The 56,783-nt window shown below is 71.1% G+C and carries 56 protein-coding genes (2 of these 56 running past the window's edge); 38 read left to right on the forward strand and 18 right to left on the reverse strand.

The window, feature by feature from the left end; genetic code table 11:
- Positions 1-465, forward strand: partial view of a carbohydrate ABC transporter permease gene (locus BJ964_RS24170; protein WP_188127126.1) — the 3' portion only. The gene continues 432 nt to the left of window position 1, outside the view; the window shows 465 of its 897 coding nt (coding positions 433-897); the start codon falls outside the window, past its left edge; its stop codon occupies positions 463-465.
- Here the strand turns inward: BJ964_RS24170 and BJ964_RS24175 are convergent, their stop codons facing one another.
- A complete protein-coding gene (locus tag BJ964_RS24175; RefSeq protein ID WP_188122807.1) occupies positions 466-1,500 on the reverse strand; it encodes a LacI family DNA-binding transcriptional regulator in 1,035 nt (344 codons plus the stop codon).
- Positions 1,501-1,758: 258 nt separating this feature from the next.
- Positions 1,759-2,640: an LLM class F420-dependent oxidoreductase gene (locus tag BJ964_RS24180; RefSeq protein ID WP_188122808.1), complete on the reverse strand. Its 882-nt coding sequence runs from the start codon at positions 2,638-2,640 to the stop codon at positions 1,759-1,761.
- Between the two features lie 128 nt (positions 2,641-2,768).
- On the opposite strand from BJ964_RS24180, the gene BJ964_RS24185 reads away from it, so the two are divergent.
- The 9 genes from BJ964_RS24185 (at position 2,769) to BJ964_RS24225 (ending at position 10,389) form a co-directional block, all read left to right on the forward strand.
- The gene (locus BJ964_RS24185) at positions 2,769-3,905 is read left to right on the forward strand and encodes an ROK family transcriptional regulator (RefSeq protein WP_188122809.1); all 1,137 of its coding nucleotides are present in this window, start codon (positions 2,769-2,771) and stop codon (positions 3,903-3,905) included.
- Positions 3,902-4,705, forward strand: a complete 804-nt coding sequence (locus tag BJ964_RS24190) for an ABC transporter permease (RefSeq protein ID WP_188122810.1) — start codon at positions 3,902-3,904, stop codon at positions 4,703-4,705. Before BJ964_RS24185 ends, BJ964_RS24190 begins: the two co-directional genes overlap by 4 nt.
- Positions 4,702-5,463, forward strand: a complete 762-nt coding sequence (locus BJ964_RS24195) for an ABC transporter ATP-binding protein (protein WP_188122811.1) — start codon at positions 4,702-4,704, stop codon at positions 5,461-5,463. The genes BJ964_RS24190 and BJ964_RS24195 overlap by 4 nt, the downstream gene beginning before the upstream one ends.
- Positions 5,460-6,419: an aliphatic sulfonate ABC transporter substrate-binding protein gene (locus BJ964_RS24200; RefSeq protein WP_188122812.1), complete on the forward strand. Its 960-nt coding sequence runs from the start codon at positions 5,460-5,462 to the stop codon at positions 6,417-6,419. Before BJ964_RS24195 ends, BJ964_RS24200 begins: the two co-directional genes overlap by 4 nt.
- Positions 6,416-7,882: a sulfatase-like hydrolase/transferase gene (locus BJ964_RS24205; RefSeq protein WP_203832771.1), complete on the forward strand. Its 1,467-nt coding sequence runs from the start codon at positions 6,416-6,418 to the stop codon at positions 7,880-7,882. The genes BJ964_RS24200 and BJ964_RS24205 overlap by 4 nt, the downstream gene beginning before the upstream one ends.
- Positions 7,879-8,790, forward strand: coding sequence for a formylglycine-generating enzyme family protein (locus BJ964_RS24210; RefSeq protein WP_188122813.1), 912 nt, complete (start codon positions 7,879-7,881; stop codon positions 8,788-8,790). The genes BJ964_RS24205 and BJ964_RS24210 overlap by 4 nt, the downstream gene beginning before the upstream one ends.
- Positions 8,791-8,912: 122 nt before the next feature.
- Positions 8,913-9,104 (forward strand): hypothetical protein, encoded by a 192-nt coding sequence (locus tag BJ964_RS24215; RefSeq protein WP_188122814.1) that lies wholly within the window; start codon positions 8,913-8,915, stop codon positions 9,102-9,104.
- A 104-nt stretch (positions 9,105-9,208) separates the two neighbouring features.
- The gene (locus BJ964_RS24220) at positions 9,209-9,415 is read left to right on the forward strand and encodes a hypothetical protein (protein WP_188122815.1); all 207 of its coding nucleotides are present in this window, start codon (positions 9,209-9,211) and stop codon (positions 9,413-9,415) included.
- Between the two features lie 137 nt (positions 9,416-9,552).
- Positions 9,553-10,389 carry a P1 family peptidase gene (locus tag BJ964_RS24225; protein ID WP_188122816.1) on the forward strand — a complete coding sequence of 279 codons (837 nt, stop codon included), beginning with the start codon at positions 9,553-9,555 and terminating at the stop codon, positions 10,387-10,389.
- Here BJ964_RS24225 and BJ964_RS24230 read toward each other — a convergent pair.
- The gene (locus BJ964_RS24230) at positions 10,376-11,191 is read right to left on the reverse strand and encodes a MerR family transcriptional regulator (protein ID WP_188122817.1); all 816 of its coding nucleotides are present in this window, start codon (positions 11,189-11,191) and stop codon (positions 10,376-10,378) included. The genes BJ964_RS24225 and BJ964_RS24230 overlap by 14 nt on opposite strands.
- Positions 11,192-11,252: 61 nt before the next feature.
- Between BJ964_RS24230 and BJ964_RS24235 the strand changes: the two genes are divergently transcribed.
- Positions 11,253-12,257 (forward strand): TIGR03617 family F420-dependent LLM class oxidoreductase, encoded by a 1,005-nt coding sequence (locus BJ964_RS24235; protein WP_188122818.1) that lies wholly within the window; start codon positions 11,253-11,255, stop codon positions 12,255-12,257.
- Between the two features lie 4 nt (positions 12,258-12,261).
- Here BJ964_RS24235 and BJ964_RS24240 read toward each other — a convergent pair whose 3' ends face one another.
- Together BJ964_RS24240 and BJ964_RS24245 are read right to left on the reverse strand one after the other, a co-directional pair.
- Positions 12,262-12,615 carry a DUF427 domain-containing protein gene (locus BJ964_RS24240; RefSeq protein WP_188122819.1) on the reverse strand — a complete coding sequence of 118 codons (354 nt, stop codon included), beginning with the start codon at positions 12,613-12,615 and terminating at the stop codon, positions 12,262-12,264.
- Positions 12,616-12,638: 23 nt separating this feature from the next.
- Positions 12,639-13,493: an SDR family oxidoreductase gene (locus tag BJ964_RS24245; RefSeq protein WP_188122820.1), complete on the reverse strand. Its 855-nt coding sequence runs from the start codon at positions 13,491-13,493 to the stop codon at positions 12,639-12,641.
- A 95-nt stretch (positions 13,494-13,588) separates the two neighbouring features.
- Between BJ964_RS24245 and BJ964_RS24250 the strand changes: the two genes are divergently transcribed.
- The 5 genes from BJ964_RS24250 (at position 13,589) to BJ964_RS24270 (ending at position 18,633) form a co-directional block, all read left to right on the forward strand.
- A complete protein-coding gene (locus BJ964_RS24250; protein ID WP_229806880.1) occupies positions 13,589-13,957 on the forward strand; it encodes a winged helix-turn-helix transcriptional regulator in 369 nt (122 codons plus the stop codon).
- A gap of 13 nt (positions 13,958-13,970) precedes the next feature.
- Complete coding sequence (locus tag BJ964_RS49165) at positions 13,971-14,321, forward strand: UBP-type zinc finger domain-containing protein (RefSeq protein ID WP_188122822.1); 351 nt, start codon at positions 13,971-13,973, stop codon at positions 14,319-14,321.
- A gap of 114 nt (positions 14,322-14,435) precedes the next feature.
- Positions 14,436-15,995 carry a methyl-accepting chemotaxis protein gene (locus tag BJ964_RS24260; RefSeq protein WP_229806879.1) on the forward strand — a complete coding sequence of 520 codons (1,560 nt, stop codon included), beginning with the start codon at positions 14,436-14,438 and terminating at the stop codon, positions 15,993-15,995.
- A 113-nt stretch (positions 15,996-16,108) separates the two neighbouring features.
- A complete protein-coding gene (locus BJ964_RS49170) occupies positions 16,109-17,158 on the forward strand; it encodes a GGDEF domain-containing protein (RefSeq protein ID WP_188122824.1) in 1,050 nt (349 codons plus the stop codon).
- A 104-nt stretch (positions 17,159-17,262) separates the two neighbouring features.
- Positions 17,263-18,633, forward strand: a complete 1,371-nt coding sequence (locus BJ964_RS24270; protein ID WP_188122825.1) for a cellulase family glycosylhydrolase — start codon at positions 17,263-17,265, stop codon at positions 18,631-18,633.
- Between the two features lie 1,587 nt (positions 18,634-20,220).
- Here the strand turns inward: BJ964_RS24270 and BJ964_RS24275 are convergent.
- Together BJ964_RS24275 and BJ964_RS24280 are read right to left on the reverse strand one after the other, a co-directional pair.
- Positions 20,221-21,306, reverse strand: a complete 1,086-nt coding sequence (locus BJ964_RS24275) for a CaiB/BaiF CoA transferase family protein (protein ID WP_188122826.1) — start codon at positions 21,304-21,306, stop codon at positions 20,221-20,223.
- Positions 21,296-22,459: an acyl-CoA dehydrogenase family protein gene (locus tag BJ964_RS24280; RefSeq protein WP_188122827.1), complete on the reverse strand. Its 1,164-nt coding sequence runs from the start codon at positions 22,457-22,459 to the stop codon at positions 21,296-21,298. Before BJ964_RS24280 ends, BJ964_RS24275 begins: the two co-directional genes overlap by 11 nt.
- Positions 22,460-22,567: 108 nt before the next feature.
- On the opposite strand from BJ964_RS24280, the gene BJ964_RS24285 reads away from it, so the two are divergent.
- The 3 genes from BJ964_RS24285 to BJ964_RS24295 all read left to right on the forward strand — a co-directional run bounded on the left by BJ964_RS24285 (position 22,568) and on the right by BJ964_RS24295 (position 25,446).
- Positions 22,568-23,173: a TetR/AcrR family transcriptional regulator gene (locus BJ964_RS24285; RefSeq protein WP_229806878.1), complete on the forward strand. Its 606-nt coding sequence runs from the start codon at positions 22,568-22,570 to the stop codon at positions 23,171-23,173.
- A gap of 48 nt (positions 23,174-23,221) precedes the next feature.
- On the forward strand, positions 23,222-25,114 hold the full coding sequence (locus BJ964_RS24290; RefSeq protein WP_188122828.1) for a propionyl-CoA synthetase: 1,893 nt from the start codon (positions 23,222-23,224) through the stop codon (positions 25,112-25,114).
- 110 nt (positions 25,115-25,224) lie between these two features.
- Positions 25,225-25,446 (forward strand): hypothetical protein, encoded by a 222-nt coding sequence (locus BJ964_RS24295; RefSeq protein WP_188122829.1) that lies wholly within the window; start codon positions 25,225-25,227, stop codon positions 25,444-25,446.
- Positions 25,447-25,500: 54 nt separating this feature from the next.
- On the opposite strand, the gene BJ964_RS24300 is transcribed toward BJ964_RS24295, so the two are convergent.
- A complete protein-coding gene (locus BJ964_RS24300; RefSeq protein ID WP_229806877.1) occupies positions 25,501-27,201 on the reverse strand; it encodes a sulfatase-like hydrolase/transferase in 1,701 nt (566 codons plus the stop codon).
- Positions 27,202-27,366: 165 nt separating this feature from the next.
- On the opposite strand from BJ964_RS24300, the gene BJ964_RS24305 reads away from it, so the two are divergent.
- The 8 genes from BJ964_RS24305 to BJ964_RS24340 are packed head-to-tail and all read left to right on the forward strand — an operon-like array spanning position 27,367 to position 36,635.
- On the forward strand, positions 27,367-28,998 hold the full coding sequence (locus BJ964_RS24305; RefSeq protein WP_188122830.1) for an ABC transporter substrate-binding protein: 1,632 nt from the start codon (positions 27,367-27,369) through the stop codon (positions 28,996-28,998).
- Positions 28,995-29,909: an ABC transporter permease gene (locus BJ964_RS24310; protein WP_229806876.1), complete on the forward strand. Its 915-nt coding sequence runs from the start codon at positions 28,995-28,997 to the stop codon at positions 29,907-29,909. The genes BJ964_RS24305 and BJ964_RS24310 overlap by 4 nt, the downstream gene beginning before the upstream one ends.
- A 3-nt stretch (positions 29,910-29,912) precedes the next feature.
- The gene (locus tag BJ964_RS24315; RefSeq protein ID WP_188122831.1) at positions 29,913-30,761 is read left to right on the forward strand and encodes an ABC transporter permease; all 849 of its coding nucleotides are present in this window, start codon (positions 29,913-29,915) and stop codon (positions 30,759-30,761) included.
- On the forward strand, positions 30,758-32,290 hold the full coding sequence (gene nikE / locus BJ964_RS24320) for a nickel ABC transporter ATP-binding protein NikE (RefSeq protein WP_188122832.1): 1,533 nt from the start codon (positions 30,758-30,760) through the stop codon (positions 32,288-32,290). Before BJ964_RS24315 ends, nikE begins: the two co-directional genes overlap by 4 nt.
- A complete protein-coding gene (locus BJ964_RS24325; protein ID WP_188122833.1) occupies positions 32,287-33,243 on the forward strand; it encodes an LLM class flavin-dependent oxidoreductase in 957 nt (318 codons plus the stop codon). The genes nikE and BJ964_RS24325 overlap by 4 nt, the downstream gene beginning before the upstream one ends.
- On the forward strand, positions 33,236-34,504 hold the full coding sequence (locus tag BJ964_RS24330; RefSeq protein ID WP_188122834.1) for an LLM class flavin-dependent oxidoreductase: 1,269 nt from the start codon (positions 33,236-33,238) through the stop codon (positions 34,502-34,504). The genes BJ964_RS24325 and BJ964_RS24330 overlap by 8 nt, the downstream gene beginning before the upstream one ends.
- Positions 34,501-35,514, forward strand: a complete 1,014-nt coding sequence (locus BJ964_RS24335; RefSeq protein ID WP_188122835.1) for an LLM class flavin-dependent oxidoreductase — start codon at positions 34,501-34,503, stop codon at positions 35,512-35,514. The genes BJ964_RS24330 and BJ964_RS24335 overlap by 4 nt, the downstream gene beginning before the upstream one ends.
- A gap of 2 nt (positions 35,515-35,516) precedes the next feature.
- A complete protein-coding gene (locus tag BJ964_RS24340) occupies positions 35,517-36,635 on the forward strand; it encodes an LLM class flavin-dependent oxidoreductase (protein ID WP_188122836.1) in 1,119 nt (372 codons plus the stop codon).
- Here the strand turns inward: BJ964_RS24340 and BJ964_RS24345 are convergent.
- Positions 36,632-37,615, reverse strand: coding sequence for a suppressor of fused domain protein (locus BJ964_RS24345; protein ID WP_188122837.1), 984 nt, complete (start codon positions 37,613-37,615; stop codon positions 36,632-36,634). The genes BJ964_RS24340 and BJ964_RS24345 overlap by 4 nt on opposite strands.
- 79 nt (positions 37,616-37,694) lie before the next feature.
- Here BJ964_RS24345 and BJ964_RS24350 point away from each other — a divergent pair, with 79 nt between their 5' ends.
- From BJ964_RS24350 to BJ964_RS24370, 5 genes are all read left to right on the forward strand, one after another.
- Positions 37,695-38,693, forward strand: coding sequence for an SMP-30/gluconolactonase/LRE family protein (locus BJ964_RS24350; RefSeq protein ID WP_188122838.1), 999 nt, complete (start codon positions 37,695-37,697; stop codon positions 38,691-38,693).
- 49 nt (positions 38,694-38,742) lie between these two features.
- Positions 38,743-39,240 (forward strand): GtrA family protein, encoded by a 498-nt coding sequence (locus BJ964_RS24355; protein WP_229806875.1) that lies wholly within the window; start codon positions 38,743-38,745, stop codon positions 39,238-39,240.
- A gap of 67 nt (positions 39,241-39,307) precedes the next feature.
- Positions 39,308-39,934: a VanZ family protein gene (locus BJ964_RS24360; protein ID WP_188122840.1), complete on the forward strand. Its 627-nt coding sequence runs from the start codon at positions 39,308-39,310 to the stop codon at positions 39,932-39,934.
- Positions 39,922-40,584, forward strand: coding sequence for a response regulator transcription factor (locus BJ964_RS24365; protein ID WP_188122841.1), 663 nt, complete (start codon positions 39,922-39,924; stop codon positions 40,582-40,584). The genes BJ964_RS24360 and BJ964_RS24365 overlap by 13 nt, the downstream gene beginning before the upstream one ends.
- Complete coding sequence (locus tag BJ964_RS24370) at positions 40,577-41,656, forward strand: sensor histidine kinase (RefSeq protein WP_188122842.1); 1,080 nt, start codon at positions 40,577-40,579, stop codon at positions 41,654-41,656. Before BJ964_RS24365 ends, BJ964_RS24370 begins: the two co-directional genes overlap by 8 nt.
- Here BJ964_RS24370 and BJ964_RS24375 read toward each other — a convergent pair whose 3' ends face one another.
- The 5 genes from BJ964_RS24375 to BJ964_RS24395 are packed head-to-tail and all read right to left on the reverse strand — an operon-like array spanning position 41,657 to position 45,483.
- On the reverse strand, positions 41,657-42,136 hold the full coding sequence (locus tag BJ964_RS24375) for a permease-like cell division protein FtsX (protein ID WP_188122843.1): 480 nt from the start codon (positions 42,134-42,136) through the stop codon (positions 41,657-41,659).
- Positions 42,137-42,156: 20 nt separating this feature from the next.
- Positions 42,157-42,837 (reverse strand): GNAT family N-acetyltransferase, encoded by a 681-nt coding sequence (locus BJ964_RS24380; protein ID WP_188122844.1) that lies wholly within the window; start codon positions 42,835-42,837, stop codon positions 42,157-42,159.
- Positions 42,834-43,775: an ABC transporter substrate-binding protein gene (locus BJ964_RS24385; RefSeq protein WP_229806874.1), complete on the reverse strand. Its 942-nt coding sequence runs from the start codon at positions 43,773-43,775 to the stop codon at positions 42,834-42,836. The genes BJ964_RS24380 and BJ964_RS24385 overlap by 4 nt, the downstream gene beginning before the upstream one ends.
- A gap of 47 nt (positions 43,776-43,822) precedes the next feature.
- On the reverse strand, positions 43,823-44,578 hold the full coding sequence (locus BJ964_RS24390; protein WP_188122846.1) for an amino acid ABC transporter ATP-binding protein: 756 nt from the start codon (positions 44,576-44,578) through the stop codon (positions 43,823-43,825).
- Entirely contained in the window at positions 44,575-45,483 is a 909-nt protein-coding gene (locus BJ964_RS24395; protein WP_188122847.1) for an amino acid ABC transporter permease, read from the reverse strand. Before BJ964_RS24395 ends, BJ964_RS24390 begins: the two co-directional genes overlap by 4 nt.
- A 144-nt stretch (positions 45,484-45,627) precedes the next feature.
- On the opposite strand from BJ964_RS24395, the gene BJ964_RS24400 reads away from it, so the two are divergent.
- The 4 genes from BJ964_RS24400 (at position 45,628) to BJ964_RS24415 (ending at position 51,847) form a co-directional block, all read left to right on the forward strand.
- Complete coding sequence (locus tag BJ964_RS24400) at positions 45,628-46,470, forward strand: ABC transporter permease (protein ID WP_188122848.1); 843 nt, start codon at positions 45,628-45,630, stop codon at positions 46,468-46,470.
- Positions 46,471-46,489: 19 nt separating this feature from the next.
- Complete coding sequence (locus BJ964_RS24405; RefSeq protein ID WP_188122849.1) at positions 46,490-47,509, forward strand: taurine ABC transporter substrate-binding protein; 1,020 nt, start codon at positions 46,490-46,492, stop codon at positions 47,507-47,509.
- On the forward strand, positions 47,496-48,254 hold the full coding sequence (locus BJ964_RS24410) for an ABC transporter ATP-binding protein (RefSeq protein ID WP_188122850.1): 759 nt from the start codon (positions 47,496-47,498) through the stop codon (positions 48,252-48,254). Before BJ964_RS24405 ends, BJ964_RS24410 begins: the two co-directional genes overlap by 14 nt.
- A gap of 119 nt (positions 48,255-48,373) precedes the next feature.
- Positions 48,374-51,847 (forward strand): hypothetical protein, encoded by a 3,474-nt coding sequence (locus BJ964_RS24415; RefSeq protein WP_188122851.1) that lies wholly within the window; start codon positions 48,374-48,376, stop codon positions 51,845-51,847.
- Here BJ964_RS24415 and BJ964_RS24420 read toward each other — a convergent pair.
- The 3 genes from BJ964_RS24420 to BJ964_RS24430 all read right to left on the reverse strand — a co-directional run bounded on the left by BJ964_RS24420 (position 51,844) and on the right by BJ964_RS24430 (position 54,014).
- Entirely contained in the window at positions 51,844-52,842 is a 999-nt protein-coding gene (locus BJ964_RS24420; RefSeq protein WP_188122852.1) for a hypothetical protein, read from the reverse strand. The genes BJ964_RS24415 and BJ964_RS24420 overlap by 4 nt on opposite strands.
- Positions 52,843-52,933: 91 nt before the next feature.
- The gene (locus BJ964_RS24425; RefSeq protein WP_188122853.1) at positions 52,934-53,134 is read right to left on the reverse strand and encodes a DUF397 domain-containing protein; all 201 of its coding nucleotides are present in this window, start codon (positions 53,132-53,134) and stop codon (positions 52,934-52,936) included.
- Entirely contained in the window at positions 53,127-54,014 is an 888-nt protein-coding gene (locus BJ964_RS24430) for a helix-turn-helix domain-containing protein (protein WP_188122854.1), read from the reverse strand. Before BJ964_RS24430 ends, BJ964_RS24425 begins: the two co-directional genes overlap by 8 nt.
- A 363-nt stretch (positions 54,015-54,377) precedes the next feature.
- Here BJ964_RS24430 and BJ964_RS24435 point away from each other — a divergent pair, with 363 nt between their 5' ends.
- Positions 54,378-54,722: a hypothetical protein gene (locus BJ964_RS24435; protein ID WP_307838037.1), complete on the forward strand. Its 345-nt coding sequence runs from the start codon at positions 54,378-54,380 to the stop codon at positions 54,720-54,722.
- Between the two features lie 518 nt (positions 54,723-55,240).
- On the forward strand, positions 55,241-56,044 hold the full coding sequence (locus BJ964_RS24440; protein WP_188122855.1) for an SAM-dependent methyltransferase: 804 nt from the start codon (positions 55,241-55,243) through the stop codon (positions 56,042-56,044).
- Positions 56,045-56,046: 2 nt separating this feature from the next.
- Here BJ964_RS24440 and BJ964_RS24445 read toward each other — a convergent pair whose 3' ends face one another.
- A protein-coding gene (locus BJ964_RS24445) for a putative bifunctional diguanylate cyclase/phosphodiesterase (RefSeq protein WP_188122856.1) crosses the window boundary here: on the reverse strand, positions 56,047-56,783 show its end. It continues 1,162 nt past the right edge of the window; 737 of the gene's 1,899 nt are visible here — the last part of the coding sequence; its start codon lies off the right edge, out of view; its stop codon occupies positions 56,047-56,049.

The raw sequence follows: 56,783 nt of genomic DNA on the forward strand, positions 1-56,783 counted from the left end.
GTCATCCCGGTCTACCTGATCATCATCAAGATGGAGCTGTACAACACGCTCCAGGCGATCATCCTGCCGTCCATCGCCTTCGCCATCCCGCTGTCGGTGCTGGTGCTGGCCAACTTCATCCGCGACGTCCCGAAGGAGCTCTTCGAGTCGATGCGGATGGACGGCGCCACCGAGTGGGGAACCATGTGGCGGCTCGCCTTCCCGCTCACCCGGCCGGCGCTGGTCACCGTGGTGATCTACAACGGGGTGCTCATCTGGAACGGCTACCTGCTGCCGCTGATCCTCACCCAGAGCCCGGAGAAGGCCACGATCCCGCTGGCGCTCGCGTCCTTCCAGACGCAGTTCGGCGTGAACGTGCCGGCCGTCGCCGCGTCGGTCACGCTCACCACGGTGCCGATCGTGCTGCTCTACGCGATCGGGCGGCGCCAGCTGGTCAGCGGTCTGACCGCCGGTTTCAGCAAGTGACTAGGCAGTGATGCCGCGGCCCCGCACCGGGGCCGCGGTGCTCTCCCTGATCTCCAGCTTGGTGACCAGCTCCACCCGGGGGGTCTCGATGGTCTCGCCGCGCGACAACCGCAGCACGGTCCGCGCGGCGAGCCCGCCCATCTCGGCGAGCGGCTGGCGCACCGTGGTCAGCGGCGGCGACGACCAGCGGGACTCGGGCAGGTCGTCGAAGCCCACCACGCTGAGCTGGTCGGGCACCAGGATGCCGCGGCGGCGGGCCGCCTCGTAGACCCCGAGGGCCATCAGGTCGCTGCACGCGAAGATCGCCGTCGGGGGATCGGGCAGGTCGAGCAGGCGGCCGCCGGCCACGAAACCCGACTCGTGCCGGAAGTCGCCGGTCACCACCAGATCCTCGTCGACCGCCGTGCCGGCGGCCTCCATGGCGGCACGGTAACCGTCCAGCCGGGCCCGGCTGCACAGCAGCTCACGCGGGCCGGCCACGATCCCGATCCGCCGGTGCCCCAGCGACAGGAGATGATCGGTCGCGGTGCGGCCGCCGGACCAGTTCGTCGCCCCGATCGTCGGGACGTCCGCCGCCACCCCGCCGGCCGGATCGATGATCACCACCGGCACCTTGAGCCGGTGCAGCTCGCTGTGGATGGGCTCGGCCACGTCCGAGGTCACGAAGATGACCCCGTCCGACGCGCGGGCCCGAAGGTTCTGCAGCCACTGCCGGGTCGCGGTGCTGCGGTGGTGCACCTGCGACACCACGGTGCCGACGCCGGCCGCGTGCGTCACGTCCTCCACGCCGCGGACCAGCTCCAGGGCCCACGGGCTGTCCAGGTCGTTGAACACCAGGTCCACCAGGCGGGCACGGCCCGGATGCCGAGAGTTGCGGGGCCGGTAGTCATGCTCGCGCAGCAGCCGCTCGATCAGCTCACGTGTGGTCGGCGACACATCGGAACGCCCGTTGAGCACGCGGGACACGGTGGGCACCGAAACCCCCGCGGCCTCGGCGATCGCCGCGATCGTCACTCTTCCCCTGCCAGCGGCCACGGGTGCGCTCCTTACCGCCGGCCTGTCGCGACTGCAACTTTCGGAACCCGGCACCGGAATTCTGCCACGCCCCGCCCGCCCGAGAAATGCCTGGTGACCCTGGAATCGCTCCCAGTTCCGTTTCGCGGCGCGAAACGCGCATTTCCCCTGGTGGGTGGCGATCGCATCAGCCCGGCGTTCCGGTCGCCGTCGTCCCGATCGGAGTACGCGCCGGCGTACCCGAGGGAAAAGGGTTGAGGGCGACCGGACCGCGTGGCCTCAGGAGAGCTGGGGGATGACCTCCTCGGCGAGGCGCAGCAGCGGCTCGTGGTCGTAGGCCACCCGCGGGATGTAGATGATCACGTAGTCGGCGCCCGCCTCGGCCAGCCGCTCCAGCTTCCCGATCGTGTCGGCGGACGACTCGCTGAGGTCGAGGTGGTGGCTCGTCGACTTGATGATCAGGTCGTAGTCGCGGCCCAGGGTGTCGCAGTGCTGCCGGAGCACCGCCGCCTTCTGCCGGAACACCTCCGGGTCGCCGTTGCCGAAGTTGCAGCCGTCGGCGTACCGCGCGACCAGCTTGAGGGTCACCTTCTCGCCACCGCCGCCCAGCCAGAACGACGGGTGCGGCTTGCGGACCCCCTTCGGCTCGTTGATCGGCCCGTCGATGCGGTAGTGCTCACCGGTGAAGACCGGGCGCTCCTCGGTCCACATCCGGTGCACGATCTCGACGGCCTCCCGGAAGGCCCGCATCCGGTCCGGGACCTCGGCCCACTCGTAGCCGTAGGCCTTCCACTCGTGCTCGTACCAGCCGGCGCCGAGCCCCGCGTAGAGGCGGCCGTGGCTGGCCACGTCGACGGTGGAGGCGATCTTGGCGTACAGGGAGGGGTGCCGGTAGCCGTTGCAGCCGACCATCTGGCCGATGTTCACCCGGCTGGTGTCGCGGGCCAGCGTCGACGAGACCGTCCACGCCTCGAAGGTGGTGTTGATCGTCGGTTCCGGAACGGTGTGGAAGTGGTCGTAGACCCACACCGAGTCCCACGGGCCCGCGTCGGCGAGCCTCGCGACGGCCGTCATCGCCTCGTACTGCTCGACCGGGTCGGCGATCTCGGTCAGGTCCATTCGCCATCCCTGGGGCACGAACACCCCGAAACGCATGCTCATGATCCTTAACCTACCCAGCCGTCGCCTGTCGGGGACCCGTGCCACCGAGGAAGTTTTCCTACGGGGTTTAGGGAGATAATTCTGCCGGATCGTTGACGGAAAAATCGGCTGGCGCCTACGGTTGCCGCGTGTCGACAACCGGAGGCGTCCACGCGCTGGTCAGGCGGGCTCATGAGGAGCGCGTCCTGGCGATCCTGCGTGAGCACGGCACCCTCAGCCGGGCGCAGATCGCGGCCCGGGCGGGCCTGTCGCGCACCACGCTGTCCGAGATCACCGGGGAGCTGCTGGGGCGCGGCGCGATCGTGGTCACCGCCACCGACGCGCGCCGGCGGGCCGGCAGCGGCCGGCCGGCCGAACTGCTGGCGCTCGATCCGCGGTCCGGGCAGTTCCTCGGCGTGGACCTCGGGCACACCCGGGCGCGGGTCGTGGTCGCCGACGCGGCACACGAGATCATCGCGAGCGGCATGACGGCGTACCCGGCCCGCACCTCGCCGGCCGGCCGGATCCGGGCCGCGCTCGCGCTCGTCGACCGGCTCAGCCGGGAGCAGGGGATAGGGCTGTCCGCGTTGCAGGGCGTCGGCGTGGGCGTGACCGGGCCGTCCCCGGCGGGGGCCGCGCGCGCCGAGGTGCTGGCCGCCTTCCGGGAACGGTTCGCGGCGCCGGTGCTGGTGGACAACAACACCCGGTTCGCGGCGCTGGCCGAGGCCGGGACCACCGACGCGCGCGACGTCCTCTACGTCCGCCTCGCCGACGGCATCGGGGGCGGGCTGGTCGTCGGCGGCCGGCTGGTCACCGGGGCCGGCGGGGTGGCCGGGGAGTTCGGGCACGTGCGCGCCTCCGGTGACGCCGACTGCCGCTGCGGCAAGCGCGGCTGCCTGGAGACGGTCGCGGCGGTCGGGCCGGCGCTGGCCGCGGCCGGTGTCGCCACGCTGGACGAGCTGGCCGCGGTCCGGGAGTCGCCGCGGGCCGCCGCCGCGACGGACCGGATCGGTGCGGCGGTCGGCCGGGTCCTCGCGGCCGCCGCCCTGATCCTCGACCCGGAGCTGATCGTGATCGGTGGCCCGCTGGTCTCGGCGGTGCCGGAGATCGTCGACCGGGCCGCCGCGGTGATCGCCGCCGAGCGCCCGGCCCGCGGCGGTGCCGGCCCGGCCGTGCGGGCCGCGCGCCTGGGCGACGACGACGGCGCCCGGGGCGCCGTCGCGGCGATCTTCCGGCAGTCGCCGCTGCTGGCCGACTACGCGATTCCCACGGAGGTCAACCCATGACGCTGGTCCAGGCCGAGACCGCGGCCCCGGCCCCGCCGGCCCCGGTGGCGGCCCGGCGACGGGTGCCGAAGGCCGTGCTCAACGGCGTCTCGGTGCTCGCCGGCGTCGCGCTCTGGTGGGGACTGTCGCTGGCCGGCTACGACATCCCGGCGCCGCCGGTGGTCGCCGCGCGGATGTACGAGCTGATCGCCGACGGCACCCTGATCACCGACGCGGCGGCCAGCCTGGCCCGGGTCCTCACCGGGTTCGCGCTCGGCGTCCTCCTGGCCGTGCCGGTGGGTTTCCTGATGGGCTGGTACGCCCCGGTCCGCGCCCTGGCCGAACCGTGGATCCAGTTCTTCCGCACCATCCCGCCGCTGGCCATCATCCCGCTCGCCATCGTGCTGATGGGCATCGAGGAGACCCCGAAGATCTTCGTCATCTTCCTGGCCTCGTTCCTGTCCTGTGTGATCGCCACCCTCCAGGGCGTGGTCGGCGTGGACCGCACCCTGCTCAACGCCGCCCGGGTGCTCGGCGCGAACGACCGCGTCATCTTCACTCGCGTGGTGATCCCGGCGTCGTCGCCGTTCATCCTGGTCGGCATGCGGGTCGGGCTCGGCTCCTCGTGGGCCACCCTGGTCGCGGCCGAGCTGATCGCCGCCCAGCAGGGCCTGGGCTACCGGATGCAGAGCGCACAGCTCTACTACGACCTGCCGACCATCTTCGCCGGACTGATCGGCATCGGTGTCCTGGGGCTGCTCATGGACCGCCTGCTGCTGCTCGCCGAACACCGTCTCACCGCCTGGCAGGAGACCCGATGATCACCGTCGACCGCGTGCGCAAGGTCTTCCCGGCCTCCGGCGGCGAGTTCGTCGCCCTCGGGGACGTGTCGATCGAGCTGCGCGACAACGAGTTCGTGACGGTCGTCGGGCCGTCCGGCTGCGGCAAGACCACGCTCATGAACATCCTCGCCGGGCTGGAGACACCGACCAGCGGCCGGGCCCTGGTCGACGGGGCGCCGGTCACCGGGCCCGGCCCCGAGCGGGGCGTCATCTTCCAGCAGTACGCGCTGTTCCCCTGGCTGACCGTACGCCGGAACGTGGAGTTCGGGCTGCGTACGGCCGGGGTGCCACGGCAGCGGCGGCGGGAGATCGCCGACCGGTTCATCGCGCTGGTCGGCCTGGAACAGTTCGCCGACGCGCTGCCCAAGACGCTGTCCGGCGGCATGAAGCAGCGGGTCGCGATCGCCCGGGCGTACGCCGTGAACCCGTCGATCCTGCTGATGGACGAGCCGTTCGGCGCGGTGGACGCGCTGACCCGGGTCCGTCTGCAGGAGCAGTTGCTGGACACGTGGAGCCGGGAGAAGCGGACCGTCGTCTTCATCACCCACGACGTGGACGAGGCGGTCTTCCTCGCCAACCGGGTCGTCGTGATGGCGGCCCGTCCCGGTCGCATCGCCGAGGTCGTCGATGTCGGCCTGCCCTACCCCCGAACCGAAGAGCTGCGGCTCAGCCCCGAATTCACCGCGCTGCGCCATCGCGTGTGGAGCGCTGTCCACCACCAGGAGCCTCTGTCATGAACCGTCGCCTTCTCGCGGCCCTCGCCGCGGCCTCCCTCTCTGTCACATCGGCCTGCGGCAGCGACAGCGCCGCGGGCGAAAAATCAGTAGATTTCGGTTATATCGCTGATTACAACGGCGCCAGCCTGCTGGCCGTCGCGAACGATCAGAAGCTGTGGGCCAAGCACGGCCTGAAGGCGGACGCCAAGGTCTTCACCAACGGTCCACTCCAGATCACCGCGATGAACGCGGGCGACCTCGACTACGGCTACATCGGACCCGGTGCCGTCTGGCTGCCCGCCTCCGGCAAGGCGAAGATCGTCGCGCTCAACTCGCTCGGCAACGCCGACCGGGTGATCGCCCAGCCCGGCATCACCGACCTCGCCCAGCTCAAGGGGAAGAAGATCGGCGTGCCGGAGGGCACCTCGGGCGACATGATCCTCACCCTGGCCCTGGCGAAGGCCGGGCTGAGGAACACCGACGTCGAGCGGGTGCCGATGGACGCGGCCACCATCGTCACCGCGTTCGGCGCGGGCCGGATCGACGCGGCCGGCATCTGGTACCCGCTGCTCGACAACATCAAGGCGAAGCAGCCGAACCTGGTGGAACTCGCCAGGAACGCGGACTTCTCCGCGGAGATCGCTTTCCCGACGGCGTTCGTCGCCGGTAACGAGGCCGCCGCGGAGACCGACCAGACCGGCCGGGTGGAGAAGGTGCTGCGCGAGGCCATGGACTTCCGCGCGCAGAACCCGGACAAGACCATCGAGCTCACCGCCGAACTGCTGAACAGGAGCGCCGCCGACGTGAAGGCCGACGCCGCCAACAGCGAGATGCTCGACACGAAGACCCTCGACGGCTACCTCGCGGACGGCACCGTGAAGAAGTGGCTCACCGGCATGGGCGACTACTTCGTCGGCGCGGGCAAACTTCCCGCCAACCCGGACCCGGCCACCTACTACGTCGGTGACCTGAAGTGAACCTCCTCTTCCTGATGACCGACCAGCACCGGGTGGACACGCTGGGGGCGTACGGGAACCCGCACGTCCCCACCCCCAACCTGGACCGTCTCGCCGCGACCGGCACCCGGTTCGACCGCTGGTACACCCCCACCGCCATCTGCACGCCGGCCCGCGCCAGCCTGCTCACCGGGCAGGCCCCGTTCCGGCACAAGGTGCTCGCCAACCGGGAGCGCAACGTCGGCTACCAGGAGGACCTGCCGGATGACGTGTTCACCTTCGGGCACGCCCTGCGGGAGCGCGGCTACCAGTGCGGGCTGCTCGGCAAGTGGCACGCGAGCAGCGCCAGGACCCCGGCCGACTACGGGTTCGACGGGCCGCACCTGCCGGGCTGGCACAACCCGGTCGACCACCCGGACTACCTGGCCTACCTGAAGGAGAACGACCTTCCGCCGTACGAGATCCACGACCGGATCCGGGGGACGCTCCCGAACGGCGGTCCGGGCAACCTGCTGGCGGCACGGCTGCGGCAGCCGGTCGAGGCGACGTTCGAGCACTACCTGGCGACGCGCACGATCTCGCTCCTGCGCGACTACGCCGCCGACGGACGGCCGTTCTTCATGGCCACCCACTTCTTCGGGCCGCATCTGCCGTACATCGTGCCGGACGAGTACTTCGACCTGATCGATCCGGCGGTCGTCGAGCTGCCGGGGTCGATCGCGGAGACGTTCGAGGGCAAGCCGCCGGTGCAGCGCAACTACAGCGCCCACTGGACGTTCGACACGATGCCGCTCGAGGTGACCCGCAAGCTGATCGCGGTCTACTGGGGTTACGTGGCGCTGATCGACTTCCAGATCGGCCGGATCCTGGACGCCGTCGACGAGTCGGACACCGCGGTCTTCTTCACCTGCGACCACGGCGAGTTCACCGGGTCCCACCGGCTGCACGACAAGGGCCCGGCGATGTACGAGGACATCTACCGCACGCCCGGCATCATCCGGATCCCGGGCGCCCCGCCGCAGGCCCGCGACGAGTTCGTCAGCCTGCTCGACTGCACCGCCACCATCCTCGACCTGGCCGGGGCGGACACCACGCCGGCGGTCGACTCGCGCAGCCTCGCGCCGCTGGTCCGCGGGGAGACCCCGCGGTGGCAGCCGGACATCGTCTGCGAGTTCCACGGGCACCACTTCCCGTACCCGCAGCGGATGCTCCGCGAGGACCGGTACAAGCTGGTCGTCAACCCGGAGTCGACCAACGAGCTCTACGACCTGGAGCTCGACCCGGACGAGCTGGTCAACCTCTACCACCGGCCGGATTCGGCGGCGGTCCGCGAGCGGATGCTGCGCCGGCTCTACGGCCTGCTGGTGGAACGGGGGGACAACTTCCACCACTGGATGACCTCGATGTACCAGGTCGGGGAGGTGGATCACGATCCGACCCTGAGCGGGCTGGACGATCAATCCTACCTATCCTATAGGTCATGAGCTGCTGCACGCCGTCGTCCGGCCGGTCGCCCTCCGCCGGTCCGGCCCCGGTCTCCGCGACCGGAGACCACGGGATCGACCAGGTCCGCGTGCCCGGCCAGACCTACGCGATGGGTGACGCCCACGGCGACGGGGTACGGGCGGACGGCGAGCAACCGGTGCACGACGTCCGGATCCCCGCCTTCCGGATCGACGCCACCAGCGTCACGGTCGCCGGCTTCCGGTCGTTCATCGAGGCCACCGGGTTCCGGACCGACGCCGAGCGGTACGGCTGGTCGGCCGTCTTCCACCTGGCGCTGACCGATCCCGATCACGTGGCCGGGCGGATGCACGGCACCCCGTGGTGGCTCGGCGTCGAGGGCGCCGACTGGGCGCACCCCGGTGGGCCCTCCGACACCGCCGTCGACGATCATCCGGTGGTGCACGTGAGCTGGAACGACGCCCAGGCGTACTGCTCGTGGGCGGGCCGCCGGCTGCCGTCCGAGGCCGAGTGGGAGGCGGCGGCCCGGGGCGGGCTGGCCTCCCGGCGGTACCCGTGGGGCGACGAACTGCCGGAGGACGGTCACGCGGTGAACATCTGGCAGGGCGACTTCCCGGTCCGCAACACCGGCGCCGACGGGTGGATCACCACGGCGCCGGTGCGCTCCTTCCAGCCCAACGGTTACGGGCTGTGGCAGGCGGTCGGCAACGTCTGGGAGTGGTGCGCCGACTGGTTCTCCCCGGTCTACTACGCACAGTCGCCGGTGGACGATCCGCGCGGCCCCTCCACCGGCTCGGCGAAGGTCATCCGCGGCGGCTCCTACCTGTGCCACGACTCCTACTGCAACCGGTACCGCAACGCCGCCCGGTCCTCCAACACGCCGGACTCCTCGACCGGGAACACGGGGTTCCGTACAGTGGCCGCATGAACGGCGGATGGGTCTCGGTGTACTCCTCGAACGGCGGCGGTCGATTCTCCCTGGCCGATTGACTGGCCCACCGCGGCATCGACTGGGACCCCTTCGAGGAGGGCGAGGTCCGCGGCGGCGTCATGTGCGGCCGCAACGACGAGACCGGCCGCTCGTGGTGCCGCTACTACCTGGACATCGACGCCGGCGCCCTGTGGCGGCTCGGCCTGCACCCCGAGCAGCCGCTGTCCCGGATCGTCAGCCGCCCGCCGGCGCCGTCACACGTCAAGAAGATCCTGGCGGAACGGGCTGCACTCGCGGCGTGGCAGCGCTGAAAACGGTCCGGACGGTGGAACGTACGGTCGTTGCGGCTGTTGCCGGGATATCGGGTGACACGCGAGGGTAGCGGCTCCCCGGTTCCCGCACCCTCGGAGTCCGCATGCCCAGCCCAGCGCCCGCCCACCGCCGCTACCTCCAGGTGGCGGCCGTCGCCGCGCTCGTCTTCATCGGCGCCGCGCTGGTGGTCTTCAGTGTTTCGCCCGCCGGGATTCTCGGCATGCTGACCTACAACCTGCTGCCGATCGCCTGGCTCACCACCTGCTGCAGCCTCGCCGGGCTGGCGCTCGCCTCCATCCGCTACCGGTAACCGGCCGCCATCCGCTCCCCGACCCGGTGCCGGCCGAGGGCCGCCACGATCGCCTCCGGATCCGGGCCCGGCGGGACGAGCCATCCGCATACCCCGGCATTTCGCATCGGAACGCGGACGGCCGATACGGTTCCTCCATGGCCGAACCGCAGCTGCTCACCGCCTTCGCCGGGCACTGGACGGGCGACGGCACCGGCGTCACCGTGATCCTTCCGCCGCCCGGCACGGTCGGCTCCGGCGAGGTCCGCGGCGGCGCCCCGGCCACCCGCGAGTTCGCCCTGCTGGAACCGGGCCGCCTGGTCGAGCGGGTGGACGCCGTGGTGCTCTCCGGCGGCTCCGCCTTCGGCCTGGCCGCCGCCGACGGCGTGGTGGAACTGCTGCGCGAGCGCGGCCAGGGCTTCCCGACCAGCCTCGGCCCGGTGCCGATCGTCGTCGGCATGTCACTGTTCGACGCGTCGGTCGCCGGGACGCCACCGGGTGCCGCTCAGGGCCGCGAGGCGGCTCTCGCCGCGTTGAGCGGACAACCCTTCCCCACCGGTACGGTCGGCGCCGGCACCGGAGCCACCACCGGCACGTGGCGGGGTCTCGCCGAGCCCGGTGGGCTGGGCCGCGCCACCGGGCACGCCGGCGCCGCGACGGTGGAGGTGGTCGTCGCCGTGAACGCGTGGGGCGACGTCCTCGGGGCCGACCGGCCGCCGGTGGCGAGCGTGGCCACCCCGTTCCCGGGGGAGAACACCACGCTCGCCGTGGTGCTCACCGACGCCCGGCTCACCAAGACCGACTGCTACCTGCTGGCGCAGAGCGGCCACACCGGGTTCGCCCGGGCCCTGCACCCGGCGCACTCCCGCTACGACGGGGACGCCGTGGTGGCGCTGGCCACCGGCGCGGTCGAGGCCGACCTGGACCTGCTGCGCGCGGTCACCGCCGAGGTGATGGCGGCGGCGATCCGCGACGCCGTGGTCAGGCGGCCGTGACCGGGGCCTGGAGCTCGGTGACCCACCGGTCGCGGTCCTCCGGGCACTCCAGGGTCACCTCACGCGGGTAGCCGGCGGACCGGAAGCCGTTGCCGTCGATCCACCGGGCCAGGGCCTGCCCGGTCGGCACCACGGCGTCCATCGAGCCGCGGTGCACGATGGTGGCGGCCTGCCCCACGGCCGGCAGATCGCGGACCTCGAAGTCGCCGGCGCCGGGCGCGACCGAGACGGTCATGCCGGCGTGCACCGTGATCCGGCCCTCGGGGGCGTCCTCGTACCAGGCGATGCCCGGCCCGGTCGGGGTGACCCCGGCCGTCTCCAGCCGCCGGCACAGCTCGTCGTAGAGCGGCCCGATCACCGGGCCGATGTCCTCCGGCTGGTAGCTGGCGGCCGTCGCGGTCAGCGCGGCGACCCGCACCGCCGGGACGGACTTGAGGACGACGTCGTTGGTGGGCATGTGCCCCTCACTCTCGATGGCACGGAGACGCGCCTCGACCTGGACCAGCCGGGCGGTGGCCTCGGCCACCGACGCCGCCAGCTCGGCCCGCCGCAACCGGAGCATGCCCCGCAGCTCGCCGCTGCTGAGCGTGCCGTCGATGATCTCGTGCACCTGGTGCAGCGTGAACCCGAGATCCTTGAGCGCGATGATCCGGTTGAGCCGGGCCAGCTGGGCGGCCGTGTAGTGCCGGTAGCCGGTGGCCGGGTCGACGTGGGCCGGCCGCAGCAACCCGATGGCGTCGTAGTGGCGCAGCATCCGGATCGACACGCGGCCGTGCCGGGCGAAGTCTCCTATGGCGAACATGACAACTCCGAGTTCACTGCCTGACACCGTGTGAGGGTCAACAACCTGATATTGCTGTGTGATGCTCGTTGACTATGCCGCGCCCGTCGCGGCCTCCCCGGCCGAGGCCGAAGCGGCGGCGGTCTCCGCGGAACAGGTGGGGTACGACGGCTTCGCGGCGGCCGAGACGAAGCACGACGTCTTCACCACCCTGACCCTGGTCGCGCGGGCCACCTCCCGGATCGCCCTGCAATCCGGGATCGCGGTGGCCTTCGCCCGTAACCCGATGACCGTGGCGGTCCTCGCCAACGACCTGCAACTGATCTCCGAGGGCCGGTTCCGGCTCGGGCTGGGCTCGCAGGTGCGCCCGCACATCGAGCGGCGGTTCGCGATGCCGTGGAGCCGCCCGGCCGCGCGGATGGAGGAGTTCGTGTCGGCGCTGCGGGCGATCTGGCACTCGTGGGCGACCGGCGAGCGGCTGATGTTCCGCGGCGAGTTCTACCGGCACACGCTGATGTCCGAGTTCTTCGACCCGGGGCCGAACCCGTTCGGCATTCCGGGGGTGGAGCTGGCCGCGGTCGGCGAGCGGATGGTGGCGGCCGCCGGCCGGGTCGCCGACGGGCTGCTGGTGCACCCGCTGACCAGCCGGTCCTATCTCGGGGAGCGGATCGTCCCGGCGCTGCGGGCGGCCCGCGGCGGCGGACTGGACGGTTTCGGCATCGAGATGAGCGCCATGGTGGTGCTCGGCGCCGACGAGGCGGCCCGGAGCCGGGCGGAGCAGGCGGTGCGGCGGCAGATCGCCTTCTACGCGTCGACCCCCGCCTACCGGCCGGTGCTGGAGCTGCACGGCTGGGGTGAGCTGGCGGACCGGCTCAACACGCTGTCCCGGCGGCAGGCGTGGGCCGAGATGGCCGCCGAGATCAGCGACGACGTGCTGGACTGTTTCGCGGTGTCCGGCGACCCGGCGACGGTGGCCGCCGGGCTGCGGGAGCGGTTCGCCGGCACGATCGACCGGATCTCGCTCTACACCCCGTACGAGGCGGACCGCTACCAGCTGGCGGCGGTCCGCTCCGCGCTCCGGGGCTGACCGGCTAGGCGGAGAACTCCACCTTGTCCGGGTAGAAGGCGACGTGACCCTTGATCGCGGCGACCGCGTCGTAGGGTTCCTGGTACTCCCAGACGGCGTCCGGCGCGCCGGGCAGGGAGTAGTAGGTGGCGTCGCCCTTGTACGGGCAGTAGGACGTGGTGCTGCTGCGCTCCAGCACGGCCGGGTCGACGTCGGCGAGCGGCACGTACCGGACCGGCGGATAGTGCGCCTCCTGGAGCAGCAGCGCGTTCTCGGTCTCCGCGATCACCCGGCCGCCGGCGGTGACCACGACCTTCTCCCCGGCCGGGGTGATCGTGATCGGGTGGTCCGGGCCGGGTTCCCATCGAGGTTTGGCCATGAAAGGGAGCCTACCCATCCGTCTCAGCCTTTGAGGGCGGTTGCGACCGCCTCGGCCAGCGGGGTGGTGGAGCGGCCGATCAGCCGGGACAGGGTGCCGGTGCTGTCGTCCAGGTGCCCGTCCCGGATCTTGACGTCGGTGTCCGCGAACAGGTCGGCGAACTGCCCGGGCAGGCCGGCGGTGACCAGCGCGGCCCGGTAATCGTCGGCCGGCAGGTCCTGGTACGCCACCGGGGCGCCGGTCTGGCGGGCCACCTCGGCGGCCAGTTCGGCCATGGTGAACGGCTGGTCGCCGGCCAGCTCGTGGACGCCGGGCTCGCCGCGCAGCAGCACGACGGCGGCCGCCTCGGCGAAGTCGGCGCGGGTGGCGGCGGCGATCCGGCCGTCGCCGGCGCTGCCGAGCAGGGCGCCGTGCTCGACGGCCGGGCCGAACGAGGCCGCGTAGTTCTCGATGTACCACCCGTTGCGCAGCAGGGCGAACGGGATGCCGGACGCCGCCACGACCTGCTCGGTGGCCAGGTGCTCGGGGGCCAGCCCGATCGGCGACGTGTCGGCCCGCAGGATGCTGGTGTAGGCCAGGAAGCCCACCCCGGCCGCCTTGGCCGCCTCGACGACCGCGGTGTGCTGGGAGACCCGCTGCCCGATCGCGTTGCCGGAGATCAGCAGCAGTCGGTCGACCCCGGCGAACGCGGCGGCCAGGGTCTCCGGGCGGTCGTAGTCGGCCTCGCGCACCTGGACCCCGAGGGCGGCCAAACCGGCGGCCTTCGTGGTGTCCCGGGCCGTGGCGACGATGTCGCCGGGGGCGGCGCCGCGCGCGATGAGCGCGTCGACGACGAGGCGGCCCAGGTGTCCGGTGGCTCCGGTGACGGCGATGGTCATGGTGGTTCCTTCCAGGTGCTCTCGGAAAGTGAGCGGTGACGAGAAGGATGGCACTAACTTTTAGTTAGTGCAACCGCACTGGTAAGGTGACCGGCGTGGATGAGGACTTCGCGGCCAGCGTGTTCGAGCGGAACTGCGCCTCCCGTGGCGTCCTGACCGACATCACCGGCCGCTGGGGCAGCCTGGCGCTGGGCGCGCTGCACGAGGGGGCGTTCCGGTTCAACGCCCTGCGCCGCCGGGTCGACGGGGTGAGCGAGAAGATGCTGGCCCAGACGCTTCAGGCACTGGAACGTGACGGCCTGGTCCGGCGCGAGGTGCAGGCCACCATCCCGCCCCGGGTGGAGTACAGCCTCACCGATCTCGGCGAGCGGGTCGCCGCCAAGATGAAGGAACTCATCGTCCTGGTCGAGGGCGAGATGGATCAGGTTCGCGTGGCGCAGGAGGCGTACGACCGGGCGCATTGATAGGTTTTCGGTCGTGAGCTCCGACGCCCCGATCCAGGCCGACGTCCCGCCCTCCGGCACCGGCTGCGCCGAGTGTCTCGGCACCGGTGGCTGGTGGTTCCACCTGCGCCGGTGCGCCCGCTGCGGCCACGTGGGCTGCTGCGACTCCTCGCCCTCACAGCACGCCACCGCCCACTGGAGGCAGACCGGGCACCCGGTCATCCAGTCGTTCGAGCCCGGCGAGGACTGGTTCTGGGACTTCGACAGCGAGCAGGCCGGCTCCGGTCCCGAGCTGGCGCCGCCCACCAGTCACCCGGCCGGCCAGCCGGCCCCCGGCCCGGCCGGCGCCGTCCCGGCGGACTGGGCAAGTCGTCTGAACCGCTGAACCATCCGGAACCGGATGGTTCGCCGGCCGGACCAGCCGGCGGGTGAAGCGTCTCTCCTCAGATGACGCCCGGCACGGTCGATGGACCCGTACACCGGCTGTGAGGGAGGGCACGTGCGCGGGCTACACGACATCGGTATCGCCAAGAGGCTGGGCGTCATCGTCACCACCGGCGCGGTCGCGCTCGGCGCGATGGCGACGGTCACCCTGGCCGGACAGTCGGCGCTGTCCACCCAGGCCGAGAAGATGCGCAGCCTGGAAGCCTGTCTCGCGGCGATGAACCATCTCAACAACCGCCAGAGCGAGTTGAAGGTGGACGCCTACCGGTCCGCGCTCGGGCACGACGTGAGCGGCGACGCGGTCGACGACGTCGACTCCGCGACCAGCGCCGCCGACGCCGTCGAGGGGTGCGGCCTGTCCACCGCCATGCTTCAGGAGTTCCAGGGCTACCGCCCGGACTTCGCCGACTTCAACACCTTCATCACCGACTTCGTCGCCGCCGGTGTGGCGAACCCGAAGTCGGTGGTCGGCCGGACCGACGACATCGCCGAGCGCAACAACAAGACCGACGACGAACTCGACGCGCTCACCGAGAAGGTGGAGGCCGAGATCGCCGTGCAGAAGGCGGAGATGGCCGACACCGTCAGCTCCACCCGTACGATGACGATCGTGGTGGCCGGAATCGGCCTGGCCCTGCTGATCGGCATGGCCGTCCCGATGGTCCGGTCGATCCTCGGCCCGATCCGCAAGCTGGGCGTGGTGATCGACGCCCTGGACCGCGGCGACCTCACCGCCCGCTCCGAGATCACCAGCCGCGACGAGATCGGCACCATGGCCGCCGGCCTGGACCGCTCGCTGGACAAGCTGCGCCAGTCGATGCGGACCATCGCCGAGGGCGCCGGCGGGCTCGCCACCGCGTCGAACCAGCTGGCCGGCGTCTCCGCCCAGATCGCCGACGCCGCCGACAACACCGACCGGCAGAGCACCTCGGCGTCCGACGAGGCCGACGAGATCTCCCGCAACGTGCAGACGGTCGCGGCCGGCTCCGAGGAGATGGGCCTGTCGATCCGGGAGATCTCCCGCAACACCAGCGAGGCCGCCCAGATCGCCTCGATCGCGGTGACCGAGGCCGCCCGCGCCACCGACACCATCCGTCAGCTCGGCGAGTCATCCGCCGAGATCGGCAACGTCATCAAGCTGATCACGTCGATCGCCGAGCAGACCAACCTGCTCGCCCTCAACGCCACCATCGAGGCGGCCCGGGCCGGCGACGCCGGCAAGGGGTTCGCCGTGGTCGCCTCCGAGGTCAAGGACCTCGCCCAGGAGACCGCCCGCGCGACCGAGGACATCCACCGCCGGGTCAACGCCATCCAGCAGGACACCGGCGGCGCGGTCGAGGTCATCAACCGCATCTCCGAGGTCATCGCCCAGATCAACGACTTCCAGACCACGATCGCCTCGGCGGTCGAGCAGCAGACCGCCACCACCGGCGAGATGAGCCGCAGCATCGCCGAGGTCGCCGCCGGTTCCAGCCGGATCGCGGCGAACATCGGCGACGTCTCCGCGGCCAGCGCGGCCACGGTCGGCGGCGTCACGCAGACCCGGGAGGCCAGTGCGGCGGTGTCGCGTACCGCCGACGAGTTGCGCGGCCTGGTCGGCACGTTCACCTTCTGAGTCGTCTCCAGCCCCGGGGCCGGTCGCCGTCACGGCGGCCGGCCCCGCGGCCGTCCGTTCCTCAAGGCCCTGGGGGACCTGCCGATGAAGATGCCATGCGTACGGTGACGGGGGTGCCTTCGGACCAGGCGTTGCTGTCCCGGCGGCGCATGATCGAGATCTCGGGCCTGGTGTCGCGGGGCATCGGCCTCGTCTGCACGGCCCTCTACGCGGCCGGGGTCGGCGCCATGTCGTCCGGCCAACTGGAGAGCTCCGGGATGCGGTCGGCGAGCTGGGTCGCCGTCGCCCTCATGCTGTGCTGCAACCTGGTGGCCGTCCACAACCTCCGGCGCCCGCTCGCGCGCTGGTACGAGCTGCGCAGCGCGGTCCAGGTCGCGCTGGACGCCGCGGTGATCTGCGGGTTCGTGGTGATCGCCGAGGGGCAGACCAGGGAGACCACCTGGCCGCTGATGGCCCTCGCCGTGGTGATCGCCGCGGTCCGGCACCGGCTGCCCGGCGCTGTGCTCGTCTGGGCGCTGACCTCGGCCGTCTTCGTGGCCGCCTTCCCGAACTCGCCGGACGTCCCGTTCGTGCTCGGCGTCAACGTGATGATCGCGGTGATCACCGGAACCCAGTCCTCCAGCCTGGCCCGGCACCTGCGGACCCTCCAGGAGACCCGGGCGGCGCTCCAGCACCAGGCCACCCACGACGGGCTCACCGGGCTGCCCAACCGGGCGCACCTGGCCGGCTGCGCGGACCGGTTCACCGGCCGGCCGCTCGGCGTGCTGCTGCTCGACCTCAACGGGTTCAAGCTGGTCAACGACACCCACGGGCACGCCGCCGGGGACCTGCTGCTGCATCGGATCGGTGACCGGCTGACCACCGCCATGCGCGACGTCACCTCACCGGACGGCGACGCGCCGGTGGTGGGACGCGTCGGCGGCGACGAGTTCCTGGTCCTGCTGCCCGGGGCCGGTCCCGGCACGGTGGCCGCGGCCTGCGAGCGGATCCGGGAGGCTGTCCCGGTGCCCGCGGACCTGGGCGACGGCGTACGGGTGACGGTGGGCGTGAGCATCGGTGTGGCGCTGCGGCCGGCCGGGGGAGAGGCGACCCTGGCCGCGCTGACCGCCGAGGCGGACGCCGCCATGTACCGGGAGAAGCACGGCCGCCGACAGGCCGCTTGAATCGACGGATTGCGATGAGAAGGGGCCGGGGGTAGGTTGTCAACTGCCCGGGGGCGGGTGGAACGCGTCGACGTACGCCGTCCACTTCCCCCAAGAGGCAGGTCATGAAGAGAAGACTGGCCGTTCTGGCCGCCGTCCTCATCACCCTCACCGCATCCGTGCTCACGTTCGTCAACCCCGCCTACGCCGCGACCGGTCTGCACATCGAGGGCCGCAACATCGTCGAGGCCAACGGCAACACGTTCGTGATGCGCGGCATCAACCACATGCACACCTGGTACGCCGGGCAGACCGGCTCCTTCGCCGACATGAAGGCGGCCGGCGCCAACACGGTCCGGGTGGTGCTCAGCGGCGGCCGCTGGACCGCCAACACCGCCGCCGACGTGACCAACGTGATCAACCTGTGCAAGGCGAACAAGCTGATCTGCGTGCTGGAGAACCACGACACCACCGGGTACGGCGAGGACGGCGCGGCCTACACCCTGGACCAGGCGGTGAACTACTGGATCGGCCTGAAGAGCGTGCTCACCGGCCAGGAGAACTACGTCGTCATCAACATCGGCAACGAGCCGATCGGCAACACGAACCCGTCGCAGTGGACCGCCGCGACCGTCGCCGCCATCCAGAAGATGCGCACCAACGGGTTCGAGCACATGCTGATGATCGACGCCCCGAACTGGGGCCAGGACTGGCAGTACGTGATGCGGGACAACGCGCAGACGGTGCTGGACGCGGACACCCGCAAGAACACGATGCTGTCGATCCACATGTACGCGGTGTTCAACACGGCGTCGTCCATCACCGCGTACCTGGATCACTTCCAGAGCCGCGGCTGGCCGCTGGTGATCGGTGAGTTCGGCTGGCAGTTCGACTCCGGTCAGGTCGACGACCAGACGCTGATGGCCGAGGCGCAGGCCCGCGGCATCGGCTACCTGGGCTGGTCCTGGGCCGGCAACACCGACCCGATCCTGGACATGACCAACAGCTTCAACGCCGCCTCGCTGACCACCTGGGGCCAGCGCATCGTGAACGGCACGAACGGGCTGAAGGCCACCAGCAAGGAGGCCACCATCTTCGGCGGGACCACGCCCAGCTCGCCCAGCTCGTCCTCGCCGTCGCCGAGTTCCCCGTCGCCGTCACCCAGCTCGCCGTCCCCGTCGCCGTCGAACCCGGCCGGCGCCTGCACCGCCACCTACACGATCGCCGGCCAGTGGCCGGGCGGCTTCCAGGGTGAGGTGAAGGTGACCGCGGGCAGCGCCGCGATCAAGGGCTGGACCGTGACCTGGACCTACGCCAACGGCCAGACCGTGAACAACGCCTGGAGCGCGACCGTGACCAGCAGCGGGTCGGCGGTCACCGCCCGCAACGTGAGCTACAACGGCAGCGTCGCGGCCGGCGGCACGACGTCGTTCGGGTTCCTCGGATCCTGGACCGGGACGAACAGCGTGCCCGCGCTGACCTGCACCGCCAGCTGATCCGTCGATGACCGCCGGGCGGGAGCATTGCGTTGGGAGCGCTCCCATGTCACGATGTCCGCAGACGCGTGCCTGCCCCCGCTCGGCGTCATCCCCGTCATCCCCGTCATGCACACGGGTCCGGCCGACTTCGATTCGTCGGCCGGACCCATCACACAAGCCGGCATGCTGCCTTGACCCGGGCAGCTGCGGACCTTCTACGGTTTCGCTTCCAGCTCCTTCTTTCCGGTACGCGCGACCCCGTCCCGCCTCATCCGCCCTGTCCCGTCCGGTCGGCGCTCGCTTGCTGCCCGCTCCCGCCTGTGCCGCCCCCACCGGGCGTAGATCGGTGGCCGGGCAGGCCGGCCCGGTCGCCACCGCCTCGTCTGCCGCCGGGGACTCCCGTCCTCCGCGACCGGTCATCCTGGACGGTTGGTCCGGTCTTACCGGCCAGGCACCCGGGTTGCCGCTCTTGGCCGTTGCGCCGGTCGTCCTGGGTGGGTGGTCGCGGTGTTGCTTTCCAGGCAGGCGGGGTGCCTGCTCCCGGTCGTTGCGCCGGTCGTCCTGGGTGGGTGGTCGCGGTGTTGCTTTCCAGGGCGGCGGGGTGCCTGCTCTCGGTCGTTGCGCCGGTCGTCCTGGGTGGGTGGTCGCGGTGTTGCTTTCCAGGCACCCGGGCTGCCTGCGCTCGACCGTTGCGCCGATCACGGTAATCGTCATCCGCGGTCCCGCCGGGCCGGCGGCCGCACACGGCCACCCTCCCGGCGGGCGGGCTTACCCGGTCGGACTTCACACGGGTAGGTGCCCACGGTCGGGCTGTCGACGGGACGGTGGCCGCACACGCAAGTCGCCGCGTGCGCGGCCACCACCGTTACAGGGAAGGTAGCCGACCACGACATCGCAGCGTGTGCGCCCAGCCCCGCCCGGCGCCGGGACGGCCGCCCGCCTGACGGCTTTCGCGCCCGCTCACACCGAAAAGCCGGCCGGCCGACACCCCGTGTAAGCGCGGGACCCGTCCACCGGCCCTTGTGGAAGATCGAGGCAGACAGAGAAGTCTTCTCCGTGGGTGTTTGCTGTTCTTCGTCAAGCGCCCGGTCGGGCGAACCGCCAAATGGGGGGCGCCGTCCGCCGCGCTAGGCGGAAATGGGGCTTTCGCCGGAAACGGGTGCCCGTTTCGCCCGCTTTGCACGCCGCTGTTGTGCGATCTTGAACGATGTACCACCGCCTCGGGTGGTAAATCGTTCAAGATCGCTCCGGGTGACGCGTCCTGCTGTCGAGGGATTGCGGATTCGGCCGTGGGCGACCAAGAAGAAGACTCGAAACGGTGGCAAATCGTTCAAGATCGCTCCGAGTGACGCGTCCGCCGGCATGGGTGGCGGTCGGGAGGGGTGCCCTGGTTGCCTGGTGATCACCACCGCCGCTACCACTCGCCCGGCGTGACCGGAAGGTGAGCCGTGAGCGGCGGCATTGAGCAAGTCGCGTCTGCCCGGCCACCGATCTGAGCCCGGCGGGCGCGGCACAGGCGGGAGTGGGCAGCAAGCGCGCGCCGACCGGACGGAACGGGAAAAATCAGGCGGGACGAGGACACGCGTACGATCACATGGTTTTGATCTAGGACCAACCGGACAGGATCTCGGTGACCGTCGCGGGTTTGACGGCCTCCGGGGTGGGCGCCGGTGTGCGGCTCAGGCGCGGCGCCGGAGCGGGCTGGACCACGCCGTCGACCTCGATGAACGCGTTCCGCGCCCGGTTGTGCGGATGGTCCGGCGCCTCGGTGAGCGACAGGACCGGGCTCACGCACGCGTCCAGGCCCTCGAAGATCGACGCCCACTCGTCGCGGGTGCGCTGCGCGAACCGCTCGGTGAACCGGCGGCGCAGCTCCGGCCAGGCCGCGAAGTCGAACTGGCCGGGCAGATCCGGGTCGTCGTCGAGGCCGAGGCCCTTGAGCAGCGCCGCGTAGAACTGCGGTTCGAGCGAGCCGACGGCCAGGTAGCCGCCGTCGGACGCCTGGTAGGTGTCGTAGAACGGGGCGCCGCCGTCGAGCAGGTTCTGCCCGCGGCCGCCCGGCCACCGGCCCTCGGCGAGGAAACCGTGCAGGAAGGTCATCAGCAGCGACGAGCCGTCGACCATCGCGGCGTCGACCACCTGGCCGCGGCCGGAGACGCCGCGCTCGACCAGCGCCGCCAGGATGCCGACGGCCAGCAGCATGCCGCCGCCCGCGAAGTCGCCGAGCAGGTTGACCGGCGCGTGCGGGCGCTCGCCGGGACGGCCCAGCGGTTCCAGGGCCCCGGAGATCGCGATGTAGTCGATGTCGTGCCCGGCGGCCTTCGCGAGCGGCCCGTCCTGGCCCCACCCGGTCATCCGCGCGTAGATCAGCCTCGGGTTGATCCGCTCGCAGTCGTCCGGGCCGAACCCGAGCCGCTCGGCCACACCCGGCCGGTAGCCCTCGACCAGCACGTCGGCCCGTTCGATCAGGCCGAGCAGCTCGGCCTTACCGGTCTCCGACTTGAGATCCACGGTCACCCGGCGCCGGCCGCGCTGCATCGGACCGATCGGTCCGGTACCGCCGGGGCGGTCGACCAGCACCACGTCGGCGCCCAGGTCGGCGAGGATCATGCAGCCGAACGGGGCCGGCGCGAGACCGGCCAGCTCCACGACGCGGATACCGTCCAGGGGGCCCCGGCTGTCAGAGGACACGGGAGATCAGCTCCTTCATGATCTCGTTCGTGCCGCCGTAGATCTTCTGGACCCGGGCGTCCGCGTACATCTTCGAGATCGGGTACTCGGTGGTGTAGCCGTAGCCGCCGAAGATCTGCAGGCAGCGGTCGACCACCTCGCACTGCCCCTCGGTGAGGTAGAGCTTGGCCATGGCGGCGGTGGACACGTCCAGCTCACCACGGGCGTGCCGCTGGATGCAGTCGTCCAGGAAGATCCGGGACACGCGGGTCCGGGTCGCCACGTCGGCCAGCACCATCCGGGTGTTCTGGTGGCCGATCAGGGGCTTGCCGAAGGCGGTGCGCTCCTTCGCGTACCCGGTCGCCATCTCGACGGCCCGCTGCATGGCGGCGACCGCGCCCACCCCGATGACCAGCCGCTCCTGCGGCAGCTGCTGCATCATCTGGATGAAGCCGGCGCCCTCGGCGCCGAGCAGGTTGGCGGCCGGCACCCGGAAGTCGTCGAAGAACAGCTCCGCGGTGTCGTTGGAGTGCAGACCGATCTTCTCGATCTTCCGGCCCCGCCGGAAGCCCTCCGGGTCGCCGGTCAGCTCGCAGACCAGCAGCGACATGCCGTGCGCGCGGGCCGAGGTGTCGGTCTTCACGGCCAGGATCAGCACGTCCGCGAGGATGCCGTTGGTGATGAACGTCTTCGAGCCGCTCACCACGTAGTCGTCGCCGTCGCGGACCGCCCTCGTGCGGATCGACTGGAGGTCCGAGCCGCCGTCCGGCTCGGTCATCCCGATGGCGCCGATCAGCTCGCCGCTCACCAGGCCGGGCAGCCAGCGCCGCTTCTGCTCCTCGGTGCCGTATTCGTTGAGGTAGCCGGTGACGATCCCGCTGTGCACCGCGATGCCGAGGCTGCCCTCGCCGGCCAGCGTCTGCTCGTGCAGCAGCACGGCCTCGTGGGTGAAGTCGCCGCCCCCGCCGCCGTACTCCTCCGGGATGGAGAGGCCGAGCAGGCCCAGCTCGCCGGCCCGGCGGTAGTGCTCGCGGTCGGGATGGCCCTGCCGCTCCAGCCGCTCGGCGTGCGGCACCACCTCCTTGGTGAAGAAGGTGCGGGCGAGCTCGGCCAGGTCGTCGTGTTCCGGCTTGCGCCACGGTTCGACATAACCGTCCAGTCCAGGCGTCGGCATCGACCTACCATCGAGCACTATTGGCGAGGTGTCAATAAGCTGGACGCGAATTGCCGCCATCCTTCTGGCGAGACGATCGATGGATCGACGTGCCGTAAGGTCGGGCCCGTGGTGCGCATCGAGTCGATGCGCCGGCGCAGGCTCGAGCCCGACGCGCGGCGCGAGCAGATCCTGTCGGTGGCGATCCGGCACTTCGGGTCACGGCCCTACGCCGAGGTGTCCACCACCGACGTGGCCCGGGACGCGGGAGTCGCGCGCGGCCTGGTCAACCACTATTTCGGTACGAAGAAGGATCTCTACCTCGCGGTCGTGCGGGTCATGCTCACCGTGCCCGACGTCGCCCTGGCACAGCTTCCCGCAGGCGACCTGCCGGAACGCGTCGACTCCATCGTCGGGTACTTCCTCGACGTCGTCTCCCGCCACAGCACCTCCTGGCTGGCCGCCACCGGCGCCGGCGGGATGGCCGGTGACGCCGAGGTGAACCAGGTGATCGCCGAGGCGGTCGACGTCGCCGCGGCCGGGGTGCTGCGCGCCGTCGGGATGGGGGACGACCCCTCGCCGGTGCTGCGGGCGATGTGCCGCTCCTACGTGGGCCTGGCGATCTGGACGGCCCAGGAGTGGTTGCAGCGGGGGGTTCTGACCCGCCAGCAGGTGCACGCCCTCCTGGCCACGTCGCTGATCGCCCTGGTGGAGCGGGTCTTCCCTCTGCACTAGCCTCCTAGGATGCTGGACAAGGTGTGATCCACGGCGCAGCGTCGGGGGATGGGCGCATATCGCGAGGCGTACGAGCGCAGCATCGACGACCCGGCCGGCTTCTGGCGGGCCGCGGCCGAACTCATCGACTGGCACGAGCCGCCGGACCGGATCCTGGACGACTCCGAGGCGCCGATCTTCCGGTGGTTTCCCGGCGCCTCCCTCAACACCTGCCACAACGCCCTCGACCGGCACGTCCACGGTGGCCGGGGCGACCAGGTGGCGCTCATCCACGACAGTCCGGTGACCGGTGTGGTGCGCGCGTACACGTACCGGGAGCTGCGCGACGAGGTGGCGATCTTCGCGGGGGCGCTGCGCAGGCTCGGGGTGGAGCGCGGCGACCGGGTGGTCATCTACATGGCGATGGTGCCGGAGACGGTCGTCGCGATGCTCGCCTGTGCCCGGCTCGGGGCCGTCCACTCGGTGGTCTTCGGCGGGTTCGGCGCGCGGGAGCTGACCGCCCGCATCGACGACGCCCGGCCGCGGGTCATCGTGGCCAGTTCGTGCGGGATCGAGGGCGGGCGGGTGGTGCCGTACCAGCCGATGCTGTCGGCCGCGCTGGCCGAGGCGGCCCACGTCCCGTCGCACTGCGTGATCCTGCAACGGCCGCAGGCGCCCTGTGACATGGTCCCGGGCCGGGATCTGAGCTGGGTGGACGCGGTCGCCGGTGCGGAACCGGCGGACTGTGTGCCGGTCGCCGCCACCGATCCGCTCTACATCCTCTACACCTCCGGCACGACCGGGCGCCCCAAGGGCGTGGTCCGGGACAACGGCGGCCACGCGGTCGCGTTGCGGTGGTCGATGGAGAAGATCTTCGGGGTACGGCCGGGCGAGGTCTTCTGGGCGGCGTCCGACGTGGGGTGGGTGGTCGGGCACTCGTACATCGTGTACGGGCCGCTGCTGACCGGGGCGACCACGATCCTGTACGAGGGCAAGCCGGTCGGCACCCCGGACGCGGGCGCGTTCTGGCGGGTGGTGGAGCAGCACCGGGTGGCGGCCATGTTCACGGCGCCGACCGCGATCCGGGCGGTACGCAAGGAGGACCCGGACGGGAAACTGCTGGCCGGGCGGGATGTGGGCTGTCTGCGGTCGCTGTTCCTGGCGGGGGAGCGGCTGGACACGCCGACGTACGAGTGGGCCGGTGACCTGCTGGGCATCCCGGTGATCGACAACTGGTGGCAGACGGAGACCGGCTGGCCGATCGCGGCGAGCCCGCGCGGTATGGAGGATCTGCCGACGCGGCCGGGTTCGCCGTCGGTGCCGATGCCCGGCTACCGGGTGCGGGTCGTCGGCCCGGACGGGACCGATGTGCCGCCGGGCACCGAGGGGGCGATCGTGGTCGGGCTGCCGCTGCCGCCGGGGTGCCTGCCGACGCTGTGGGGTGACGACGAACGCTATGTGCGGTCGTATCTGTCGGCGTTCCAGGGCAACTATCTGACCGGCGACGGTGGGATGTTCGACGGCGACGGGTATCTGTACGTGCTCGGGCGTACCGATGACGTGATCAATGTGGCCGGTCACCGGCTGTCGACCGGGGCGATGGAGGAGGTGCTGGCCACCCATCCGGCGGTCGCCGAATGCGCCGTGATCGGTGTGGGCGACCTGCTGAAGGGGCAGGTGCCGCGCGGGTTCGTGGTGCTGCGCAGTGGGGTGGCGCCGGATCCGGCGGCCCTGGAGACGGAGCTGGTGGGGCTGGTGCGGGACCGGATCGGGGCGGTGGCGGCGCTGCGCCGGATCGACGTGGTGGCGGCGCTGCCGAAGACCCGGTCGGGGAAGATCCTGCGCGGCACGATGCGGGGGATCGCGGACGGCCGGGAGGAGGCGGTGCCGGCGACGATCGAGAACCCGGACGTGCTGGAGGCGCTGCGGCCGGTGTTGCGGTCACCCCGCGTGTCCAGGTAGGAGTGTGCGGCCCTTACAGAAGCGGTGCCGGTGATCGGTGCAGCACGTTCGAGCTGGTACCGGCGAAGACGAAGAGTGTGCTGGTGGTCTATTCGGCCGAGATGGGGGTCGTGACGATTCCGGCGCCGGCAGGGGTGTCCACTCCGGAGGGCATTCGGGTGGGGAGCACGGTGCGGCAGGTGCGGGACGCCTACAGCGACCTGGAGGGGGACGAGTCCATCGGGCTCTACGCGAACCAGAACGACGGTGACGACAGCCGTTACGAGTTCCACTTCCGGAAGGGCGCGGTGGTGGCGCTGTTCGTCGGGCGTACCGCCGCGGATTGCGGCTGAGGTGGTGGTGTGCGGCGCCTGGAGTGACCGGGACCGGCGCCGCACACCACGTATCTAGTGGGCTCCGTCGGGGCCGTAGGCGGTGAGGAATTTGTCGCGGAAGTCGCTCATCTGCCAGACGGGGGCGTCGGTGGCGGGTTTGAGGCTTTCGGTCCAGCCCCACGAGTCGATCTTGTCGAGGACGGCCGGGTCCTTGGCGACGATGGTGATCGGCACGTCGTGGCTGGCGTTCTCGCCCGAGACGACGCTGGACGGCTGGTGGTCGCCGACGAAGACGAGGACCAGGTTCTCGTCGCCGTAGCGCTGGATCCAGTCGATCAGGGTGCCCAGGGTGTAGACGACCGACTTGCCGTACTCCCTGCGGACCTTCTTGCTGCTGGACCAGATGTCGGCCTTGCTCTCGGCGGCGGCCGCCTGTGCGGTGTAGACGGAGCCGTCGCCGACCTGTTCCCACGGGATGGAGCTGGGGATCGGCGCCCACGGGGTGTGTGTGGACAGCAGCGGCATCTCGACCATCATCGGCTGCCGGCCCGGCTTCTTGTACTCGAGCTCGTTGAAGCGGGTGAGCGTGTACTGGTCGGGCATGCTGGCCCAGCCGAACTTGGGGCCCTGGTAGCCGAGGTTGCGGGAGTCCCAGACCCGGTTGTAGCCGTAGAAGGCGCTCTCCGGCCAGGGGCGGCTGTTGCCCGGCACCATCGCCACGGTGTCCCAGTTCGCCGTCTTGAAGGCCTTGGTGAGGGTGAGCCGCTGGCTGGCGTTGAGGTTGCGGTAGCGGGACTGGTTGTTGATCCACAGTCCGCTCTGCAGGGTGGAGTGGGCCAGCCAGCTGCTGCCGCCGAAGGTGGGTGAGGTGAGCCAGCCGCTGCGGGCGGCGTACCCGGCGGCTTTGAGCTTGTTGTCGCCGTCGGTGAGGACGGCGCCGGTGCTCTCGGCGAACTCGGGCGCCTCGACGGCGTTGCGGCCGTAGCTCTCGATGAAGGTGAGCACGAAGTCCTTGCCGCGCAGCCCGGTGAGCAGCTGGTCGGCGGGGACGCTGCGGTAGGGGTCGTTGTTGACCTCGGCGGCGAACTCGGCCTCGTTCTTCATGCCTTCGCGGGCCTGCCAGATCCGGTCCCAGGCGTAGGTGGCGGAGGTGCGGGCGGCGAGCGGGACCTCGGCGGTGAGCTGGACGCCGAGGGCGAAGGTGAGCATCCAGGCGGCGGCGATGCCGGCGGCGGTCAGTGCCGAGCGGCGGCGGTGCCGGGTGAGGAACGCGGAGACGCGCAGCATGGCCCAGGTGACGAAGGCCGGGGCGGTGAGGCCGAGCAGGATCGCGCCGATGATGGCGGCCCAGGCGGCGAGCCCGCCGTACGTCTCGTTGACGAAGTTGTAGGCGTCGCCGAACAGGGACCAGTCGAGCACCGGGTCGAAGGGCCGGGCCAGGGTGCGGAAGAAGCCCATGTCGAGGCTCTTCTCGACGACCAGCCAGCCGAGGACGACGCCGAGGATCGAGGCGACCGTGATGCGGGGCCGGCGGGGGAGCACGATCAGCAGCAGGATGATGAACGCGGCCTCGACCGGGATGCGGGCGAAGCTGCCGACGCTGATCCGGCGCAGGACGTTCGGGTAGAGCAGCGCCACGAAGACGGTGACGCAGGCCACGACGGTCAGTGATCGCGATGCCCATGGCCTGTTCAGCAGCCGCCGGACCCGGCCGGGCTCCTTGGGGGTGGGCTCCTCGGCTTCCGGCTCGGTCTGGTCCGGTTCTGTCTCCACCTGGGGTTCTTCGGGCGTGGGCGGATCGGCGAGGTCTGTCGGCTGCACGACATGGTGAACGCGTCTCGGGCCGGGATGGTTCAGCCGGGTGACCAATCAATCGGCCGGGCCCTCTTGCCAATCTCCTATAGAAGCTATAGGAAATGTAGAGAGGAGGATCCGCCCATGCGCCGTACCCGTCCCGCCGCCGTTCTCGCCGTCGCCGCCCTCGCCCTCACCACCGCCTGTTCGCCCGGCTCCTCCGCGGCGCCCGGCGCCGGGCAGCCGGTCAGCGGCGGATCGCTGACCTGGGCCGTCGAGACCGAACCGATCACCTTCAACCCGCACCAGTACGCCCAGGCCAAGGCCCGCCTGCTGGTCTGGAACACGTTCGAGGCGCTGCTCACCCACGACGACAGGGGCGGCTACCTGCCGTGGCTCGCCACCGGTTACGAGGCGTCGCCGGACGGCAAGACCTACACCTTCAGATTGCGTACGGACGTGAGCTTCACCGACGGCACGAAGTTCGACGCCGCGGCGGTCAAGGCGAACGTCGACCAGTTCGCGGTCGAGGGCTACAACCCGGCCGTCCAGGCGGTGCAGCTGCGCAACCTGGACCGGGTCGAGGTGGTGGACCCGGCGACCGTCGCCGTCCATCTCAAGCAGCCCGACGTGCTGATCCTCGACTTCCTCTCCTCGCCGCAGGGCGCCCAGGTGTCGCCGAAGTCGCTGAGCCAGGCGAAGAACCTCAAGGCCGGCGGACCGGAACTGGCCGGGACCGGACCGTTCATCCTGGACCGGTACACCGCCGGGCAGGAGGTGCATTTCACGAAGAACCCGGCCTACCAGTGGGCGCCGGCCAACGCGGGGCACACCGGGCCCGCCTACCTCGACGAGATCACCTACCGGTTCCTGAAGGAGTCGTCGGTGCGGGTCGGGGCGCTGACCTCCGGGCAGGTGCAGGTCATCGAGGGGGTGCCGGCCACCGACGAGGCCCTGATCACCGGCAACGACCAGCTCACCTTCGCCCGTGGGCTCAACTCCGGGTCGGCGTACTCGTACTACTTCAACATCGCGCACGCGCCGTTCGACGACATCCGGGTGCGGCAGGCCTTCCGCGAGGCGGTCGACGTCGACGCGGTGCTCCAGGGCGTCTACCGGGGCAGCGCCACCCGCGCCTGGAGCGTGATCGGCCCGACCAGCCCGTTCTACGACCGGAGCCTGGAGAAGACCTACAGCGGCGACACGGCCGGGGCCAACCGGCTGCTCGACGAGGCCGGCTGGACCACCCGTGACGCCGACGGGTTCCGCACCAAGGACGGCAAGCGTTTGACCGTACGGCTGGTGCAGTCCGCGCCGTTCGTCCGCGATCGCCGTGACGTGCTCGCCCAGGCCGTGCAGGCCGCCGTGAAGCAGAGCGCCGGCATCGACCTGAACGTGGCCCTGGTCGACCAGGGCACCGCCACCCAGGCGCTGACCGACGGCGCGTACGAGGTGTTCGACAACTCCCGCGCCGACACCGACGCCGGGGCGGCCCTCAACCTGCTGCTGCACTCCGCCGGGGCGATCAACCGGACCGGTGTGAAGGACCCGGAGCTCGACAGGCTTCTCGAGGAGGGGCAGGCCAGCGGCGACCAGGCCGCGCGCAACGGCACCTACCAGCGGGTCCAGCGGCTGACCGTCACCGACCAGGCGCTGATCCTGCCGCTCTATGCCCCGGCCGACCAGGTCGCCGCCGCCGTCACGGTCGGCGGGCTGGGCTTCGAACCGACCGCCGGGGTGCCGGGCCGCGCCTACGACCTGTGGCTCGGCAAGTGATCAGGGCGATCGCGCGGCGGGCCGGCAGCGGCCTGGCCGTGCTCTGGGCGGCGGCCACGGCGGCCTACCTCGCGCTGCTGGCCGCGCCCGGCGACACGGTCGACAGCATCATCGGCGACGGTGCCGACAGCCCGCAGATCCGGGCCCAGATCATCGCCGAATGGAACCTGGATCGGCCCGCGATCGTGCAGTACCTCGACTATCTGTGGCGGGCCGCCCAGGGTGACCTGGGCCGCTCCTATCTGCTCCAGCGCCCGGTCCGCGACGTCATCGGCGACCAGCTGGCGCCCACCCTGAGGCTGGCCGTTGCCGCGGCCGTCTTCGGGGTGGTGCTGGCCCTGATCCTGGCGGTCGTCACCCGGGGCCGGTGGGCCCGCCGGGCCAGCTCCACCGCCGAACTGGTGCTCGTCTCCACCCCGCCGTTCCTGATCGGGATCGTGCTGCTCAGCGTCTTCTCGTTCCGGTTCGGGATGTTCCCGGTCTCCGGAGACCGCGGCTGGGCGGCGCTCGTGCTGCCCGCCGTCACCCTCGGCCTGCCGATCGCCGGGGTCCTCGCCCAGGTGCTGCGCGACGGCCTGGACCGCGCCCTGGACGAGCCCTTCGCGGTCACCGCCCGGGCCCGGGGCCTGACGGAACGGTCGGTCCTGATCCGGCACGGCCTGCGGCACTCGCTGCTGCCCGCGGTCACCCTGCTCGGCTGGCTCTCCGGGGTGCTCATCGGCGGCTCGGTGATCATCGAGCAGGTGTTCGGCCGCCCCGGCCTCGGCCAGGTCACCCTCCAGGCGGTGAGCAGCAGCGACATGCCGGTGGTGCTGGCCGTCGTGGTCCTGGCCGCGGCCTTCTTCGTCGTCATCAACACGGCCGCCGACCTCGCGTACCTGCTCATCGACCCGCGGTTGCGAAGGAGCTGACCGATGACCGTCGCCCTGCCCCGCCCCGTCGTACGCCGGCTCACCCTGCGGCGGCCACGCCCCGGCCTCGCCGCCGCCACCGCCGTGCTCGCCCTCGCCCTGACCGCGGTGGCCTGGCCGTCGCTGTTCGCCGGCGACCCGCTCGCCGCCGACCCGCTGCACGTGCTCGAAGCGCCGTCGGCCGCCCACTGGTTCGGCACCGACCAGCTGGGCCGCGACGTCTTCGACCGGGTCGTGCACGGCGCCCGGCACTCGCTCAGCATCGGCGTGGCCGCCACCGTCATCGCGGTCGGCGCCGGCATCCTGCTCGGCCTGCTCGCCGGGCTCACCCACCGGGCCGCTGACGAGGTCCTCAGCCGCGGCTTCGACGCCCTCGCCGCGTTCCCGCTGGTCCTGCTCGCGCTGCTGTTCATCGCGATCGCCGGGACCGGCACCGTCAGCCTCATCGTGGCGATCGGCATCGCCACCCTCCCGCACTACGCCCGGGTGGTGCGGGCCCAGACCCTGGTGGTGCGGCAGGCGCCGTACGTCACCCACGCCGTCGCGTTCGGAGCGTCCCGCACCCGCCTGGTGCTGCGGCACGTCCTGCCGAACGTGCTCGGCCCGATCCCGGTCCTGGCGATGATCGGGCTCGGCGAGGCGGTCCTCATCGCGGCCGGCCTCAGCTTCCTCGGCCTCGGACCGCAGCCGCCGTCGCCGGAGTGGGGCGCGATGCTCTCCGAGGGCCGCGGCTACCTGCACATCGCCTGGTGGGCGTCGGTGCTTCCGGGCTGCGCCGTCACCGCCACCGTCATCTCTCTCACCGTGATCGGTCGGCATCTGCAGAACCGGTTCGAAGGGCGGCACCAGTGATCGAAGTCGAGAACCTGCGGGTCACCTTCCGCCTGGGGCAACGGCAGGTGGAGGCGGTCCGCGGGGTCAGCTTCGACGTCGAGGAGGGCGAGTGTCTCGCGCTGGTCGGGGAGAGCGGGTCCGGTAAGAGCGTCACCGCCCGCAGCCTGGTCGGACTGGCCGGTCCGGCGGCCCGCGTGGAGGCCGACACGTTCGTCGTCGACGGCCGTGACGTGCGCGGGTTCGCGGCCCGCGAGTGGCGGCGGCTGCGCGGCCGGTTCGCCGGGCTGATCCTCCAGGACGCCCTCGTCTCGCTGGACCCGCTGCGCACCGTCGGCGCCGAGATCACCGAGGTGCTGCGCACCCACGGCATCGGCGACCGCCGGGACCGGCCCGACCGGGTCCGGCAACTGCTCACCGACGTGCACGTGCCGGAACCGGACCGGCGGGCCCGGCAGTACCCGCACCAGCTCTCCGGCGGGCTGCGGCAGCGGGCCCTGATCGCCTCCGCCATCGCCGGCGGCCCGAAACTGCTGATCGCCGACGAGCCGACCACGGCCCTGGACGCGACCGTGCAGGCGCAGATCCTGAAACTGCTGGCCGAACGGCGCGCGTCGGGGGAGACCCTGCTGCTGATCAGCCACGACCTGGCGGTGGTGTCCCAGCTCGCCGACCGGGTGCTGGTCATGAAGGACGGCCGGATCGTCGAGTCGGGGCCCACGCGCACCCTGCTGGAACGTGCGGGGCACGCGTACACCAAAGAATTGATCTCGGCCGCGAGCGGACGGCGGAGGGCGGCCACGACGGCGCCCGGACAGGTGGTCGTCGAGGCCACCGCGTTGCGCAAGGTGTACGGCGACCGCGCCGTGGTCCGCGACGTCGGCCTCACCATCCGCGCCGGCGAGATCGTCGGCCTGGTCGGCGAGTCCGGCTCCGGCAAGACCACCGTGGCGCAGCTGCTGTTCGGGCTGACCGAGCCGACCTCCGGGCGGGTGCGGTTCGAGGGACGCGACCTCAGCGGGGTGCCGGAACGGGCCCGCCGCCCGATCCGCCGCCGCCTCCAGCTGATCGCCCAGGACCCGCTGTCCGCGTTCGATCCCCGTTGGACGGTGCGCCGCATCGTCGGCGAGGCGCTGCCGCGCGGCGCGGACCCGCTGCCGGTGCTGGAACGCGTCGGGCTCGGCGCCGACGTGCTGGACCGCTACCCGCGGCAGCTGTCCGGCGGGCAGCGGCAGCGGGTCGCGGTGGCCCGCGCCATCGCCCCACGACCGAGTCTGATCATCTGCGACGAGCCGGTCTCCGCGCTCGACGTGTCGGTGCAGGCGCAGGTCCTCGACCTGATCGCGCAGATCCGCGAGGACGACGGGACCGCGCTGCTGTTCATCTCCCACGACCTCGGCGTGATCCGTGACCTGGCCGACCGGGTCCTGGTCATGCACGACGGCCGGGTGGTCGAGCAGGGGCCGGTCCGGGCGGTCTTCGACCACGCCGGCCACGAGTACACCCGGGCACTGCTCAGTGCCGTGCCCACACTGGAGGGAGCCGCATGACCCTGCACCTGGCGATCGCGCTGGACGGCGACTCGTTCGCCGCCGACGACTGGACGACCCCGGTCAGACAGGCGGACGAGGCACGCCTGGACTTCGTCACCTTCCAGGACAGCTTCGGCGGGCGGCGGCCCGACGCCGTCCAGGTCGCGGCCCGGGTCGCCCCGCTGACCCGGCACGTCGGCCTGGTCCCGGTCGCCACCACCACCCACACCGAGCCGTTCCACCTGTCCACCGCGCTGGCCACCCTCGACCACGTCAGCCGGGGCCGGGCCGGATGGCAGGTGCGGGTGTCCCACGACCCGGCCGAGGCGGCCCTGCTCGGGCGGCGGGCGCCACTGGAGTTCGACGACCTGTTCGCCGAGGCCGCCGACGCGATCGAGGTGGTGCGGCGGCTCTGGGACAGCTGGGAGGACGACGCGATCATCAAGGACGTGGCCACCGGCCGGTTCATCGACCGGGAGAAGCTGCACTACATCGACTTCTCCGGGGCGTACTTCTCGGTCAAGGGGCCGTCGATCGTGCCGCGGCCGCCGCAGGGGCAGCCGGTCGTGGCGGCGCTCGCCCACGACGAGCGGGTGTGGTCGCGCCTCGACGTGGACGTGTACTTCGTGACGCCGGCCGACGCCGACCAGGCCGCGAAGATCGTGCGGCGGCTGCCCGGTAGGAAGGTCTTCGCCGACCTGGTCGTGGGCGGCCGCACCCCCACCGACGCGGCCGTCTTCACCGGAACGACCACACAGCTGGCCGACCTCGTCGCGGCCTGGAGCGGCTCCGGGATCGCCGGCTTCCGGCTACGGCCCGGCGAGGACTACGGCGTGAGCGCCATCACCGGAGAGCTCGTGCCGGAGCTGCGGCGGCGCGGCCTGTTCACGCCGTCACCGCAACAGCGACTGCGCGAGCGGCTGGGCCTGCCCCAGGCCGTCAACCGTTACCAGGAGGTGGCCCGTGCCTAAGCAGATCATCCTCGCCGCGCACTTCCCGGGCGTGAACAACACGACCGTCTGGAGCGATCCACGCGCCGGCAGCCAGATCGATTTCGACTCGTTCGAATATCTCGCCCGCACCGCCGAACGCGGGAAGTTCGACTTCTTCTTCCTGGCCGAGGGGCTGCGGCTGCGCGAGCAGCGCGGCCTCATCCACGACCTGGACGTGGTCGGCCGCCCGGACACCATCACGGTGCTGGCCGCCCTGGCCGCCGTCACCACCCACCTCGGCCTCGCCGGGACGCTCAACGCCACCTACCACGAGCCGTACGAGCTGGCCCGTCAGCTCGCCACCCTCGACCACCTCTCCGGTGGCCGGGCCGCGTGGAACGTGGTCACCTCGCCGGGCGCGTTCTTCGGGGAGAACTTCCGGCGCGGCGGCTTCCTCGACCACGCGGACCGCTACGTCCGCGCCGGCGAGTTCATCGAGACCGCCCGTAAGCTGTGGGACACCGACGGCGGCGAGTTCGCCGTCAAGAACAGCCAGTTCGACATCAAAGGCCGGTTCGGGGTGCCGCGCAGCCCGCAGGGCCACCCGGTCGTCCTCCAGGCCGGCGACTCCGACGGCGGCCGCGAACTGGCCGCCCGCCACGCCGACGCGATCTTCTCCCGGCACCACCAGATCGACGACGCCCGGCGGTTCTACCGCGACGTCAAGGACCGCCTCGGAAAGTACGGCCGCTCCGAGGACAGTCTGAAGATCATCCCCGGGGTGTCCTATGTGCTCGGCGACAGCGACGCCGACGCCCAGGAGAAGGCACACCACATCCGGCGGCAGCAGGTCAGCCCGCAGACCGCGATCCTGCTGCTGGAACAGCTGTGGAACACCGACCTGTCCGGCTACGACCCGGAGGGCCCGCTCCCGGAGACCGACCCGGTGCTCGACGAGAGCGACACGATCATCAAGGGCCGCGCCGGCATGTACCCGGACCGGCTGAAAACGGCGAACGAGTGGCGGGCCCGCGCCGAGGCCAAGAACCTGTCGATCCGCGACCTGATCATCGAGGTCACCGGCCGGCAGAACTTCATCGGTACGGCGTCGCGGGTCGCCGAACAGTTCGACGAGTACGTGCAGACCGGCGCCTGCGACGGCTTCATCCTGGTCTCCCACCTCACCCCGGCCGGGCTGGACGACTTCGTGGACCAGGTGGTCCCGCTGTTGCAGGAACGGGGCGTGTTCCGGACCGAGTATTCCGCGACCACCCTGCGGGGCAACCTGGGGCTGGCATGAGGTTCCTGCTGCTCAGCCTGATCACGTACATCGACCGGTCCAAGACCATCGAACAGCGGCTGCGCGAGGTGGTCGACACCGCGGTCCTCGGCGAGGAGCTGGGCTTCGACGGGTTCGCGGTGGGCGAACGCCACGAACGGCCCTTCCTGTCCTCGTCACCGCCGGTCGTGCTCAGTCACATCGCCGCGCGGACCAGCCGGATCCGGCTGTGGACCGGGGTCACCACGCTGAGCCTGCTCGACCCGGTCCGCGCCTTCGAGGACTACGCCACCCTCGACAACCTGTCCGGCGGCCGCCTCGAACTGATCATCGGCAAGGGCAACGGCGCCGCACAGGCCCAGCTGTTCCACGTGACCGTCGACGACCAGTGGGACCGGCTGCGGGAGAGCTACGACCTGTTCCGCCGCCTCTGGCGGGAGGAGAAGGTCACCTGGGAGGGCAGGTACCGTCCGTCGCTCACCGACGCCGAGACCTGGCCGCGGCCGCTGCAGCAGCCGATCACCGTCTGGCACGGCAGCGCCACCAGCAAGGCGTCGGTGGAACTCGCCGCCCGATACGGTGACCCGCTCTTCTCCGCCAACGTCACCAACCCGATCGAGCCGTACGCTGAACTGATCGACCACTACCGGGAGAGGTGGGCATTCCACGGCCATGACCCGGCGACGATCCGGATCGGGGCGGGCAGTGCCGGCTTCTACGCGGCCCGCACCTCACAGGAGGCCCTCGACGCCTACCGGCCCGTCTATCAGCAGCGGCTGGACGCCTTCCGCAAGGTCGGTGTGAAACCGGTCTTCCCCACTTTGGAGGACGCCGTCGAGCGCAGCTCCATCCTGGTCGGCAGCCCGCAGCAGATCATCGACAAGGTGCACCGCTACCACGAACGGTTCGGGCACGAGGTCACCCACCTCAGCGCCGACACCGAAGGGCTCACCGAGAAACAGAACCGGGCCAGCCTGGAACTCTTCGCCTCCGACATCGCCCCCGTGTTACGCCAGCTGAAAGGGCGGTAGCCATGCCCGTACCCCTCTCGATCCTCGATCTGGCGCCGCTGGTCTCCGGCGGTGACGTGACCGACGCGCTGCGCCGAACGCTCGATCTGGCCCGAAGGGCCGAGCAGTTCGGCTACCACCGCTACTGGGTGGCCGAACACCACTTCACCCCCGGCGTGGCCAGTTCCCAGCCGGCGCTGCTGCTCGGCCAGATCGCCGCGGTCACCGACCGCATCCGGCTCGGCTCCGGCGCCGTGCAGACCGGCTTCCAGACCGCGCTGTCCATCGTGGAGCAGTTCGGGCTGCTCGACGCGCTGCACCCGGGCCGCTTCGACCTGGGCCTGGGCCGCTCCGGGCAGGCCAAGAAGGAGGCGCTGCGCCTTCGCGCCGAGGAGAAGCCGCAGCAGGAGGAGCGGGTCGTCGACGGGCTGCTCATCCCGAAGCCGTTCTCCTGGGCGCCGATCTTCGCGTCCAAGCGGACCGCCTTCGCCAGCGGCTTCCTCTACCAGCCCGGCGCCGAACCGCTCGGCCTCACCGAGATCCTCGACCAGATCGACGCGCTGCTGGCCGGGCCGGTCACCGACGACGAGGGCAACGAGGTGGTCGCCGTCCCCGGCGCCGGCGCCGACCTGGAGGTGTGGCTGCTCGGCAGCAGCGGCGGCGAGTCGGCCCGTACGGCCGGGGCCCGCGGTCTGCCGTTCGCCGCGAACTACCACGTGGCCCCGGCCAAGGTCCTGGAGGCGGCCGAGGCCTACCGGGAGTCGTTCGTGCCGACCGCGGCGCGGCCCCGGCCGCACCTGATGGTCTCCGCCGACGTGCTGGTGGCCGAGGACGACGAGACCGCCCGGCGTCTCGCGCGGCCCTTCGCGGTCTGGGTGCACAGCATCCGGACGGGCCTCGGCGCCGTCCCGTTCCCGAGCATCGAGGAAGCTTCCCTCTTCGAGTGGACCGACCAGGACCGGGCGCTGGTCGCCGACCGGGTGACCACCCAGTTCGTCGGCTCGCCCCAGACGGTCGCCGAACGGCTGGAGACCCTGCGGCGGGTGACCGGCGCCGACGAGCTGCTGGTCACCACGATCGCCCACGACCACGCCGACCGGGTCCGCTCCTACGAGCTGCTCGCCAAGGAGTGGTCGGCCTAGACCTCGATGATCACGCCGGTGGCGCCGGGCAGCGGGCGGCTGCCGGGCGTCAGCGCGGCCGGCAGAGCGGCGGCGGCCTCGGGCGGGAGATCCAGTTCGAGGACGCCGTCGCCCGGCCGGCGCACGGCGAACACATCGGCCGGGTTCAGGAAGATCCGCTGGCCGCCGTCGCCCTCCAGCAGCATCGGGCGGCCGTGCGGCAGGCGGGACGGGATGGCCCGCGCCAGCATCGGCGTGGTGATCTCCTGGAACCGCAGCCGGATCCGGTCGTCCTCGTCCGACCAGCCGCAACCGGCGACCATCAGCACGCCGGTCGACGAGCCGTCGCGCTGCCGGCCGGCCTCGATCGTGGCCCGCGCCTCCGGGTCGCCGGTGACCGACGGCCGGTCCAGGTCGGTGACCAGCAGCGGCAGCCGTTCGCCCAGCAGATCCAGCAGGCCCTGGCTGTTCCAGTGCAGGACCGCCTCGTACTCGCCGGTGGTCAGGCCGACGACCTGGACGAACTGGAGGCGGCCGTGGGGGGTGTCGATGGCGCCCAGTTCCGGGTCCTCGGCGAAGGCCAGAGCGGTCAGGTCGGTCTCGTAGTCCTGCCGGAGCGGGCCGTTGGCGTTCATGTGGTGGCCGGGCTCGAACCAGTTGCCGCTGGAGAACACGTACCGGGCCAGGTTCTGCAGCAGGTTCGCCGCCCACATCGGCGGCTCGGTCTCCCCGGCGGCGCGGGCCACCCGGAAGGTGAACTCGAAACCCCAGCCGGAATCCTCGGTCGGTTCGGCGTCGTCGTCGCGGGCGTACAGGTCGCTCATGCCGTAGCTGACCAGGTGCCAGTGGTCCTCCCGCGGGTAGAAGCTGACACCGTCGAGCGGGTCCGGGCCGCCCAGCGCGAACTTGATCAGCGTGCCGAAGTGCTGCGGCTCGACGCCGGGGTAGAACGTCTCGAGGCGGGCGTCGATGGCATCCCAGCCGGGCGCGTCGGAGGTCACCGCTGGATGAGATCACATCGAGGGCTGGCCGGTACCGGCGGGACCTGCGAGGATGCGGGCCTGATCATCAGGAGGACCGATGGCTCGCCGCAACATCAGCCCGCTCCGCTGGACGCCGCCCGCGCTCGACGACCCGGGACCCACCGGACAGCTGCGCGTCGCCCGGCGGCTGGCCACCGGCGGCAGCGGCCCCGAGGACGTGGTGTTCGACGCCGACGGCCGGGTGGTCTGCGGGACCGGCGACGGGCGGATCGTGCGGCTCGACCCGGTCACCGGGGAGAGCACGGTGCTGGCCGACACCGGTGGGCGGCCGCTCGGGCTGCACGCGCGCGCCGACGGCACGGTCCTGGTCTGTGACCACGACCTCGGGCTGCTCGAGGTGGGCGCGGACGGGTCGGTGACGGTGCTGGTGGACACGGTCGACGGTGCGCCGCTCACCTTCGCCAGCAACGTGGTGGAGAGCACCGACGGGACGATCTACTTCACCTCGTCGACCAGCCGGTGGAACCTCGACGACCATCTCGGTGACCTGTTCGAGCACTCCTGCACCGGGCGGCTGCTGCGGCGCGACCCGGACGGGACCGTCACCACCCTCGTCAGCGGGCTGAAATTCGCCAACGGGCTGGTGCTCGCGCCCGACGAGTCGCATCTGCTGGTCGCCGAGACGACCGGCTACCGGGTGCGGCGGCACTGGCTGGCCGGGCCGCGCGCCGGGGAGTCGGAGATCCTGGTGGAGAACCTGGCCGGGTTCCCGGACAACATGTTCCTCGGCAGCGACGGACTGCTCTGGATCGGGATCGCGGCGCCCCGCAACGCGCTGCTGGACCGGCTGCTGCCACTGCCGGGCCTCCTGCGGCTGCTGGTGTGGAACCTGCCCGAGGCGGTGCGGCCCAAGGCCGTACCGATCGCCTGGGTCATGGCCTTTGACCTCGACGGCCGTCGCGTCCACGATCTGCGGATCGCCGACGGGTCCTACGGTTTCGTGACCTCGGTGGCCGAACGCGACGGGACGATCGCGCTCGGTAGTCTCACCGAGTCGGACGTGGCAGTCCTGCATCCGGTGGCGCCCGTGCACTAGGGTCGCCGAAATGTGGTTGACCACCCTGGTGCGCAGACACCATGAAGCGGTGAAGTTCCTGTTGGTCGGGGGCATCTGCTTCGTCACGACGACCGTCATCAATTACGCGCTGAAGCTGACCGTGCTGCACGACAAGCCGGTCACCGCGCTGGCGGTCGCGACGATCATCGCCACCGTCCTGTCCTATGTGCTCAACCGCGAATGGTCCTTCCGCACGCGGGGCGGCCGGGAACGCCACCACGAGGCGGCGCTGTTCTTCTCGGTCAGCGCCATCGGCATCGCCCTCAACTCGCTGCCGCTGGCCGTCTCCCGGTACGTGCTGATGCTGCACGTGCCGGAGGTCAGCCGCCCGGTCCAGGAGGTCGCCGACTTCGTCTCCGGCATCGTGATCGGCACGCTGATCGCGATGTGCTTCCGGTTGTGGGCGTTCAAACGGTTCGTCTTCCCGCAGTCCGACGTACGGCCGAGCGCCCGTGTGCCGCGCGCCCGCAAGGGCCCGCGCAGCAGCGTGGTGCGTCACGACTCCGAGGTCCGTGAGGCCGGCTGACGTGTATCGCGGGCGTATCGAGAACCGCATACGCCACCGCAACGGCGCTACGGCTTGAATGGCCCGCATGAACCGAAGGATCGTGCTCCTCGTGCCGGCGCTGCTGGGCGTCCTCTACGTCCTCTACGTCATCCGCCGGCCGCTGTTGATGTCCGCTCCGCGCTGCCTGACCGGACACTGGCACGGTTGCTACGACACCGAGAACGGCGTCGTGCTGATGACGCTGGTGGGGCTGCCGTTGGCCCTGGCCGTGGCGTGGGCTCTGGCCCGCTCCCGGGGTTGGCGCCGGTCGCTCGCCGAGGTGGGCATGGTCTACGGGACGGTGCCGATGGTGTGGCTGACCCTGATGCCGGGGGCCGGCGCCGGTGCCGTCGAGGGGCGGGTCAGCCTCGTCCCGCTGCGGGACCTGGTCACGATGGGGCCGCTCGGGATCGGCGGCAACCTGCTGATCTTCGCGGCGCTGGGGTTCTTCGCCCCGATGCGGTTCGCGGCGCTGGCGACCGTGCCGCGGATCCTGGCGCTCGGCGCCGGCTGCTCGATCGTCGTCGAGATCCTGCAGTACGTCCTGCGCCTGGACCGGGTGTCGTCGGTCGACGACGTGCTGGTCAACGCGGCCGGCGCGGTGCTGGCGGGACTGGTGTCCCGCCGTTGGTGGGCGGTCGCCGAGTCTAGGGTCGAAGTATGCGTGTCTTGATCGTGGAGGACGAGCCGTACCTGGCCGAGGCGGTCCGGGACGGCCTGCGGCTGGAGGCGATCGCCGCCGACATCGCCGGGGACGGTGACACCGCCCTGGAGCTGCTCAGCGTCAACTCGTACGACCTGGCGGTCCTCGACCGGGACATCCCCGGCCCGTCCGGCGACGAGGTGGCCCGGCGGATCGTCGCCTCCGGCAGCGGCCTGCCGATCCTCATGCTGACCGCCGCCGACCGTATCGACGACAAGGCCTCCGGGTTCGAGCTGGGCGCCGACGACTACCTGACCAAACCGTTCGAGCTGCGCGAGCTGGTGCTGCGGCTGCGGGCGCTGGACCGCCGCCGCGGGCACGCCCGGCCCCCGGTCCTCCAGATCGCCGGCCTGCGGCTCGACCCGTTCCGCCGGGAGGTCTTCCGCGACGGCCGCTACGTGGCGCTCACCCGCAAGCAGTTCGCCGTCCTGGAGGTGCTGGTCGCCGCCGAGGGTGGCATCGTCAGCGCCGAGGACCTGCTGGAACGCGCCTGGGACGAGAACACCAACCCGCTCACCAACGCGGTCCGCATCACCGTGTCGGCGCTGCGCAAACGGCTCGGCGAACCGTGGCTCATCGCCACCGTGCCGGGCGTCGGCTACCGGATCGGGGATGCGTAGGCGCCCCGGGCTCAGCGCCCGCATGAAGCTCACCCTCAGCTACGCCGCGTTCCTCATGCTGGCGGGCACCCTGCTGCTCGGCGCGGTGTGGCTGTTCCTGCTGCGCTACGTCCCCGACCGGGCGCTCGTCGTCAGCGCCGAGACGCCGCCCACCGGCGTCTTCCCGGTCCGGAGCAACCTGCTGCGGGTGTTCGTGCCGCGGGCGGCCGCGGTGATGGGGTTCCTGCTGCTGTTCGGGCTGGCCGGCGGCTGGATCCTGGCCGGCCGGATGCTCGCGCCGCTGCACCGGATCACCGGCGCGGCCCGGCTGGCCGGAACCGGATCACTGTCCCACCGGATCCGGATGACCGGCCGCCACGACGAGTTCCGGGAACTGTCCGACGCGTTCGACGCGATGCTCGAACAGTTGGAGGCGCACGTCGACGAGCAGCGCCGATTCGCCGCGAACGCGTCACACGAGCTGCGTACCCCGCTCGCCGTCTCACGGACCCTGCTCGACGTCGCCCGGAGGGACCCGAACCGGGCCGGCGACGAGTTGATCGAGCGCCTCCATGCGGTCAACAAACGGGCGATCGACCTCACCGAGGCGCTGCTGCTGCTCAGCCACGGTGACCGCTTCGCGCGTACGGACGTCGACCTGTCGCTGCTCGCCGAAGAGGCCGCCGAGACGCTCCTGCCGCTCGCCGAACAGCGCGGCATCACGGTGGAGGTCACCGGCGGGCCGGCCAGGGTCAGCGGCTCCCCGGAGCTGCTGGCCAGAATGGTGACGAACCTCGTGCAGAACGCCATCGTGCACAACCTGCCGGCCGGCGGCACCGTCTCCATCCACACCGGGGCCGGCCTGCTGCGCGTCGAGAACACCGGCCGCCCGCTCCCGCCGGACCTGGTACCGACGCTCACCGAACCCTTCCAGCGCGCCTCGGAACGGGCCCGCACCGACGAACACGCCGGTGTCGGGCTCGGCCTGGCCATCGTGCACAGCATCGTGCGCGCCCACGACGGCACCCTGGAACTCGCCCCGGGCCCGGCCGGCGGGCTCCGGGTCACCGTCCGGCTTCCCGGAGCTTCCTGATCAGCTTGTCCGGCCCGAGTTCTGGTCGACCACGCTCTGGCGGCACTCCTCGATGGTGGTGCAGGGGAAGATGACCTCCCGGACGCCCGGCATCGCCTCCAGTTCGTCGGCGGCCGAGCCGTCACGGATCTCACGGCTGGTGGCGGCGTTCTCCGTCGTCAACCGGAACGACTCCGGCATGGAGTCCTCGTTGACCTGATCGACGAACTCCGGGTCGTCGGCCCAGATCTCCTTGAACTTCTCGTACGCCGCGGCCTTGGTCTCGAAGGTGACCTCGGTGACGCCGGGCTCCTTCTCCAGCCGGGCCCGGATGTCCGCCCTCTGCTGCTCGGTCACGTCGTCATCGAGGAAGACGCTGAACGACGCCGACTCGTCGAGGATCCGCTCGAACTTCTCCTTGTCGCTCTCCTCGAACAGCCCGCACCCGGCGAGCGCGGTGACGGCGATCACGATCGCGAAGAGGATCTTCAATAGTCGCACGGAGCGGCATGATAGCCGGGTCAGCGGGTTCGACGGTACTGCGTGAAATCGGTGGTCTTGCGCAGTTCGAAGCCGATCTCCTGGTAGAGCCGGATGGCGGTCTCGTTGCGCGCCGACGTGTGCAGGAACGGGATCTCGCCACGCTCCCGGATCCCCGCCGCGACCGCCCGCACCAGCCGGGTGGCCAGCCCCCGCTTGCGGAACCCCGGATCGGTGCAGACCGCGCTGATCTCGGTCCACCCCCGCGGGTGCAGGCGCTCGCCGGCCATCGCGATCAGCCGCCCGTCCGGAGAGCGCAGCCCCAGGTAGGTGCCGAGTTCCACGGTCCGCTTCCGGAACGGGCCCGGCTGGGTGCGCTCGACCAGGTCCAGCATCTCCGGGACGTCGGCGGCGCCGAGCGGCACCGCCCCGGGCGCCGGCTCGGACCGCAGCGTCGTGGCGACCAGTTGGACGCCGCCGATCCTGGTGTCCGCCTCCCAGCCGGGACGGGCCGCCCCGCCCGCCCCGGGGATCACGACCGCCTCGCCGAGCGGGACCAGTTCCGCCAGGTCGTTCCACGCCTTCGGGTCGGCCGGGTCGGCAAGGGCATGGAACGGGGCCACCTCGTGGTCGTACCGGGCGGCCCGCCCGTGCACCACCGCGAACCGTTCGTGCGCGCCGTGCAGCGAGTTCCAGGCGGGGTCGTCGAGCGGGTGCGTCACTTGCCCTCGATCGGCAGGCCAGGCGGGTTGACCTCGGCCTTCTGCACCGCCTCGTTCTTGAGGTTCCAGCGGTCCAGGATGCGCGCGTAGTCACCGGAGGCGATGAGCTTGTCGAGCGCCGCCGCGTACGCCTTGATCAGCCCGTTGTCCCTCTTGGTGGTGAGCGCGATCAGCCCCTGGAGGTCCTTGCCGGCGCCCGAGTAGGTGCCGACGATCTCGGTCTGCCCGGTGGTCGCCACGTGGTAGGCGGCCGACGGGTTGGGGCCGAGGTGCACGTCGATCTGGCCGGAGCCGAGGGCCAGGTAGACGGCCTGGTTGGTCTGGAAGTACTTGATGTCGACCGGCGCCAGCCCGGCCTTCTTCACCTCCTCGGCCCACTCCACCAGGATCTTCTCCTGGTTGGTGCCGGAGCTGACCGACACCCTCTTGCCGGCGATGTCGGCCGGCTTCGTGATGTTCAGCCCGGAGCCCTTCTTCGCGAGCCAGGCCAGGTTGTCCAGCCGGTAGGTGACGAAGTCGTACTTGAGCTTGCGCTCCTCGGTGACGGTGATGTTCGACGCGCCGAGCTGGTACTTCCCGCTGTCCAGGCCGATGAACAGGTTCTCCCACGAGGTGTTCTCCAGCACCGGCTCCAGGCCCAGCGTGCCGGCGATGGCCACCGCGATGTCCGGCTCGTTGCCGATCAGCGTCTTGTTGTCGGTGGCCGCGAAGGCGAGCGGTGGGAAGCCCGATCCCGCCGCGCCGACGCCGATCACCAGCTTGCCGGACGCCTTCACGTCCGGGGGCAGCAGCGCGGCGGCCGCCTCGTCCCTGGCCGGGACGATCCGGTTCTGCTCCGGCCCGGTGTTCAGCGTGGGCGCGGCCGCCGCTGCCGCGGCCACCGGCTTTTCCTCGGGCGCGGCGCAGGCGGTCAGGCTCAAGGCCACGACCGCGGACATCAAAATCCATTTTGTACGCATAAAAGCTCCCGATTATTGAAATGCGATCAGACGAGGACTTTGGAGAGGAAGGCTCGAGTCCGTTCGTGACGGGGGTTGTCCAGCACCTCGTGCGGCGGCCCCTGCTCGACGATCCGGCCCTCGTCCATGAAGACGACCGTGTCGGCGGCCTCCCGGGCGAACCCGATCTCGTGCGTCACCACGATCATCGTGGTGCCGGCCCGGGCCAGCTCGTGCAGCACGTCGAGGACCTCGCCGACGAGTTCCGGATCCAGCGCCGAGGTCGGCTCGTCGAAGAGGATCAGCTTCGGGTCCAGGGCCAGCGCCCGGGCGATGGCGACCCGCTGCTGCTGCCCGCCGGAGAGCTGCCGCGGGTAGGCGCCGGCCCGGTCGCCGAGCCCCACCAGGCCCAGCAGCTCGTGCGCGCGATCATTGGCGACGCCCTTGTGCCTGCCGAGTGCCGAGATCTGCGCCTCGGCGACGTTCTGCAGGGCGGTCAGGTGCGGGAAGAGGTTGAAGTTCTGGAAGACGAAGCCGATCCCGGCCCGCTGCCTGAGGATCTGCCGTTCGCTGAGCTCGTGCAGACGGTCGCCGGCCTGGCGGTAGCCGATCAGCTCACCGTCCACCCGGACCGTGCCGCGGTCCACCTTCTCCAGGTGGTTGATGCAGCGCAGCAGGGTCGACTTGCCGGAGCCGGACGGGCCCAGGACCACGGTCACCGTGCCGGCCCGCGCCGTGAGGTCGATGCCGCGCAGCACCTCGACGGCGCCGAAGGACTTGTGCACACCGGTGAGCTCGATCATCTCCGCAGAGCCGCCTTGAGTCGCTGGAACGGGGTGGGCGGCAGGACGCGGACCGCGCCGCGGGCGAAGTGCCGTTCGGTGTAGTACTGGAGGATCGACAGCAGCGCGGTGAGGATCACGTACCAGACGGTGGCGACCATCAGCAGCGGCACCACCCGGCCGTTGCGCCCGTAGATCACCTGGACCTGGTAGAAGAGTTCGCCGATCGCCAGGATGTACACCATGGACGTGCTCTTGAGCAGGCTGATCAGCAGGTTCGCGGCGTTCGGCAGGATGGCGCGCATGGCCTGCGGCAGCACGATCCGGTAGAACTGCCGCCACTTCGGGATGCCCAGCGCGGCCGCCGCCTCGTGCTGACCCTGGTCCACCGAGAGCAGCCCGGCCCGGATCACCTCACCGGCGTAGGCCGCCTCGTGCAGCGCCAGGCCCAGCAGCGCGGCGCCGAACGAGCTGATCAGGTTGACCGTCGGGAACGACCACCCCGGCCCGAACGGCACGCCGACCTGCAACGTCTCGTACAGGTAGCCGAGGTTCGCCCAGAACAGCAGCTGCACCAGCAGCGGCACCGACCGGAACACCCAGATGAAGGTCCAGCTCACCGCGGACAGCACCGGGTTGGGGGACAGGCGCATCGCGGCGAGCGGGATGCCGCCGAGGAAGCCGAGGACCGCGCCGGCGAGGGTCAGCTCGACGGTCAGCAGCAGCGCCTCGACGATCGACTCCTCCAGGAAGTACCCGAAGAAGGCCGGCCAGTCCCAGCCCGGGTTGGTGGCCAGACCGTGGACGAACTGGGCGAGCAGCACCAGCACCAGGGCGGCGCCGGCCCACCTCCACGGATGGCGGGCCGGCACGACGACGAGTTCGCCGGCGGCCTCCTTCGGCCGCTGCGGGATCAGCAGGGTCATGCGAGAACGCTAGGCAGCCGCTCAGGTAACCCACAATGCCTACTGGGTATATATGTTTAAACACATTGTTGCGGCTATTGCCTCAAACTCCATCTACGCGATAGGAATAGTCGGCATTCCCGCGTACCCCGGCCAGGAGAAACCGTGACCACCCTCGTCGCACCCGCGCCACCGACAGCGCCCACCGCGGCGCTCGCGCCCGGCGGCGGCCTCCGCCGCCGCCTCGCGCTGCGGTTCCTCGCGCTGCTCGCGCTCTACCTGCTGTGGGAGGCCACCGCGCGGATCATGCGCAACCCCACGTTCATCCCCCCACCCTCCGCGGTCTGGGACCAGCTCATCACCACCTCGACCACCCACGACGGGGTACGCGGATACAGCGGCCACCTGCTCGTCGAGCACCTCGGCGTCAGCCTCCGCCGCATCGTCATCGGGTCGGCCATCGGCATCATCGGCGGACTGATCCTCGGCGTGCTGATGGGCACCATCGGCTGGCTGCGCGTGGTCACCGAACCGGTCGTCACGTTCATCCGGGCGCTGCCGCCGCTCGCCTACTTCAGCCTGTTCATCATCTGGTTCGGCATCGACGAGACCCCGAAGCTGTGGCTGCTGTCGATCGCCGCGCTGCCCCCGGTCGCCGTGGCCACCGCCGCCGCCGTGCACGGCGCGCCCACCGGGCTCGTCGAGGCGGCCCGCGCGCTCGGCGCCGGCCGCTGGCAGACCACCCGCGACGTGGTGCTGCCCCACGCCCTGCCGGAAATCTTCACCGGCATCCGGCTCGCCGTCGGCGTCGCCTACTCGTCGGTCGTCGCCGCCGAGACGATCAACGGCGTACCCGGCATCGGCGGCATGATCCGCGACGCCCAGCGCTACTCCCAGACCGACGTGGTCGTCCTCGGCCTCTTCGCCATCGGCCTCTCCGGCCTGCTCATCGACTCCGTGCTGCTCACCGCTGAGAACAAGCTCATCCCCTGGCGCGGACGCGCCTGACCGATAAAGGAAACCCCCCGTGAAGAAACTCCTCGCCCTCGTGTCCGTCCTGTTCCTCGCCGCCTGCGGCGACGGCGCCGCCAGCGGTGGCGCCGACCCGGAACAGAAGACCATCCGCCTCGCCTACCAGGCGTTCCCGTCCGGCGACCTGATCGTCAAGAACCAGGGACTGCTGGAGAAGGCACTGCCCGACTACAAGATCACCTGGACCAAGTTCGACTCCGGCGCCAGCATCAACACCGCCTTCGTCGCCAAGAGCGTCGACATCGCGGCGATCGGCTCCAGCCCGGTGGCCCGCGGGCTGTCCGCGCCCTTGAACATCCCGTACCAGGTCGCCTTCGTCCTCGACGTGGCCGGCGACAACGAGGCGCTGGTCGCGCGCAACGGCAGCGGCGTCACCGACATCGCGTCGCTGCGCGGCAAGAAGGTCGCCACCCCGTTCGCGTCGACCGCCCACTACAGCCTGCTCGCCGCGCTCGACTCCGCCGGCGTCAAGGAGTCCGAACTGACCGTCGTGGACCTGGAGCCGCAGGACATCCTGGCCGCCTGGACCCGCGGTGACCTGGACGCCGCCTACAGCTGGCTGCCGTCGCTCGACGAACTCAAGAAGACCGGCAAGGTCCTGATCACCAGCCGGGAACTGGCCGCCGGCGGCAAACCCACCCTCGACCTCGGCGTCGTCTCCGCCGCCTTCGCCACCGCCCACCCGGAAGCCGTCGACGCGTGGCGCAAGGTCGAGGCGCAGGCACTCGACCTCATCACCACCGACCCGGACGCCGCGGCCAAGGCGGTCGGCGCCGAACTCAACCTGTCCGCCGACGAGGCCAAGGCCCAGCTGTCGCAGGGCGTCTTCCTCAAGCCGGCCGAACTGTCGTCGCCGGAATGGCTGGGCACCGAGGGCAACCCCGGCAAGCTCGCCGACAACCTGGTCAGCGCCGCCGAGTTCCTCAAGTCCCAGCAGAAGATCGACGCCGTGCCGGCGCTCGCCGACGTACAGAAGGCGCTCTACGTCAAGGGACTGCCCGGTGTCCTCGGCTGACGCGATCGTCCTGGACGGCGTCTCCCATGCCTACGGGGACGTCACCGCCGTCGGGCCGGTCGACCTGACCGTCCCGGCGGGGGAGTTCCTCGTCCTCGTCGGGGCGTCCGGGTGCGGCAAATCCACCCTGCTGCGCCTGATCGCCGGCTTCGAACAGCCCACCGCCGGCACCGTCCGCACCGCCGGCCGGGCGCCCGTCCCCGGGCGCGGCGCCGGCCTGGTCTTCCAGCAGCCCCGGCTGTTCCCGTGGAAGACCGTCGGCGGGAACGTGGCGCTGGCCCTCAAATACGCCGGCCTGCCCGCCGGCCCCGACCGGGTCGACGAGCTCCTCGCCCGGGTCGGCCTGCACGACGTGGCCGGCCGCCGCACCTGGCAGATCTCCGGCGGCCAGCAGCAGCGGGTGGCGATCGCCCGCGCCCTGGCCGTCGACAACCCCCTGCTGCTGCTCGACGAGCCGTTCGCCGCGCTGGACGCACTCACCCGCGAGAAACTCCAGGACGACCTGCGCCGGGTCAGCACCGAGACCGGCCGGACCAGCGTCTTCGTCACCCACAGCGTCGACGAGGCGGTCTTCCTCGGCAGCCGGGTCGTGGTGCTCACACCCCGGCCCGGGCAGATCGCCCTCGACCTGCGGATCGGGCTCCCGCGTACCGGGGTCACCGCCGACGAGCTCCGCGGCTCACCGGAATTCGCGGCCCTGCGCACCGAGGTGGGCCAGGCCATCCGCGAGCGCGTCACCGCCTGAACCACTCCCCGGGAGGCCGGACCGCACCGTCCGCGGCCCGGCCTCCCCCCATCGCCCCGCCGCCGCTTTCGGCAGAGCCGAGACAGCACGCAGGGGCGGTGGGGAGCAGAATGCTCCTCATGATCGAGGCGACCCGGGAACTGCTCGCCGTCCTTGAACCGCTGCCCTACCGCAAGCGGCTGCATCACGTCGCCGCGTGGGCCAAGACCGCGCCGGAGCGGGCGGCGGTCTGCGCTGATCTACGGGCGGGTGGGCAGTACGAGCGGCATCTCGCGCTGATCGCCGCGATGTCCAGCCGGGACCTGGCGGCGATCGACGAGTTCGCCGGCGATCCGGTGCCCACGCTGCGGGCCGTCGCCCTGGACGCCGCGCTGCGCACCGGGACGCTCGCCGGGCGGATCGCGGATCTGACGGCGGTCGACCGGCGACGGCTCTACCGCAGGGTGCGGCGGCTGCGCCGGCCCGATCTCGCCGACCGGCTGATCCGCGACGTGCTGACCTACCACGGGCCGCGGGAGGCCGCCGCGGTGCTGCCCGCGTGCGGCGCGGACACGGTACGGGAACTGCTGCCCACCCTGGAACACCTGGTCAACATGGCCGCACTGGCCCGCCGGCACCCCACCCCGGTCCACGAGCGGTTCCGGGAACGGCTGGCCGCCGCCGAACCGGCCCGGCGCACCTGGATCTGGTACGAGGCCGCCCAGCCGATCCTCGACGGCGACCCGGAAGTCGCCCTCGACCTGCTGGAACGGTACGGGCCGGAGGATTCACTGCCGAGCGCGCGTCACGCGTACGCCCGATTGGCTCTGATCGACCCGGAAAGGGTGACCGCGCTGCTCAGCGCGCCCGGCCGCCGGGCCTGGCTGCTCCGCACGCCGCTGAGGCCGTCGCTGCTGCGGCGTCTCGCCGTCCTGCCGGACGAGCGGTTGGCACCGTTCGCCCGGCTGATCCGGGACCGTTCGCTGCCGGACCTGCTCGCCGCGCTGCCGCCGGCCCGTCGAGGTGCGGTGTACGACGCCGCGCTGGCCGATGTGGACACCGGAAAGCGCGTTCCGGTGGTTCGTGAGATGGAGGTCCTGCCCGCCGCGATCCGGATCCGTGAGGCGCGGCGGATCCTGGCCCTGCCGGTGATCCGCGACGACGAGGCGCAGGCGCTGACCTGGAGTTCCTTCCTGGACTTCCCGGCCGCCTCGGCCGCCTTGGAGAGCGCGATCCGAGCCGGCGACGCGGGCGTGCGGGCCCGCGGATACGCGCTGCTGGTCGCCGCCGCCCTGCGCACCCGCGACCCGCGGACGGTGGCCGAGGTGACCGCCCGGCTGCGGTGGCTGCGCAACGAACACGACCCGGTCCGGACCGCCGCGCTCACCGCCTTGGTCGGCGCGGCCCGCCTGCTCACCCCGGCCGCGGTGGACGACCTCTCCAAGATCACCACCGACGCGATCGAGGCCCGGGACGCCTCACCCGCCGGCATCGGCGCGCTCGGCCGGCTGGCGATCGGGGTCCTGCACCACCATTTCGACGAGCCGGAACTGGTGGAATGGGCGGTCGCGACCATCGAACGGACCTCCACCGTCTGGTCGGTGCCGTCGCTGCACCGCCTCGATCTGCTGCGCCGCGGTCAGGAGGTGATGGTGTTCGCGCGGCTGCGGCCCTTCGTGGCGGCGGCCTCGGCGCGCGGTTCGCACCGGCCGCTGTTCGCGCTCACCGCCGCGCTCGGCGACCGGGCACACCACCTTCAAGACCTTCAAGACATGCTGCGTACGGCCATCGCCGACACCCGTGAGGCGGTCGGATACTGGCTGGACGACCGCCGTACCCGGGGCGAACGGGTGGCCGAGGTGCTCGCCGTCGACCCGGAGACGGCGCGGCTCCCGATCGTCTGGCAGACCGTCTGCGCCAACCGGACCGACCTGCTGGACACGGTGCTCGACGCGATGGAGCCCCACCGGGTGCCGGCCGGCGTGCCCCACCCGGAACGCTGGCTGCCCCGTCAGCAGCGCCGGTTCGTGGACCTGATGGAACGGGTCGTGGACGCCGCCGGCGTGCCGTCCCGGGAACGGGCGGAGGCACTGCGGGCCGCCGCGCGGGTGCCGGAGGCGGGCCGGGAACTGGTCCGGCGTCATCTCGACTCGCCCGACGTGGTGCTGGCGGAGGCGGCCCTCGGTGCGCTGATCTGGACCGACCGGCCCGACCTGGCGCTGCCCGACCTGCTCGCCCACGCCGGCGGGGAGCGGGCCCGGGTCGCCCTGTACGCGGCGGCGCGGGCGGTCGGGCACATCCCGCCGTCCCGGCTGCCCGGGCTGCTGAACACGGTGCTGACCGGTCCGGCCAAGGTCACCAGCCGCAAGGAGGCGGTCCGGCTGCTCGGCCGGTACGGGCCGCCGGGGGCGATGGGGACGCTGCTGGAGGCGTACCGGCTGGACGGCCAGCACCGGGACGTACGCGCCGCGATCGTGTCCACCGCACGCCAGAATCTCGACGTCGAGGAGAGCTGGACGATCCTCGACGCGGCGGCCGGCGGCAGCCGGGAGGAGTACGAGGCCGTGCTCGGCGCCGTCCCGGCCCGGGTGCCGGTGGAGCACCGGCCCCGCTATGCGGCTCTGGTCGTCGCGGCGTGCCACGTCCCGGACCGGGAGATCCGGCGCGCCGCCTACCGGGAGCTGCCCCGCTGGGCGCCCTGGTCCGGCGATCTCACCGGGATGCTGGTCGACCGGATCACCGACCTCGACGAGGTCCTCGACGGCGACGAGGCCGCCCGGCTGATGGCCCACGCCGGCACCGGCTGGCTCGACACCGCACTCGACCGCCTCGCCGCGCTGGACACCGCCGAAGGCGGCCTTGCTCGCCTCCGTGCTCCGGACGTCGCTGATGGTGGGCTCGGGCGCCTCCGTGCTCCGGACGTCGCTGATGGTGGGCTCGGGCGCCTCCGTGCTCCGGACGTCGCTGATGGTGGGCTCGGGCGCCTCCGTGCTCCGGACGTCGCTGATGGTGGGCTCGGGCGCCTCCGCGCTCCGGACGTCGCTGGTGGTGTGCTTGGTCGCCTCGGTGCGGGGGACGTCGCTGGTGGTGTGCCTGGTCGTCCTGTTGTGCGGGACGCCGCTGGAAGCGGGGTCGTCCCGTCGCGGGCGGATCGGCCGGCCCGGCGGCGGATCGAGCTGATCGTGCGGGCCGCTGCCCGGCGCGGTTCGGGTGTGGGCCGTGCCGAGTTGATCCCGGAGATCCGGCGGCTCGCCGGGCGGCCCGGCTATCTGCGGCTCGCCCTGGCCTCGCTGGTGGAGTTGGGGCGCCTCGACAACCTGGACGAGATCGCCGACCGGTGCGCGGGCCGTCCGGTGGTCACAGTGGATGTCGCCCAGCGGGTGGGCGCACGGGTGCGCCAGCTGCCCGAGCTGATCGACGCGGAGGTCCTGGCGCCGCTGATCCGCGGCCTCACCGCCCGCGGCGACCTGCCGGGTGGTCTCATCGCGCTGTCGCTGGCCCGGATCGGCGCGACCTTCGGGTGGGGGTGGCCGTGGCGCGATCTGCTGCTCGCGCTCCGGGCCCACCCCGACCCGGAGGTCAGCGACAGCGCCTACGAGATCGACATGGGTTAGAGCTTCTTGACGACGACCTTCTTGCCGGACGCCTTGACCGAGTACTTGACGGTCTTCTTCGTCCACGGGTTGACGGCGTACACGTTGACGCCACTCGTCACGTTCTTCACCTTGACCATGTTGACGCCGGTCTTGCTGTTGACCGTCGACACGTCGGTGCGAACCACCTTGCGCAAGGTGGAGACCTTCACCTTGCGGCCCTTGGCTGCCTTGCGGGTGTCGGCGGCGCCGAGCTTGGCGGCTTGCTGCACGGTGGCCGGCATGTCGAGGTACGCGACTCCGGTGGCCAACGTCTTGTAGTCGATCGTCTGGCCGGCCGTCGGGAGGGTCACCGACTGCGGTCCGTACGAGTAGTCCAGCGACACCGCGATGGTGCTGCCGTCCTCGGTCACCGTGACGTCCGTCCCGGTCAGCACGGAATCGACGTTTACGTGCAGCGCGAAGACCACGCCGTCCTCGGCGCTGAACGCGTAGTCGGCCGAACCGTCGTCGTGGACCGTCTTCGTGCCCGGGACGGAGTTGTCACTGCTCAGGTCGCCCACGCCGGGTGTGTTGTCGTCCAGGTCGATCGTCTTGTCGGCGGCGAAGGCGTACGTCACCGAGGCGCGGCCCATCATCTTGAGCGCTGCCTTCGACTGGGTGTCGGCGATCGACTGGTAGACGCCGGCGCCCTCGGCCATGAACACCGTCGTCGTGCCGTACCCGCTGAGCGAGACAACATCGGAGAGCCGCCCGTGCGCACGGTCCGCGGTGATCGTCTCGGTGCCCTTCACGACGTCGCCGGACAGCGCGAAGCTGTATTCCGCGGCACCCTTCCAGCCGACAGCGGCGGCCGAGTCGCTCGCCGCCGACACCTGCTCCAGAGCCGTTTTCATCTCGGCCGCGGTGAGTTCGGTGGTGGTGTCGGCCGCGTAGGCGGCGCCGGGCGCGACGAGCAGGCTCGCGGCCACGGCGGCGCTGGCGAGAAGGACGGCGGGGCGGGTCAGAACAGACATACGGCAGAATCCCAATGGGGTCGCGAAGCGGATGTTTCAGGTGCCGTCAGGTATCGGCCGACGCCCGGTGCACCTGAATGTCCGCCCGCTGTCAGTTCGTGAGGCGGCCGGCCTTCACGTCGTCGAGGAACGCGGACCAGGCCACCTGCGAAAACACGAGCATCCCGCCGTCCCGGTCCTTGCTGTCCCGAACCCCCACGACGCCGACTAGGTTGTCCGCGACCTCGACGCAGTTTCCCTCTGAGCCGCTCCTGCTGCTCTTGCGCCAGACAGCACCGCTCAGGTCACTCACGCGACCACCTTTCCTTGATATCGCCGATCAGCTTTCGTGAATCGATTTGATCGGCAGCCCTCTTGTCGAGGTCGTTCCAGATGGATTCATACATGCCGACCTCGCTGGGCTTGTCCAGGTAGAGGCTGCCCGTCGGGTGTTCCTGATAGATCGTTGTCGGCTCCGGATCGCGAGCCGAGGTCTCCCTTGGGAATTCCAGGATCACAAACGGGCCGTGGAAGCCCTTGTGTAGCCCCGCAGCCAGTGGCATGACTCGGATGCTGAGGTTCGGGCGCTCACCGAGGGCGAGCAGATTGCTCAACTGATCGACCATCACTTGCGAGCTGAAGCCTCTGAGGAGAGCCGCCTCGCTGAGGATGATCTCCAAATGGGCTGCCTTGGGTTCGCGCCGGGTGAGGATCTGTTGCCGCTTCTGCCGAACCGCGGCACGTAGGTCCACCACCTCAGGACTCGGCTCGCCGGCCAACGCTGCGGCAACGATGATCGCTCGTGCGTAAGCCGGGCTCTGTACCAGTCCGGGGATCACCTCGGACTCGAAGTGGCGAATCCGGGAGGCGGCTGATTCCATGCCGAGAAAGAGTTGGAACCACTCCGGGATGTCGGCGTAGTCCTGCCACCAACCGCGAGACTTCGATTGCCGGGCGAGTTCCTTCAGCGCCTCGGTGAGGGCTGTGTCGGCTCCGTAGAGCTGACACATGACGCCGACATCGTTCGGATGAATCGGCACCTGACCTGTCTCGTAACGCCAGAGGCGGGGTTTGCTCCATTCGAGAGCGGCGATCGCCTCCGTCATCGTCAGCTGGCGAGCTTCGCGTAGTTCCCTCAACTTCCTCCCGAGTTGTCGGCGTGGAACCGTTGATCCGCTTCCGGGCGTTGTCACCGCGTAACCCCCCGCAGGTCCGTTGCGTAACCCTTTTTCCTTGCTCTGCGTAACCGTGATGGCCCGAACGTATCTACTTGAGACAGTCTGTCGCGTAAAGGTTGCGCCCACCAGTCACCCATCGGGAACATCGGACTCGGCGGTCGTTCGATCCGCTTCCCGAATTCCGGTGTCCTTGTCAGCGAATGATCACGTGGATCAGGGCACCGGCCCGGACCGGAGGTGTGTGGTGCTGGCGGTGGCGATGGTCTTCCTTGCGGTCGGGTTCGCCACCGGCCTCTGCCTCTTCAAGATCAAGAGCCGATGGTGCCCCCATTGTGGAGCGACGACCGTGGCGAATGTGCCGGAGAAGGGAACACCCCCGTGGCCGCCGAAGCGCTGACCTGCCCGCGCCCGGATCCGGCCACCGAACACGTTCCGGCCCGGCCGAGCTGGGACTGCCGGGCCTGTGGTGCCCCGTGGCCCTGCGCTCCCGTGAAGGTCACGCTGCTGGACGAGTACCGGGAGTTCCCGTCGGTGCTGATGCTCTACCTGGCCACCCAGTTCCACGCCGCGGTCGAGGACCACCTGGCTACGACCGGCGCCATCCCCACCGATCTCTACGCCCGCTTCCTCGCCTGGCCGCGCCGAGCCCCCAAACCTGACCGCGACCAGCCGGCACTCGGCGCTGTCCCAAGACGCACGAAACGGCCCTGGCGGCCGGCCTGAGCCTTCCGGTTGGCTGCCGGTGAGGCAGCGCCGGCGGCCAGTAGACGGACTGATCGGATGGCGGCTGAGCTTGTCCAGCCTCGTCGTGGGTGCTGTCTCGGCGCCGGCCTCCCAAGCGGGCGGGTGCACACGTTCGGGCGGTCGAAACCGTGGTGGCCGCACACGGAAGGCATCGCGTGCGCGGCCGTCACGGCTATATGCCACGTAGGCGACCGCGACACTGCCTTCGTGTGCGCCCATCCACCCTGGGGCTGGGCGGGATCGGGTTCGGGTCGGCGTACGAAATCGGTTTTCACCAGGGTCTGGTGGGCACCCAGCCGCCGCACCCCGAACGTCCATCCGTCCTGCTGGCGGTCATGCCACGGAGCCCTGAAGCGGGCGCTGCGGGGCGGATCCGGAAACGGCTCGTACCGGTGATGAGGGGTGGTCCGGAACGGCTCGGACCGGAGACGGCCGGGGTTCCGGAACATCGTCCGTCCGGTGTGGACCGGAAAGGATTAGGGCGTATGCTTCCCGCCATGACCGACAGTGACGCGGCCAAGCTCGACACGAGCGTGCCGCACTCGGCCCGGGTGTGGAACTACTGGCTCGGTGGGAAGGACAACTTCCCGGTGGACCGGGCGGTCGGTGACGACTTCGCGAATCTGTACCCGGACATCACCGTGGTGGCGCGGCACTCGCGGGCGTTCCTGAAGCGGGCGGTCACGTTCCTGGTCCAGGAGCGGGGGATCCGCCAGTTCCTGGACATCGGCACCGGCATGCCGACCGCGGAGAACACGCACCAGGTGGCGCAGGCCGCGGCCGCCGACGCGCGGATCGTCTACGTCGACAACGACCCGCTGGTGCTGGTGCACGCGCGGGCGCTGCTGACCAGCACGCCCGAGGGGAAGACCGACTACGTCGACGCCAACCTGCACGAGCCCGCCGAGATCATCGAGGCGGCGCGGGACACGCTGAACTTCGACGAGCCGGTCTGTCTCATCCTCATGAACATTCTCGGTCACGTGCCCGATCTTGATCAGGCCGTGTCGATCGTCCGGCAGTTGCTCGCGGAGCTGCCGCCGGGCAGCTACTTCCTCACCGCCGACGGGACGAACGTGATCGACGGCCCGGCGTTCGAGGAGGCGATCGGGGTGTGGAACGCGAACGCCCCGCTGTCGTACCACCTGCGCCACCCCGACCAGCTCAGCCGCTTCATCGAGGGCCTGGAGGTCCTGGAGCCCGGCCTGGTGCCGTGCTCGAAGTGGCGCCCGGCCGCCGACGCCGCCGGCGAGAACCTGCGCGAGGTCGACGAGTTCGGCGCGGTCGCCCGCAAGCCCTGACGTCATGCCGGCTGCCGCTGTGGCAGGCCGGCGGTCAGGTCGGCGGCCGACTGAGGCCGGGCGAAGTGGTAGCCCTGGGCGGTGTCACAGCTCAGGGCGGCCAGCGCCTCCGCCGTGGCCGCGTCCTCCACACCCTCCGCGACGACCGTGAGGCCCAGGTTGTGGGCCAGGTCGACCGACGAGGCGACCAGTGCACGGCTGCTCGGATCGGTGACCATGTCGGCCACGAACGAGCGGTCGATCTTCAGTTCGTCGACCGGCAGCAGCTTGAGGTACGTCATCGACGAGTAGCCCGTACCGAAATCGTCGATCGAGGTTTTGACCCCGAGGGCGCGCACCCGGTTCAGGGCCTCGATCGTGGTGCTGGGATCGGACATGACCGTGTGTTCGGTGATCTCGATGCACAGCAGCTCCCCGGGCACCCCGGTGGACGCCAGCAAGGCGGCCAGCCGGTCCGTGAATGACTCGTCGAGCAGGCTGCGGGTGGACAGGTTGACGGCGACCGGGATGCGGTGGCCGGCGTCCAGCCATTCCCGGGCCTGCTGGAGGGCGATGGTGAGGACCCGCTCGGTGAACGGGTGGATCAGGCTGGTGCTCTCCAGCACCGGCACGAACTGGCCGGGCGGGACGGGGCCGCGGGCCGGGTGGTGCCAGCGGGCCAGCGCCTCGACGCCGACCAGGCCGCCGGCTCCGCCGAGGCCGATCTTGGGCTGGTAGTGGAGGGTGAACTGGGACGCGT

The sequence above is a fragment of the Actinoplanes lobatus genome, assembly GCF_014205215.1.
Classification (GTDB): Bacteria; Actinomycetota; Actinomycetes; order Mycobacteriales; family Micromonosporaceae; genus Actinoplanes; species Actinoplanes lobatus.

Coding starts and splice junctions, on each gene's coding strand:
- BJ964_RS24200 (WP_188122812.1), top strand. CDS start 5,460: ATGAACCGTCGCCTTCTCGCGGCCCTCGCCGCGGCCTCCCTCTCTGTC.
- BJ964_RS24270 (WP_188122825.1), top strand. CDS start 17,263: ATGAAGAGAAGACTGGCCGTTCTGGCCGCCGTCCTCATCACCCTCACC.
- BJ964_RS24365 (WP_188122841.1), top strand. CDS start 39,922: ATGCGTGTCTTGATCGTGGAGGACGAGCCGTACCTGGCCGAGGCGGTC.
- BJ964_RS24180 (WP_188122808.1), bottom strand. CDS start 2,640: ATGAGCATGCGTTTCGGGGTGTTCGTGCCCCAGGGATGGCGAATGGAC.
- BJ964_RS24290 (WP_188122828.1), top strand. CDS start 23,222: ATGGGCGCATATCGCGAGGCGTACGAGCGCAGCATCGACGACCCGGCC.
- BJ964_RS24305 (WP_188122830.1), top strand. CDS start 27,367: ATGCGCCGTACCCGTCCCGCCGCCGTTCTCGCCGTCGCCGCCCTCGCC.
- BJ964_RS24210 (WP_188122813.1), top strand. CDS start 7,879: ATGAGCTGCTGCACGCCGTCGTCCGGCCGGTCGCCCTCCGCCGGTCCG.
- BJ964_RS24395 (WP_188122847.1), bottom strand. CDS start 45,483: ATGACCCTGCTGATCCCGCAGCGGCCGAAGGAGGCCGCCGGCGAACTC.
- BJ964_RS24420 (WP_188122852.1), bottom strand. CDS start 52,842: ATGTCTGTTCTGACCCGCCCCGCCGTCCTTCTCGCCAGCGCCGCCGTG.
- BJ964_RS24195 (WP_188122811.1), top strand. CDS start 4,702: ATGATCACCGTCGACCGCGTGCGCAAGGTCTTCCCGGCCTCCGGCGGC.
- BJ964_RS24225 (WP_188122816.1), top strand. CDS start 9,553: ATGGCCGAACCGCAGCTGCTCACCGCCTTCGCCGGGCACTGGACGGGC.
- BJ964_RS24360 (WP_188122840.1), top strand. CDS start 39,308: ATGAACCGAAGGATCGTGCTCCTCGTGCCGGCGCTGCTGGGCGTCCTC.
- BJ964_RS24230 (WP_188122817.1), bottom strand. CDS start 11,191: ATGTTCGCCATAGGAGACTTCGCCCGGCACGGCCGCGTGTCGATCCGG.
- BJ964_RS24315 (WP_188122831.1), top strand. CDS start 29,913: ATGACCGTCGCCCTGCCCCGCCCCGTCGTACGCCGGCTCACCCTGCGG.
- BJ964_RS24390 (WP_188122846.1), bottom strand. CDS start 44,578: ATGATCGAGCTCACCGGTGTGCACAAGTCCTTCGGCGCCGTCGAGGTG.
- BJ964_RS24340 (WP_188122836.1), top strand. CDS start 35,517: ATGCCCGTACCCCTCTCGATCCTCGATCTGGCGCCGCTGGTCTCCGGC.
- BJ964_RS24385 (WP_229806874.1), bottom strand. CDS start 43,775: ATGTCCGCGGTCGTGGCCTTGAGCCTGACCGCCTGCGCCGCGCCCGAG.
- BJ964_RS24235 (WP_188122818.1), top strand. CDS start 11,253: ATGCTCGTTGACTATGCCGCGCCCGTCGCGGCCTCCCCGGCCGAGGCC.
- BJ964_RS24240 (WP_188122819.1), bottom strand. CDS start 12,615: ATGGCCAAACCTCGATGGGAACCCGGCCCGGACCACCCGATCACGATC.
- BJ964_RS24245 (WP_188122820.1), bottom strand. CDS start 13,493: ATGACCATCGCCGTCACCGGAGCCACCGGACACCTGGGCCGCCTCGTC.
- BJ964_RS24335 (WP_188122835.1), top strand. CDS start 34,501: ATGAGGTTCCTGCTGCTCAGCCTGATCACGTACATCGACCGGTCCAAG.
- BJ964_RS24350 (WP_188122838.1), top strand. CDS start 37,695: ATGGCTCGCCGCAACATCAGCCCGCTCCGCTGGACGCCGCCCGCGCTC.
- BJ964_RS24220 (WP_188122815.1), top strand. CDS start 9,209: ATGCCCAGCCCAGCGCCCGCCCACCGCCGCTACCTCCAGGTGGCGGCC.
- BJ964_RS24415 (WP_188122851.1), top strand. CDS start 48,374: ATGATCGAGGCGACCCGGGAACTGCTCGCCGTCCTTGAACCGCTGCCC.
- BJ964_RS24215 (WP_188122814.1), top strand. CDS start 8,913: ATGTGCGGCCGCAACGACGAGACCGGCCGCTCGTGGTGCCGCTACTAC.
- BJ964_RS24280 (WP_188122827.1), bottom strand. CDS start 22,459: ATGCCGACGCCTGGACTGGACGGTTATGTCGAACCGTGGCGCAAGCCG.
- BJ964_RS24325 (WP_188122833.1), top strand. CDS start 32,287: ATGACCCTGCACCTGGCGATCGCGCTGGACGGCGACTCGTTCGCCGCC.
- BJ964_RS24370 (WP_188122842.1), top strand. CDS start 40,577: ATGCGTAGGCGCCCCGGGCTCAGCGCCCGCATGAAGCTCACCCTCAGC.
- BJ964_RS24190 (WP_188122810.1), top strand. CDS start 3,902: ATGACGCTGGTCCAGGCCGAGACCGCGGCCCCGGCCCCGCCGGCCCCG.
- BJ964_RS24440 (WP_188122855.1), top strand. CDS start 55,241: ATGACCGACAGTGACGCGGCCAAGCTCGACACGAGCGTGCCGCACTCG.